58 protein-coding genes (1 of these 58 only partly in view) are annotated in these 56999 nt (G+C 56.6%); 35 read left to right on the top strand and 23 right to left on the bottom strand.

Annotated elements, in window-relative coordinates:
- Positions 1-19: 19 nt before the first annotated feature.
- Both K9U38_RS11765 and K9U38_RS11760 read left to right on the top strand, forming a co-directional pair.
- Positions 20-1165, top strand: coding sequence for a PQQ-dependent sugar dehydrogenase (locus tag K9U38_RS11765; RefSeq protein ID WP_224494514.1), 1146 nt, complete (start codon positions 20-22; stop codon positions 1163-1165).
- A gap of 83 nt (positions 1166-1248) precedes the next feature.
- Positions 1249-2139, top strand: coding sequence for a DMT family transporter (locus K9U38_RS11760; protein ID WP_224494513.1), 891 nt, complete (start codon positions 1249-1251; stop codon positions 2137-2139).
- Here the strand turns inward: K9U38_RS11760 and K9U38_RS11755 are convergent.
- The gene (locus K9U38_RS11755; RefSeq protein ID WP_224494512.1) at positions 2129-2479 is read right to left on the bottom strand and encodes a DMT family protein; all 351 of its coding nucleotides are present in this window, start codon (positions 2477-2479) and stop codon (positions 2129-2131) included. The two genes, K9U38_RS11760 and K9U38_RS11755, sit on opposite strands and share 11 nt — an antisense overlap.
- A gap of 195 nt (positions 2480-2674) precedes the next feature.
- Here K9U38_RS11755 and K9U38_RS11750 point away from each other — a divergent pair, with 195 nt between their 5' ends.
- Complete coding sequence (locus K9U38_RS11750) at positions 2675-3646, top strand: extensin-like domain-containing protein (RefSeq protein WP_370631905.1); 972 nt, start codon at positions 2675-2677, stop codon at positions 3644-3646.
- A 14-nt stretch (positions 3647-3660) separates the two neighbouring features.
- Here K9U38_RS11750 and K9U38_RS11745 read toward each other — a convergent pair whose 3' ends face one another.
- On the bottom strand, positions 3661-4851 hold the full coding sequence (locus K9U38_RS11745) for a low temperature requirement protein A (protein ID WP_224494510.1): 1191 nt from the start codon (positions 4849-4851) through the stop codon (positions 3661-3663).
- A 332-nt stretch (positions 4852-5183) separates the two neighbouring features.
- Here K9U38_RS11745 and K9U38_RS11740 point away from each other — a divergent pair, with 332 nt between their 5' ends.
- Positions 5184-5600, top strand: coding sequence for a VOC family protein (locus K9U38_RS11740; protein WP_224494509.1), 417 nt, complete (start codon positions 5184-5186; stop codon positions 5598-5600).
- 10 nt (positions 5601-5610) lie between these two features.
- Here K9U38_RS11740 and K9U38_RS11735 read toward each other — a convergent pair whose 3' ends face one another.
- Complete coding sequence (locus K9U38_RS11735; protein ID WP_224494538.1) at positions 5611-5946, bottom strand: acyl-CoA thioesterase; 336 nt, start codon at positions 5944-5946, stop codon at positions 5611-5613.
- A gap of 223 nt (positions 5947-6169) precedes the next feature.
- On the opposite strand from K9U38_RS11735, the gene K9U38_RS11730 reads away from it, so the two are divergent.
- The 4 genes from K9U38_RS11730 to uvrB all read left to right on the top strand — a co-directional run bounded on the left by K9U38_RS11730 (position 6170) and on the right by uvrB (position 11695).
- Complete coding sequence (locus tag K9U38_RS11730) at positions 6170-7366, top strand: mandelate racemase/muconate lactonizing enzyme family protein (RefSeq protein WP_224494508.1); 1197 nt, start codon at positions 6170-6172, stop codon at positions 7364-7366.
- A 125-nt stretch (positions 7367-7491) separates the two neighbouring features.
- Positions 7492-7749, top strand: a complete 258-nt coding sequence (locus K9U38_RS11725; RefSeq protein ID WP_224494507.1) for a SemiSWEET family sugar transporter — start codon at positions 7492-7494, stop codon at positions 7747-7749.
- A gap of 128 nt (positions 7750-7877) precedes the next feature.
- Complete coding sequence (locus K9U38_RS22125; protein ID WP_224494506.1) at positions 7878-8762, top strand: HNH endonuclease; 885 nt, start codon at positions 7878-7880, stop codon at positions 8760-8762.
- 119 nt (positions 8763-8881) lie between these two features.
- Positions 8882-11695, top strand: coding sequence for an excinuclease ABC subunit UvrB (gene uvrB / locus K9U38_RS11715; RefSeq protein WP_224494505.1), 2814 nt, complete (start codon positions 8882-8884; stop codon positions 11693-11695).
- Between the two features lie 18 nt (positions 11696-11713).
- Here the strand turns inward: uvrB and K9U38_RS11710 are convergent, their stop codons facing one another.
- On the bottom strand, positions 11714-12283 hold the full coding sequence (locus K9U38_RS11710) for a TetR/AcrR family transcriptional regulator (protein WP_224494504.1): 570 nt from the start codon (positions 12281-12283) through the stop codon (positions 11714-11716).
- A 115-nt stretch (positions 12284-12398) separates the two neighbouring features.
- On the opposite strand from K9U38_RS11710, the gene K9U38_RS11705 reads away from it, so the two are divergent.
- From K9U38_RS11705 to K9U38_RS11695, 3 genes are all read left to right on the top strand, one after another.
- Positions 12399-13442: an aldo/keto reductase gene (locus K9U38_RS11705; protein WP_224494503.1), complete on the top strand. Its 1044-nt coding sequence runs from the start codon at positions 12399-12401 to the stop codon at positions 13440-13442.
- 33 nt (positions 13443-13475) lie between these two features.
- On the top strand, positions 13476-14780 hold the full coding sequence (locus K9U38_RS11700; RefSeq protein WP_224494502.1) for an MFS transporter: 1305 nt from the start codon (positions 13476-13478) through the stop codon (positions 14778-14780).
- Positions 14781-14902: 122 nt separating this feature from the next.
- Positions 14903-16420: a helicase HerA domain-containing protein gene (locus K9U38_RS11695; protein WP_224494501.1), complete on the top strand. Its 1518-nt coding sequence runs from the start codon at positions 14903-14905 to the stop codon at positions 16418-16420.
- Here K9U38_RS11695 and K9U38_RS11690 read toward each other — a convergent pair whose 3' ends face one another.
- Positions 16421-17122, bottom strand: coding sequence for an HAD family hydrolase (locus K9U38_RS11690; protein WP_224494500.1), 702 nt, complete (start codon positions 17120-17122; stop codon positions 16421-16423).
- 601 nt (positions 17123-17723) lie between these two features.
- On the opposite strand from K9U38_RS11690, the gene K9U38_RS11685 reads away from it, so the two are divergent.
- The 3 genes from K9U38_RS11685 to K9U38_RS11675 all read left to right on the top strand — a co-directional run bounded on the left by K9U38_RS11685 (position 17724) and on the right by K9U38_RS11675 (position 19902).
- Positions 17724-18554: a transglycosylase SLT domain-containing protein gene (locus tag K9U38_RS11685; protein WP_370631907.1), complete on the top strand. Its 831-nt coding sequence runs from the start codon at positions 17724-17726 to the stop codon at positions 18552-18554.
- A gap of 373 nt (positions 18555-18927) precedes the next feature.
- Positions 18928-19143 carry a cold-shock protein gene (locus K9U38_RS11680; protein ID WP_099998216.1) on the top strand — a complete coding sequence of 72 codons (216 nt, stop codon included), beginning with the start codon at positions 18928-18930 and terminating at the stop codon, positions 19141-19143.
- Between the two features lie 342 nt (positions 19144-19485).
- Positions 19486-19902: a BA14K family protein gene (locus tag K9U38_RS11675; RefSeq protein ID WP_224494498.1), complete on the top strand. Its 417-nt coding sequence runs from the start codon at positions 19486-19488 to the stop codon at positions 19900-19902.
- 45 nt (positions 19903-19947) lie between these two features.
- On the opposite strand, the gene K9U38_RS11670 is transcribed toward K9U38_RS11675, so the two are convergent.
- The 3 genes from K9U38_RS11670 to K9U38_RS11660 form a co-directional block, all read right to left on the bottom strand.
- Positions 19948-20589 (bottom strand): MBL fold metallo-hydrolase, encoded by a 642-nt coding sequence (locus K9U38_RS11670; RefSeq protein WP_224494497.1) that lies wholly within the window; start codon positions 20587-20589, stop codon positions 19948-19950.
- Positions 20590-20698: 109 nt separating this feature from the next.
- Positions 20699-21010, bottom strand: a complete 312-nt coding sequence (locus tag K9U38_RS11665) for a hypothetical protein (RefSeq protein ID WP_224494496.1) — start codon at positions 21008-21010, stop codon at positions 20699-20701.
- A gap of 136 nt (positions 21011-21146) precedes the next feature.
- Positions 21147-22037, bottom strand: a complete 891-nt coding sequence (locus K9U38_RS11660) for a branched-chain amino acid aminotransferase (protein ID WP_224494495.1) — start codon at positions 22035-22037, stop codon at positions 21147-21149.
- 248 nt (positions 22038-22285) lie between these two features.
- Here K9U38_RS11660 and K9U38_RS11655 point away from each other — a divergent pair, with 248 nt between their 5' ends.
- The 3 genes from K9U38_RS11655 to K9U38_RS11645 all read left to right on the top strand — a co-directional run bounded on the left by K9U38_RS11655 (position 22286) and on the right by K9U38_RS11645 (position 25010).
- Positions 22286-22789 carry a MarR family winged helix-turn-helix transcriptional regulator gene (locus tag K9U38_RS11655; RefSeq protein ID WP_224494494.1) on the top strand — a complete coding sequence of 168 codons (504 nt, stop codon included), beginning with the start codon at positions 22286-22288 and terminating at the stop codon, positions 22787-22789.
- A gap of 57 nt (positions 22790-22846) precedes the next feature.
- Entirely contained in the window at positions 22847-23551 is a 705-nt protein-coding gene (locus K9U38_RS11650; protein ID WP_224494493.1) for a response regulator, read from the top strand.
- Between the two features lie 163 nt (positions 23552-23714).
- Positions 23715-25010: a sensor histidine kinase gene (locus K9U38_RS11645; protein WP_224494537.1), complete on the top strand. Its 1296-nt coding sequence runs from the start codon at positions 23715-23717 to the stop codon at positions 25008-25010.
- Positions 25011-25031: 21 nt separating this feature from the next.
- On the opposite strand, the gene K9U38_RS11640 is transcribed toward K9U38_RS11645, so the two are convergent.
- The 3 genes from K9U38_RS11640 to K9U38_RS11630 all read right to left on the bottom strand — a co-directional run bounded on the left by K9U38_RS11640 (position 25032) and on the right by K9U38_RS11630 (position 26715).
- Positions 25032-25367 (bottom strand): tRNA-binding protein, encoded by a 336-nt coding sequence (locus K9U38_RS11640; RefSeq protein WP_224494492.1) that lies wholly within the window; start codon positions 25365-25367, stop codon positions 25032-25034.
- A 40-nt stretch (positions 25368-25407) separates the two neighbouring features.
- Positions 25408-25908 (bottom strand): type III secretion system chaperone family protein, encoded by a 501-nt coding sequence (locus tag K9U38_RS11635; RefSeq protein ID WP_224494491.1) that lies wholly within the window; start codon positions 25906-25908, stop codon positions 25408-25410.
- Positions 25909-26397: 489 nt separating this feature from the next.
- Positions 26398-26715, bottom strand: coding sequence for an accessory factor UbiK family protein (locus tag K9U38_RS11630; protein ID WP_224494490.1), 318 nt, complete (start codon positions 26713-26715; stop codon positions 26398-26400).
- Positions 26716-26982: 267 nt separating this feature from the next.
- On the opposite strand from K9U38_RS11630, the gene lgt reads away from it, so the two are divergent.
- From lgt to K9U38_RS11575, 11 genes are all read left to right on the top strand, one after another.
- Complete coding sequence (gene lgt / locus K9U38_RS11625; protein ID WP_224494489.1) at positions 26983-27834, top strand: prolipoprotein diacylglyceryl transferase; 852 nt, start codon at positions 26983-26985, stop codon at positions 27832-27834.
- The gene (locus K9U38_RS11620) at positions 27831-28913 is read left to right on the top strand and encodes a class I SAM-dependent methyltransferase (protein ID WP_224494488.1); all 1083 of its coding nucleotides are present in this window, start codon (positions 27831-27833) and stop codon (positions 28911-28913) included. Before lgt ends, K9U38_RS11620 begins: the two co-directional genes overlap by 4 nt.
- Positions 28914-28978: 65 nt before the next feature.
- Positions 28979-29770 carry a peptidoglycan editing factor PgeF gene (pgeF, locus tag K9U38_RS11615; RefSeq protein WP_224494487.1) on the top strand — a complete coding sequence of 264 codons (792 nt, stop codon included), beginning with the start codon at positions 28979-28981 and terminating at the stop codon, positions 29768-29770.
- Positions 29771-29773: 3 nt separating this feature from the next.
- Positions 29774-30925: a M24 family metallopeptidase gene (locus K9U38_RS11610; protein WP_224494486.1), complete on the top strand. Its 1152-nt coding sequence runs from the start codon at positions 29774-29776 to the stop codon at positions 30923-30925.
- 33 nt (positions 30926-30958) lie between these two features.
- On the top strand, positions 30959-31648 hold the full coding sequence (locus K9U38_RS11605) for a hypothetical protein (RefSeq protein ID WP_224494485.1): 690 nt from the start codon (positions 30959-30961) through the stop codon (positions 31646-31648).
- A gap of 145 nt (positions 31649-31793) precedes the next feature.
- Entirely contained in the window at positions 31794-32726 is a 933-nt protein-coding gene (locus tag K9U38_RS11600) for a ribose-phosphate pyrophosphokinase (RefSeq protein WP_106710464.1), read from the top strand.
- 198 nt (positions 32727-32924) lie between these two features.
- Positions 32925-33557: a 50S ribosomal protein L25/general stress protein Ctc gene (locus K9U38_RS11595; RefSeq protein ID WP_224494484.1), complete on the top strand. Its 633-nt coding sequence runs from the start codon at positions 32925-32927 to the stop codon at positions 33555-33557.
- A 30-nt stretch (positions 33558-33587) separates the two neighbouring features.
- Entirely contained in the window at positions 33588-34304 is a 717-nt protein-coding gene (gene pth, locus K9U38_RS11590; RefSeq protein ID WP_224494483.1) for an aminoacyl-tRNA hydrolase, read from the top strand.
- Between the two features lie 12 nt (positions 34305-34316).
- Positions 34317-35420: a redox-regulated ATPase YchF gene (gene ychF, locus K9U38_RS11585; protein ID WP_224494482.1), complete on the top strand. Its 1104-nt coding sequence runs from the start codon at positions 34317-34319 to the stop codon at positions 35418-35420.
- 11 nt (positions 35421-35431) lie between these two features.
- A complete protein-coding gene (locus K9U38_RS11580) occupies positions 35432-35902 on the top strand; it encodes a MaoC family dehydratase (RefSeq protein WP_224494481.1) in 471 nt (156 codons plus the stop codon).
- Complete coding sequence (locus K9U38_RS11575; protein ID WP_224494480.1) at positions 35899-36372, top strand: MaoC family dehydratase; 474 nt, start codon at positions 35899-35901, stop codon at positions 36370-36372. The genes K9U38_RS11580 and K9U38_RS11575 overlap by 4 nt, the downstream gene beginning before the upstream one ends.
- A gap of 10 nt (positions 36373-36382) precedes the next feature.
- Here the strand turns inward: K9U38_RS11575 and K9U38_RS11570 are convergent, their stop codons facing one another.
- The 7 genes from K9U38_RS11570 to K9U38_RS11540 all read right to left on the bottom strand — a co-directional run bounded on the left by K9U38_RS11570 (position 36383) and on the right by K9U38_RS11540 (position 44292).
- Positions 36383-36928: an adenine phosphoribosyltransferase gene (locus tag K9U38_RS11570; protein WP_224494479.1), complete on the bottom strand. Its 546-nt coding sequence runs from the start codon at positions 36926-36928 to the stop codon at positions 36383-36385.
- Between the two features lie 111 nt (positions 36929-37039).
- A complete protein-coding gene (locus tag K9U38_RS11565; protein WP_224494478.1) occupies positions 37040-37906 on the bottom strand; it encodes a cytochrome c1 in 867 nt (288 codons plus the stop codon).
- A 29-nt stretch (positions 37907-37935) separates the two neighbouring features.
- Positions 37936-39234: a cytochrome b gene (locus tag K9U38_RS11560; RefSeq protein ID WP_224494477.1), complete on the bottom strand. Its 1299-nt coding sequence runs from the start codon at positions 39232-39234 to the stop codon at positions 37936-37938.
- Between the two features lie 21 nt (positions 39235-39255).
- The gene (gene petA, locus K9U38_RS11555; protein ID WP_224494476.1) at positions 39256-39819 is read right to left on the bottom strand and encodes a ubiquinol-cytochrome c reductase iron-sulfur subunit; all 564 of its coding nucleotides are present in this window, start codon (positions 39817-39819) and stop codon (positions 39256-39258) included.
- Between the two features lie 187 nt (positions 39820-40006).
- Entirely contained in the window at positions 40007-41857 is a 1851-nt protein-coding gene (locus K9U38_RS11550) for an ABC transporter ATP-binding protein (RefSeq protein ID WP_224494475.1), read from the bottom strand.
- Between the two features lie 28 nt (positions 41858-41885).
- Entirely contained in the window at positions 41886-42299 is a 414-nt protein-coding gene (locus K9U38_RS11545; RefSeq protein WP_224494474.1) for an ACT domain-containing protein, read from the bottom strand.
- 145 nt (positions 42300-42444) lie between these two features.
- Positions 42445-44292, bottom strand: a complete 1848-nt coding sequence (locus K9U38_RS11540) for an ABC transporter ATP-binding protein (protein WP_224494473.1) — start codon at positions 44290-44292, stop codon at positions 42445-42447.
- 341 nt (positions 44293-44633) lie between these two features.
- Between K9U38_RS11540 and K9U38_RS11535 the strand changes: the two genes are divergently transcribed.
- Entirely contained in the window at positions 44634-45110 is a 477-nt protein-coding gene (locus tag K9U38_RS11535) for a tRNA (cytidine(34)-2'-O)-methyltransferase (protein ID WP_224494472.1), read from the top strand.
- Positions 45111-45151: 41 nt separating this feature from the next.
- On the opposite strand, the gene K9U38_RS11530 is transcribed toward K9U38_RS11535, so the two are convergent.
- Both K9U38_RS11530 and K9U38_RS11525 read right to left on the bottom strand, forming a co-directional pair.
- On the bottom strand, positions 45152-46255 hold the full coding sequence (locus tag K9U38_RS11530) for an ABC transporter substrate-binding protein (protein ID WP_224494471.1): 1104 nt from the start codon (positions 46253-46255) through the stop codon (positions 45152-45154).
- A 222-nt stretch (positions 46256-46477) separates the two neighbouring features.
- Positions 46478-46750: a hypothetical protein gene (locus K9U38_RS11525; protein WP_224494536.1), complete on the bottom strand. Its 273-nt coding sequence runs from the start codon at positions 46748-46750 to the stop codon at positions 46478-46480.
- A 155-nt stretch (positions 46751-46905) separates the two neighbouring features.
- On the opposite strand from K9U38_RS11525, the gene hemF reads away from it, so the two are divergent.
- On the top strand, positions 46906-47820 hold the full coding sequence (hemF, locus tag K9U38_RS11520) for an oxygen-dependent coproporphyrinogen oxidase (RefSeq protein WP_224494470.1): 915 nt from the start codon (positions 46906-46908) through the stop codon (positions 47818-47820).
- Between the two features lie 128 nt (positions 47821-47948).
- Positions 47949-48131 (top strand): DUF1059 domain-containing protein, encoded by a 183-nt coding sequence (locus tag K9U38_RS11515; protein WP_224494469.1) that lies wholly within the window; start codon positions 47949-47951, stop codon positions 48129-48131.
- Here the strand turns inward: K9U38_RS11515 and K9U38_RS11510 are convergent, their stop codons facing one another.
- Genes K9U38_RS11510 through K9U38_RS11500 form a run of 3 tightly spaced genes read right to left on the bottom strand, consistent with a single transcriptional unit; the run spans position 48132 to position 50652 of the window.
- Positions 48132-49397 (bottom strand): CCA tRNA nucleotidyltransferase, encoded by a 1266-nt coding sequence (locus tag K9U38_RS11510; RefSeq protein ID WP_224494535.1) that lies wholly within the window; start codon positions 49395-49397, stop codon positions 48132-48134. It lies immediately after the preceding gene.
- A 2-nt stretch (positions 49398-49399) separates the two neighbouring features.
- Positions 49400-50047 carry a CoA pyrophosphatase gene (locus K9U38_RS11505; protein ID WP_224494468.1) on the bottom strand — a complete coding sequence of 216 codons (648 nt, stop codon included), beginning with the start codon at positions 50045-50047 and terminating at the stop codon, positions 49400-49402.
- Positions 50044-50652: a DUF1285 domain-containing protein gene (locus K9U38_RS11500; protein ID WP_224494467.1), complete on the bottom strand. Its 609-nt coding sequence runs from the start codon at positions 50650-50652 to the stop codon at positions 50044-50046. Before K9U38_RS11500 ends, K9U38_RS11505 begins: the two co-directional genes overlap by 4 nt.
- A 123-nt stretch (positions 50653-50775) precedes the next feature.
- On the opposite strand from K9U38_RS11500, the gene K9U38_RS11495 reads away from it, so the two are divergent.
- The 4 genes in view from K9U38_RS11495 to K9U38_RS11480 are tightly spaced (at most 3 nt apart) and all read left to right on the top strand, a layout consistent with a single transcriptional unit that may run on beyond the window.
- Positions 50776-51783, top strand: a complete 1008-nt coding sequence (locus tag K9U38_RS11495) for an AAA family ATPase (protein WP_224494466.1) — start codon at positions 50776-50778, stop codon at positions 51781-51783.
- The gene (locus K9U38_RS11490) at positions 51783-52697 is read left to right on the top strand and encodes a DUF58 domain-containing protein (RefSeq protein WP_224494465.1); all 915 of its coding nucleotides are present in this window, start codon (positions 51783-51785) and stop codon (positions 52695-52697) included. The genes K9U38_RS11495 and K9U38_RS11490 overlap by 1 nt, the downstream gene beginning before the upstream one ends.
- Positions 52694-55528 (top strand): DUF4159 domain-containing protein, encoded by a 2835-nt coding sequence (locus tag K9U38_RS11485; RefSeq protein WP_224494464.1) that lies wholly within the window; start codon positions 52694-52696, stop codon positions 55526-55528. Before K9U38_RS11490 ends, K9U38_RS11485 begins: the two co-directional genes overlap by 4 nt.
- A gap of 3 nt (positions 55529-55531) precedes the next feature.
- Positions 55532-56999, top strand: partial view of a hypothetical protein gene (locus K9U38_RS11480; protein ID WP_224494463.1) — the 5' portion only. Its footprint extends 614 nt past the window's final position; 1468 of the gene's 2082 nt are visible here — the first part of the coding sequence; its start codon is at positions 55532-55534; its stop codon lies beyond the right edge, outside the window.

The raw sequence follows: 56999 nt of genomic DNA, 5'->3' as shown, positions 1-56999 counted from the left end.
GCAAAGAGGACAGCAGTCAATGAAGCGGAGAGTTGGTGCCCTATCCTTCGGACTATTGGCAATGCTTGCAGGTTCCTGCCTCACTGCGTCCGCGAAGGATTTCAAGACCGAAAAGTTCACCATCTCTACGGAAACGATCGCAGGCAATCTCGACCATCCCTGGAGCCTTGCGTTCCTGCCGGATGGTACGCTCCTTGTGACTGAACGCGTCGGCAACATGCGCCTCGTCACCAATGGCAAGGTGTCGGAGCCAATCGCAAACGTGCCCAAGGTCGCTGTCATGGGTCAAGGCGGCTTGCTCGATGTCGCGCTGGCCCCCGATTTCCCCACGAGCGGCAAAATCTATTTCACCTACTCGCAGCCCGGCAAAGGTGGGGCCGGAACGGCATTGGCCAGTGCCAAACTTGTCCGCGACGAGGATGGCGCGTCCCTTGAGGATGTCTCCGTACTGGTTTCCATGAACCGAAAAAGCCGGCGGGAACAGCATTTCGGGTCACGCATCGTCGTAGCACCCGACGGCAAACTGTTCGTAACCATGGGCGAGCGAGGCCAACAGCGGCGCGCGCAGGACTTCCGGGATCACGCGGGCTCTGTCCTGCGCATCAATGCGGATGGCTCCATTCCCGCCGATAATCCGTTTGCCGATGGAAAACGTGGCCTGCCGGAGCTTTGGTCAAAAGGCCATCGCAACCCACAAGGAGCAGTCTGGGATCCGGTGACACAGTCGCTCTGGACCGTAGAACACGGCGCCATGGGTGGCGACGAGGTCAACCAGCCGCAGCCTGGCAAGAATTATGGTTGGCCGGTAATCACTTACGGCAAGGATTACTCGGGCGCAAAAATCGGCAAGGGTTCAGCAGCAGAAGGCTATGAACAGCCCCTTTATTATTGGGATCCGTCGATCGCCCCATCCGGCGCCGCAGTCTATGAAGGGGAAATGTTTCCCGAATGGCAGGGCGATCTACTCGTTGGTTCTCTCAAGTTTGAATTACTCTCTCGCCTTGACCGCGACGAAAAAGGCGCCATCAAGGGCGAAGAGCGAATCTTCGACGGCGAATTCGGACGCATCCGCGATGTGCGCGTTGCACCTGACGGCTCGGTCTATCTCCTGACGGATCAAAGCAATGGGGAAATCATCCGGCTGACCCGCTCACGCCAGACCTGATCCGATCCCCCTTGCCGCGCGAGATCCCAGCGATTAGAGATCCCCATGGGCGGGATCAGGTATCCGCGAGGGGGAAATTCGACATGACGCATGGCCGCGCCAATATCCTGCTGCTTGCTGCCGGTGCCATCTGGGGCCTCGGTTTTGTGGCGCAATCGAGCGCCATGAGCAGCATTGGGCCCTTCATGTTTGTCGCAGTTCGTTTCCTGATCGCGGCCCTGACCGTCCTCCCCCTCGCCCATCGAGAGGCCCGAAATGCACCCGGAAAACTGGAACGCTCGGACTATTTCGGATACGTCTTTATTGGTTTGCTTCTTTTTGCTGGTGCGGCGTTCCAACAAATCGGCATCATGACCACGTCGGTGACCAACTCCGGCTTCCTGACCGGGTTATATGTCGTGATGGTCCCATTCCTGGCCGTCGTGCTGTTCTGGCAGTGGCCCCACCCGGTCGTATGGCCCTGTGCAATGACCGCGCTTGCCGGCATCTATTTGTTGTCCGGCGGCAAACTCGAAGGATTGGCGATCGGCGATTGGCTCACAGTCGCATGCGCCGCGTTCTGGGCACTGCAGATCATATTCATCAACCGCATTGCAATCCGAAGTGGCCGCCCGATCATGCTTGCGCTCGTACAATTCATCGTATGCGGTGTTCTCGGGCTTATCATCGCGCTCGCGACGGAACGCATCGAACTCTTTGCAATGTTGGCAGCGGCGCCGGAAATTCTCTTTGCCGGTATATTCTCATCAGGCATAGCCTTTACGCTGCAGGCCGTGGGTCAACGTTTCACGACCGCGCCGCAAGCCGCCATCATGTTGTCTTCCGAAGCACTGTTCGCGGCGGTTTTTGGCGCCTTGATTCTTGGAGAGCGCATTTCGTTCCAGGGCGCCATCGGCTGCGCCCTGATCTTTGTAGCAATGATTGCAGTCGAGCTTGTTCCGGCTCTGCGCAGTCGAGCCGATGTCAGGCCTTGAAGATCAATGTCGCTCCCCCGGCTATGAGGGCGAAACCTGCTAGGTGCTGCCAGGTAAAGGATTCCTTCAGGTAGAAAACCGAGAACACGCTGAAGACGACCAGTGTGATCACTTCCTGCATGGTCTTCAGCTCGGCCGCAGAATAGACCGTATGGCCAATGCGGTTTGCGGGGATCGCAAACCAGTATTCCACCAGGGCGATGCTCCAACTGCCAAAGACCACCGGGGTCAGAGGCGCAGCCGGATACTTCAGGTGACCATACCAGGCGAAGGTCATGAATACATTCGACACGATGAGCAACAGGATTGGCATGACGGAGGGCGAAAGCAGGGTTGGCATGACTGGCTCTTTTGGGAGGAGGGAGAAGCTTCATTCAGCGTTTCGGCAGGTTTCGTCTATGTATTGCCAATAGCGCCGAAAGCAAGCGGCAATCGCTCGCGCCGCATTTCTTACGCAGGCATTAAAGCCGGCGCTGACCTTTCCTTTACAATTTAGCACTATTTTTACCTGCATCAGGCAGGGGAATGTGGTGACATGAGTTTTGCGTTGTCGTCCGCTAAGCGCTTGAGGCGCATCTCAACGATAGTCGTATTAGGTTCGTGCACGGCGCTCAGCGCTTGCGGCATGGGCGACGTGCGGCGCCCAATGGCTGACGTCGGGACCGGCACGGGTACGATGGTTGCAGAGCAGTCCCTGGCCACTGAAGAGAACCAGCAGGTAGCGGCCGAGGACACCCAAAGGCTCATAGTCCCCGAGGCGGAACAGATGGCCGCTGAAGAAGTTCAGCCATTGTCCACACCGCCAGAAGAGCAATTTGACAACCAGGACAATCAGCTTGACGTCCCTCTGGAGCCAGCTCCAGTCGCCAACGAGGACATTGAAGACGATAGCTATGGATATGCCGGCGGCATAAGCGATCCAATAGCGCGGGGCGAAAGTATTTATGCCATGTCCGGCAGCGAGGTCGCCTGTCGAACCCAACTGAAGCGGCTTGGTGTCGTCTTTCAGGAACACGAACCGATCAACAATGGAGGCGCTTGCCGTATCGATCATCCGCTTACGGTGAGCGGATTCGCGAGCGGGCGCATCAAGCTCAAGCCGAACGCCACCCTGAACTGCCAGATGACCCTGGCGTTCGCCCGCTGGGTCAAGGGCGATCTCTCGCCTTCAACCCGCCTTCGCTATCTGTCCGGGATAAACACTATTCACCAGGCATCCAGCTATTCCTGCCGCACGATGAGCAGTCAGCCCGGACGGAGCATGTCCGAGCATTCCAAGGGCAATGCGCTCGACATAGCAAAGATCACGCTTAACAACGGCCGCCAGATCAAGGTTCAGAAACCCGGTCTCTTCGCGTTCCGCCAGCGCGGCCTTTTGAATTCAGTGCGGTCGGACGCCTGCGATTACTTCACGACTGTCCTTGGCCCAGGCTATGACAGGTTCCACCGAGATCATTTCCATTTCGACCTGATGCATCGGCGCAGCGGGCACCGCGCCTGCCGGTAACATCTGTTCCGTCGTTACGACTGAGCCGGATGATCAGCTTCTGCTCGCCCCCAATATTCCGTAACCGTCACGATGATCAGAATCGCGCTCGTCGTTGCACCCAGCAACAGGGGTGAAAGCTCGGCGGCAAGGAAGGCCAGAACAGCACAGAGACCAAGGCCGATCAGATGCGAGAGTGGCACCTTGCCAGTGATATAGAGTTTGAACAGCAGGTTCCCGACCAGATAGAGCGCCGTTCCGCCGATGGAAGTCCAGATCGTAGCCGCATCCGAATGACCTGTCGGGTGCGCCAGAATGAGTTCATCCGACACAGCCACAACGATTATGCCGGCGACGAGCAAAATGTGAATATAGGTATAGGCCACGCGGGCAATCCGTCCAGGATCATTGGTGGCCGCAATCTTGTGATGGGCGACTGCTTGGCCAACGTTGAAATAGATCAGCCACATTGCAACGGACGCGACAAAGGTCGTGAGAAACGCCGAAAAAGAGAGCAAATTCCATTGCTGATCAGTAAAAGTGGCGCCCGAAACCAGGATCGATTCACCGAGAGCTATAATGATGAAGAGCGCGGCCCGTTCCGCCATATGGTTGCCATCCACATCCCATTCGGTCGTTGATGACGAGCCCAGACCCGGTGTCCAGTAACCAAATGCCGGTCCAACCACCTCGATTGCCAAAGCGACGGTCCAAATGAAGAGTCGGGCCTCTGGCTCAGCAAGACCTCCGCCAATCCAGAAGCAGGCAGATACGGCGAGCCATGTCGTGATCCGCTGGAAATTCCTGTAGTTGGAGTGATTGTGACGCCGCAAGGCCCACACCGTGAACGTCGAGCGTCCGACTTGCATGAATACAAAGGCACAGGCAAACACCAGTCCACGTTCGCCGAAAGCAGTTGGGATTGAAGTTGATAACAAAAGCCCCGCCAGCATAAGCACGAACAGCATAATCCGCACCGGTGACCTTGTCGGGTCGAGCCAGTTGGTACACCACATTGTATAGACCCATACCCACCATACGGCGGCGAGCATCAGGGCACTTTCAGCAAGGCCCTTGATACTCAGGTCGTGCAACAGCAGATGCGATATTTGCGTGATCGCGAAGACAAAAACCAGATCGAAGAACAGTTCGACAAAGTCGACCTTCGCGCTGTCTGCCTCATCGCGCTTGCGTGAGTAGTCTCGAACCGCTCCGAAAAATGCCACGTCCGCACCCCAATTTTGCGAATGACTGTTGCCGGTACGACAGTTGTATCGAAGTTCAAAAACATTCACTGTCGAATACATTACGAATCGGATGCGACACTACTCGAACAACATGCATTTGCCACGTTTGTGAATGGGTGATCCCCACGCAGTTCACACATTCAACGATTTCATCAATGGATGCATCAGAGATCGTACGTGGGATACAGCATATCACGCGGTTCGCCGCCTCATCCGAAGACATAGTCTTTTACGCTACTGACAAATGGGGCTTGCCTGACCGTTTTGAAGGCTCCTTTAATATGGGGATTCGCCATTCGGAGGAGGACCATATGCGTTTTACCGATCGCTATCCCATTATCGTCACCACACGCAAAGAAGCGTGTCGCGATTTCTGGATCAGACACTTGGGTTTCGTTAGCGGCTTCGACAGCACGTGGATCTCATGGCTCACGACCGAGGATCAGTCAGCCTCGATCGCCTTCATGACCCCCGACCATCCATCCGCCCCACCCGGACCTGAAAGTTTCAGCGGCAAAGGCATGTGCTTCGAACTTCAGGTCGACGATGCCAAGGCCGCATTTGAAAAGATCAGCGCAACAGGGCTCGATATCAAGTATCCGCTGACCGACGAGCCGTTCGGCCAGCGCCGGTTCGGTTTTCATGACCCTTCCGGTCTGTGGGTCGACATTGTCGAGCAAATTGAATCAAAGGCCGGGTACTGGGACAAGTACATGATCGGCGACTAGAGGGTAACCATCAGATCGCAGGCACGGGTGTCGGCTTGCCATCCTTGTCTAGGGCAACCATGACGAAGTCGGCATGGGTAACCAGCTCCATCAGGTCAGACAGATAGCGCTGGGCCCACGCTTCGACCTTCAGCGTGATCGACGTGCGCCCAACATGGGCGACATGGGTATAAACGCAGAGCGTATCGCCGATCTTCACCGGCTTGGCGAAGGCCATTTCCTTGACCGCAGCCGTCACCACACGCCCGCGTGCCCTTTCGGCCGCTCGGATACCACAGGACAAATCCATCTGCGCCATGACCCAGCCACCGAAGATATCGCCCGCCGCATTGGCATCCGCCGGCATGGCAAGGGTGCGTAGGGTCAGTTCGCCAATTGGCTTTGTCGCTTCGGTCAATTCCTGTCTCCGTGGGTGGTTGCTGGTTCGCGCGATGATGCGGTGCGCCGGCAGGATTGAAAAGGGGGGACGTGCAACAACTGTCGGAAACCCGACATACGGGGTCGTTGCGCAGTTTCAGGATCGTTACGGGCCTGGCTTACTCTGTATCTTCACGAGTGCGGAGGGAGCCATGAAAGTCACCGATGTCAGAACCTTCGTGGTTGGCAATCCACCGCCATCGTTTGGCGGGACCTGGTTCCTGTTCGTCAAACTTACAACGGACTCCGGCGTTGTTGGTTATGGCGAGGCCTACAACTCGACCGTCAGCCCGCAGGTGATGCGCAAAGTCATTGAGGACATTGCGGAGCGCTGGCTCGTCGGAGAAGACCCGCACCACATCGAGCGCTTTTTTCGCCGCGCCTATTCCGGCGGCTTCACACAGCGGCCCGATGTGACGGTCATGGGCGCGGTATCGGCTCTTGAAATGGCCTGCTGGGACATCATCGGCAAAGAGGCAGACAAGCCCGTCTACGAGTTGCTTGGGGGCAAGGTGCACGAGAGACTCCGGAGCTATACCTACCTCTACCCGAAGCCGGAACTTGGCGAGACATCCGAGATCTATTGGAATGCGGAGACGTCGGCCGAGCGTGCCGCTGAATATGTCGCCCAAGGCTATACTGCTGTGAAGTTCGACCCTGTAGCGCCCTATACCTCGTTTGATCCCCGCCAACTCTCGCTCGAACAGCTCGATCTCGGCGAGAAGTTCGTCCGCCTTGTGCGGGAGGCGGTCGGCTCCAAGGCTGATTTGCTGTTTGGCACACACGGTCAGATGACGCCGACGAGTGCGGTCAGACTGGCAAAGCGGCTCGAACCCTACGATCCGCTTTGGCTTGAAGAGCCTGTACCGCCGGATATGCCGGAGAACATGGGCTACGTGCAACAACACACGTCTATTCCGATTGCCGCCGGTGAGCGCCTGACGACGAAGTACGAGTTTCAGCGTTTGCTGGTGAACCGCGCCGCCAACATCCTGCAGATGAACCTTGGTCGTGTAGGGGGGATCCTGGAAGCCAAGAAGATTGCCGGCATGGCCGAAACGTTTCATGCGCAGATAGCACCGCATCTCTATTGCGGGCCAATCGTCGGTGCCGCCAACATCCAGATTTCAGCGTGCAGTCCGAATTTCCTTATTCTCGAATGCATTCAGGCCTTTAGTGGATTTCATGCCGATATTCTCAAGACGCCAATCCGTTGGGAGAACGGGTATGTCATTCCATCCTCAGAACCCGGCCTTGGTGTCGAGTTGAACGAATTGATAGCAGAAGCCAACGCGTATGACGGTCATGCCCTGCACCTCAATATGGGTCGTGATCCTTTGACCATCTGAAGTGGGCTATCGACGCGCCAAATAAAAATTTGTCGCGCACAAACTTTACGCCATGAATCCGCTTTATTTTCTTTGGAGAATCCTCTTATATATCAATCGCATTCCCCGTATCGAAAGTTCGTTCCGTGCCTCTCCATATTGAGCTCGTCGGCAGTCTTGCTGCCGTGATTACTACACTGTGCTGGATCCCGCAGATCATCAAGATTGCGCGGCATCGCGATACAGCAAGCATATCCTTGTCCATGAACATTTCGCTGGTGTTTGGTGTCTTCCTCTGGCTGATTTACGGAATGATGATCGGTTCGTGGCCTGTGATGGCGGCAAACGGAGTGACACTGCTGCTTATCCTGACGATACTCGGGCTCAAGCTCCGCTATGGCTGATCAATGGCCCGGCGCCATTCCAGATTGAACGGATCCTGAAAATACAATTTCAAATGCGTTTCGCTCTGTTGCGGTCTCCAGCATGCTGAATCGAGGTTTCTATTCGGCAGGCAGATTGCAGATTAATGGTGGCGATATTCCATATTAAATCAACGGCGTATACGAACGACAGTTATGAAAGCCGGTTTGTCTTTCCAGAGAAATATTATGCAATAGTTCGGGATGCCGTTGGCGACTGGATCATCTACCATCTGCCAATGCGGCGAGCGGGCAAACGAAGGAACCGTCCGGAGGGTTACTTTGCTGCAGCATATGTCGCATCCGCCCACATCTCCACGAACAATCCAGGCTATTGCGAGGCCAGACTTGAGCAGTTCCTCGAATTCCCGAAGCCAGTCCCTTCCAAGGTGCGCGACGGACCCATCCTTTACTTCGAGGACGGCATGCTCGAAAGCGACGGATCGGTAAATGCATCGCTTAACCAACAGGGGGTAAGGGCAATCGCCGATGGAAACTTTTACCGGATCATCGAGGCCGCTTTCGGCAGAGCCGCTCTCGACCATGAATCGGAACCTACCCTAGGATTAGCCGAAGACGGGCCGGCGGCAGAAGAACGCACACGAATTCTGACGTCCCGCTCGCTGCGGGATCGGGCCTTCAGGCAACTGGTAGGACATGCCTATGGCATGACTTGCGCGATGACTGGGATATCGATGCGGGCCCCAGACCAGACTTACGAGGTTGAAAGCGCACATATCATGCCGGTTGAGGCCGGAGGCCCCGATTCGGCGAGCAACGGCATTGCACTTTCACGCTGCGTGCACTGGATGTTCGACAAGGGTCTGCTGTCGATTGACGCCGATTACCGGATACTCAAATCCCGTCGTTACTTCGAAACACGGATCGACGGGTTGTTGAATGGATCGGGTCAGATTGCGCTGCCGAAAACCGACAGCCATCGTCCCCATCCGGACTATCTGCGCTATCATCGCGAAAACGTCTTCCGGCGCTGAACACGGCACGCTCTAAGGTAAAATGCTCCTGACAGCACTATGTCAGGAGCAGCGGATCACAGGCGACTTTTCCAGTCACGGCTCTTCCCATTTTATCGGACTCCCACCATATTCAACTTATGGCTAAATCTCCTGACAAGTATGAAGTGCAAGGTTTCGGCGAAAAGCCCCAACCCGAGCTGGAAGGCGTACCGTTAACCGGTGCGATCAGCGATTGGGCAAAGCAAATAACCGAAAGCTCGGCACAAACTTCGGCGAAAGCGACAAAACCAAGGAAAGCGCCAAGCACGCAATCCAGTGCTTCGCGAACATCGCGCGGTACGTCCATTGGCGGGTCCACCGACCCGAAAACGCGGGCCGCAGCGGGACTCAATCCTGTAGCCGGCCTCGACATCGGTCTGGAGGATGCCAGCAACATCATGCCCGGTGGCGCCACTGCCACGGTCGCCGCGCTTGCCGCATTGATCGAGAGCGGCAATCCACTGTTCAAGAATGGCACTGCGTGGCAGCCGCACCGGCCGGCGCGCCCCGAAAAATCGGAAGGCGGCATTCAGATAAGGATGGAAACCGACTTCCAGCCTTCCGGTGATCAACCGACCGCGATACGGGATCTGGTTTCTGGGATCAAGGAAGACGACAGGACGCAGGTTTTGCTTGGTGTGACGGGCTCCGGCAAGACCTTCACCATGGCCAAGGTAATCGAAGAAACGCAACGTCCAGCCCTGATCCTTGCGCCAAACAAGACACTTGCGGCGCAGCTATATGGCGAATTCAAATCGTTCTTTCCGAATAACGCGGTCGAATATTTCGTTTCCTATTACGATTATTACCAGCCTGAAGCGTACGTGCCGAGGTCGGACACCTATATCGAGAAGGAATCCTCGATCAACGAGCAGATCGACCGGATGCGCCACTCGGCCACCCGCTCACTGCTGGAACGCGACGATGTAATTATCGTCGCCTCAGTCTCATGTATTTACGGTATCGGCTCCGTCGAGACCTACACCGCCATGACCTTCGAAATGAAGATTGGCGACCGTCTTGACCAGAGAGCATTGCTCGCAGACCTGGTGGCACAGCAATACAAGCGACGCGAGATGGATTTCACGCGTGGTTCGTTCCGCGTGCGCGGTGACACGATCGAGCTCTTTCCTGCCCACCTTGAGGATCGCGCCTGGCGCATCTCCCTGTTCGGCGATGAGATCGAGTCAATCACCGAGTTCGATCCGCTTACCGGCCAGAAAACAGGCGACCTGCGCTCGGTAAAGATCTATGCCAATTCGCACTATGTAACGCCGCGCCCGACACTCAATCAGGCCATTAAATCCATCAAGGAAGAGTTGAAGCACCGGCTGGTCGAGTTGAATGCGGCGGGACGCCTGCTCGAGGCGCAACGGCTTGAACAGCGCTGCACATTCGACGTGGAGATGCTGGAGGCGACCGGCTCGTGCGCTGGCATTGAGAACTACTCGCGCTATCTGACAGGCCGGAAACCTGGCGAGCCGCCACCCACATTGTTCGAGTACATCCCCGACAACGCCCTTGTTTTCATCGATGAGAGCCATGTGACGGTTCCGCAAATTGGCGCCATGTACAAGGGCGACTTTCGTCGCAAGGCGACCCTTGCGGAATATGGATTCCGCCTGCCCTCATGCATGGACAATCGTCCGTTGCGATTCGAGGAATGGGACGCCATGCGTCCGCAAACGGTTGCGGTTTCCGCAACGCCCAGCACATGGGAAATGGAAGAATCCGGTGGTGTCTTCGCCGAGCAGGTCATTCGGCCGACAGGCCTCATCGATCCGCCCGTCGAAGTGCGTCCTGCCAAATCCCAGGTGGATGACGTTCTTGGCGAAATTCGCGAAACTTCGGCAAAGGGCTATCGCACGCTCGTCACCGTACTGACCAAGCGCATGGCGGAAGACCTGACGGAGTATTTGCACGAGCAGGGTATACGCGTGCGCTACATGCACTCTGATATCGACACGCTGGAGCGTATCGAAATCCTGCGTGATTTGCGACTTGGCGCCTTTGATGTGCTCGTCGGCATCAATCTGCTGCGCGAAGGGCTCGATATTCCGGAGTGCGGTTTTGTTGCAATCCTGGATGCCGACAAGGAAGGTTTCCTGCGGTCTGAGACATCATTGATCCAGACCATCGGCCGTGCCGCGCGCAACATCGATGGCAAGGTTATCCTTTACGCCGATCACGTCACCGGTTCGATGGAGCGGGCAATGGCGGAGACTAACCGCCGTCGTGAAAAGCAGGAGGCCTACAATACTGCACACGGTATTACGCCTGCGAGTATCAAGAAGAACATTGGTGACATCCTCGACAGCGTCTACGAGCGCGACCATGTCCGCGCAGATATCTCGGGCTTTGCCGAATCCGGCGCAATGATCGGCAATAATCTCAAGTCACACCTCGAACATCTCCAGAAGCAGATGCGCGATGCTGCGGATGATCTCGATTTCGAAGTGGCTGCGCGCTTGCGCGACGAGATTAAACGGCTGCGCGAGACGGAACTGGCTATTTCGGACGATCCGATGGCGCGCGAGGTAGAGCTTGAGAGTCCTGTTACAGGTCGGACCAAGGGCAGGCATAATGCCGGCCGGGCCATGCACCGTGTGGTCACCGATGACGACAATCCGGACGCATCACTGTTCCGCAAACCTGATCTCGACGAAATGGGCGGTGACACCACCCGTCCGCTTGGCGGGGTGTTCCGCAAGAATTCGCTCGACGAGATGACTGTCGGCCGTACGGAAAAGCCGGTGATCGGCAACGTCCCTGCAAAGCCGGCCTTCACCGGAACCAACCGCAACGATCAAACGATCATACGGCGAGAACGGACAGGTGCAGGTTCGTACGAAGACGCTGGAGATGGGCGCAAGAAGCGCAGGCCGGGCAAGACGGGGCGTCCGGGTAGGTAAGATACGTTCGGGCCGCACCTATTTGCGGCTGAACACCTCTTGCCCGGCATGCAATATCTCATCGGCGAACTTCGGATCATCGACGGCACGTGACAGTACAATCGTGCCGACCAATCCTGCCAACGTGGCAATCGCCTTTTCGCGCCTGGCTGCCTCGGATTGTCCGGGAATCGCCTTGGCGAGTACGCGAAGGAGGGATTGCGTTCCTTGAGTGAACCGAGCGCGCACGGTCTCCTTCTGACGCGCAATGTCAGGTGCAAGTGCAGCTATCAAGCAGCCTGTCCCGGCGTTGTCCCTATGGGACTTATCCAAATAGGAACTGACAATCGCTGCTAGGGCCTTATCTGGCGAAGTTTCTGCGAGTTTCTCCCATTTCACGGTCGAGCGGTCCATGACCGCTGCACTGGCTTCAGCGATCAAATCGTCCTTGGATGCAAAATGACCATAGAAACCGCCATGCGTCAGACCGGCGCCTTTCATCAGGTCCGCAACGCCAATCCCGTCAAAGCCTTTTTCTCGAAACGCCCGCCCGGCAACCTCGATAATCCGTTCCCGATTTTTCGCCACTTGTTCCCTACTGACCCGCATCAAAAAATTCCTCTCAGTCACCGATTGACTTTTTATATGATGATCGTCATTGATAGTCAATCATTACGATCATCATATAAAAGACCTGCAGAGATGTGGGCGACCCGGAGAACTCATGCGTTACAAACTTTTTGGCAACCATACTGGCTTGCGCGTTTCAGAATTTGCCCTCGGCACCGGGAACTTCGGCACCGGGTGGGGATATGGCTCAACACCTGATGTCGTACGCCCGATATTCGATGCCTATGCCGAGGCTGGCGGGAATTTCATCGATACGGCCGACAGTTACCAGTTCGGTCAATCGGAAACGATTATCGGCGATTTTATAGCCCCTGAGCGCGACAACTTCGTCCTTGCGACGAAATACTCCCATGGGGCTTCGGCAAATGCCGGTCCTCTGGTTGTCGGCAATAGCCGCAAATCCATGATACAGGCGGTTGAGGCAAGCCTGAAGAGATTGAAGACCGATCGTATCGATCTTCTCTGGGTTCACATGTCCGATGAAATGACGCCAATCGAAGAGATCGTCCGCGGCCTGGACGATCTCGTGCGCGCCGGGAAGATCATCTACTCCGGTTTCTCCAATTTTCCGGCCTGGCGTATCGCGAGTGGCGCGACGATCGCCTCCCTGCGCGGATGGACGCCAGTGGCTGGCCTGCAGACCGAATACAGCCTCGTCGAGCGAAGCGCCGAACGTGAACTGCTGCCGATGGCAAAAGGTTTTGGACTTGGCGTCGTTGGCTGGTCGCCCCTGGGCGGCGGACTGCTCACGGGCAAGTATCGCCGGGGTGAGGAAGGTAGGGCTACCGGCCTTGGCGCGGTGATTCAACATGAAGACAGTTCTCAACGGTCGGCAATCATTGACGAAGTGCTTGCCATCGCGACCGAAATCGGCGCCACACCCAGCCAGGTCGGGATCGCCTGGGTTGCAGCAAGAGGTGTGACGCCCATCATCGGGCCGAAAACGCTGGAACAATTGCGAGACAACATGGGTGCAGTTGCGCTTGTGCTTTCAGAAGCACACATCGACCGACTGAACCGTGTGAGCGTAGTAAGTCTCGGGGCGCCCCATGAACTGCTTGCGGATATCCGCACAAGACAACGTCTCGCTGGCGGAAAACTCGAACTACTCAATCTTTCATCTACGCCATTGATCTGATTCAGCACTAGCCTCATCCATGAAGGGCCCGACATGATCGCCTCTCCCCTCGCCACTTTGCTTGCCCGCCGCAATATTCATTACGGTTGGGTTGTTATTGCCGTCACGTTTCTCACCATGCTCGTAACGGCAGCGGCCGTGGGTGCGCCTGGCGTCCTGATTGTGCCATTGGAAAAGGAATTTGGTTGGGAGACCGAGCAGATCGCAACAGCATTTTCGATTCGGCTATTGCTGTTCGGTCTCATGGGCCCATTTGCCGCGGCATTCATGAACTATTTCGGCGTACGTCGCGTGGTATGCGTCGCACTGGCACTGATCACAGCCGGATTGCTGGCTTCGCTGGCCATGACCGAGATATGGCAGTTGATCCTGCTGTGGGGTGTTGTCGTAGGCTTCGGAACGGGTCTCACCGCAGTCGTGCTTGGTGCCACGGTCGCCGCGCGCTGGTTTACCGAACGGCGCGGACTGGTACTCGGCATGCTGACCGCCAGTTCAGCGACCGGACAGTTGGCATTCATGCCTCTTATGGCATCGCTCAGTGACTATTACGGCTGGCGGACAGCGGTCATGCTGATCTGCGGATTGCTGATCATAGCAGTTGTCGCCGTTTACTTCCTGATGCGCGATCGGCCATCGGATGTCGGCCTTCCCGCCTATGGTGACAAGGAAATCGCCGTGACGCCACCGGCTACTGGTGGCCTGGTATCGCTGGTCACCATGCCTCTGGTTGTACTGAACGAAGCATCCCGCAGCAGTACTTTCTGGATACTTTTCGCGACCTTCTTTGTGTGCGGCGCAAGCACGAACGGCCTGATCGGCACGCACTTTGTTGCACTGTGTGGCGACTTTGGCATGATCCCCGTGGCCGCTGCCAGCGTATTGGCGATGATGGGCCTTTTCGATTTTTTCGGTACGATTGGCTCCGGTTGGCTATCCGATCGGGTCGATAATCGATGGCTCCTGTTCTGGTATTACGGACTGCGCGGCTTATCGCTTCTCTACCTGCCCTATTCCGACTTCTCCTTTTACGGGCTGTCTCTCTTCGCCATTTTTTACGGTCTCGATTGGATCGCTACAGTCCCCCCAACAGTGAAACTGGCAACTGACCGCTTCGGCCGCGAAAAAGCAGGGCTTGTCTTTGGGTGGATCTTTGCGGGGCACCAGCTCGGAGCGGCTTCAGCTGCCTATGGCGGCGGTTTCGCCCGCACTGAATACGCAACCTATTTGCCAGCGTTTCTGGTCGCTGGAATTCTCTGCCTCATCGCGGCACCGCTGGTGTTGACGTTAAGCAAGCGCGGCAAGGGCAGTCCGATATCCCAACCCGTCCCGGCAGAGTGAATAGTCAAACCAGCTGTGGGTTTCCGTCATGAAGCAACACATCGACTTCTCCTGAGCAACAAAGGGGTGCTAAGGACTCAGCGCGCCGAATGCGCGCAGAATCACGTGGACCTGGAGAACGGATGAAAGTCGATATCGACATGGGGGCGGCGCCAGGCGCGGCGAAGGCCATGCTCGATCTGGAAGAGCTTCTGGCAACACGCCTCCTGGTCCAGGGTAATTCCGGCTCGGGCAAATCGCATCTTTTGCGGCGGCTGCTCGAACAAAGCGCACAATGGGTGCAGCAGTGCGTCATTGATCCCGAGGGAGACTTCGTCACGCTGGCCGACAAGTACGGTCATGTGGTCGTCGATGGCGCTCGTACTGAAAACGAACTCACCCGCATAGCCGCGCGCATCCGCCAGCATCGCGTATCTGTCGTGCTTGATCTTGAAGGGTTAGATGTCGAACAGCAGATGCGCTGTGCCGCGGCCTTTCTCGGAGGTTTGTTCGACGCAGAACGCGATTACTGGTATCCGATGCTGGTCGTGGTCGACGAAGCGCAGCTTTTTGCACCTGCCGTTGCCGGAGAGGTCTCCGACGAGGCGCGAAAACTGTCGCTCGGTGCCATGACCAATCTGATGTGCCGAGGCCGCAAGCGCGGTCTTGCCGGCGTCATTGCCACGCAAAGATTGGCAAAGCTTGCAAAGAACGTTGCGGCCGAGGCGTCCAATTTCCTGATGGGCCGCACCTTCCTCGACATTGACATGGCGCGCGCTTCTGACCTTCTCGGAATGGAGCGGCGCCAGGCGGAGCAATTCCGCGATCTGGCGCGCGGTCATTTCGTGGCCCTCGGCCCAGCACTGTCCCGGCGCCCGTTGCCGGTGACGATCGGTCCGGTGGAGACATCGGCCCGATCATCGAGCCCCAAGCTCACGCCGCTTCCGCAGCCCGGCGAGGATGCGCACGATCTGATTTTCACGCCCACGCCGGAGGAACGCCGTGCCATCGTCCGCCGCACACCCCCGCCACCCACACCGACGCCTACGGCGGACATTCTCAACCAGCTTTCGCAGGCAGGAACGATATCCCAGGTTGAAATGCCCGCGCCGACACTTTTTCCAGAAATCGACCAGGCGGAACGCAACAGTCTGATCGAGAGCGTCTTGTATGAGATGCTCAGCGATCCAGACGCGTCCTTCCGCACAGACGCTGTCCTCTACCAGGATTTTCTGGTTCGTTGTCGTATCCGACGTGTACCGGGCGAAGCGCTGGCGTTACCCGATTTTCGCCGCAAACTGGCCGTGGCTCGAGCCGGAATTGATGGCGAAACAGCTCAAAGCGAACCCTGGCAACAGGCGCTGGAATTGTCCAAGACCCTGCCGGACGATGTCCAGGGTGTGTTTTTCATTGTGGCGCAGGCTGCGGTTACACATAATCCCTGCCCTACGGACGCAACCTTGGCTCGCGCTTACGGCACTCATTCGGCCCGCCGCGCCCGACGGCTACTTACCTACTTTGAAGAACAGGGGTTGATTGTCGTGCGCACCGATTTTACCGGCAATCGTATTGTCGCATTTCCGGATCTTGGCTGCGAAACTGCCGCTGGCGATCCAAATGGCCCCGACGAAAGCGGGCAGGAACAGCACGCGGCCGAGTAGTCAGCCAATTTCCGCGAGCAATGGCAGCAATTCTCCCAGATGGTCGATCTGCCTGAACCGCTGCTCGGTCACCGGCGCTTCGACGTGCTCGAGCACCCAGGTCAATTCGTGTGGCACAAAGATTCCCCAGCCGCCTGCCTCAATCGCAGGAACCACATCGGATTTCAATGAGTTCCCGACCATGACCGCACGTTCCGGCCCGTCGCCGTGTCGGTTGAAAACGCGCTTATATGTCTCTTGGTCCTTGGTACTGACAATCTCGACGGCATCAAAGAAATCACCGAGACCCGACTGGGCCAGTTTACGTTCCTGATCGAACAGATCTCCCTTCGTGATGAGTACAAGCCGGTACTGATCGGCCACCTGCTCCAGCGTTTCCCTTACGTGGGGTAGCGTTTCAACCGGATGACGCAGCATTTCGCGACCTGCGGCGAGGATCTCTGCAATGACCGACGTCGGGAGCTGCCCCTCGGTAACTTCGACCGCCGTTTCGATCAGTGAAAGCGTAAATCCCTTGGTGCCAAAACCGTAGAGATCAAGGTTGCGTTTTTCGATGGCAAGCAATCGGTCTGACAGATTGTCGACATTGGCATGCGCCGACAACAAATCGGCAAAATGCTTTTCGGAGGCTCGGAAGAATTGTTCGTTCTGCCAGAGCGTGTCGTCCGCATCGAAGCCCAGCGTCGTAATTCTTGAAGGCATGTCAGCAGCGCCCCTCGCCGATAATTCTGTAGCCGGCATTGCGAGCCTCGCATGCATTGCCGAAAGATCGAACGGACTCGCCGCGGCGTGCGCACACCGGTTCGTATTGCTGTGTGCACATGCTGGGAGCAACCGGGTCCATGGGTCGGTCTGGTCCTTTGTTCCAGCCAGCTCCGGGCCTAGTACCGCGATTACTGCACTCTCCAGTGCCGATAATGCGATAGCCTCGTGAGCGTGCTTCGCAAGCATTGCCGAAGGTCTGACGTACCGATCCATGAACACCACATACAGGCGCATATTCTCGCGTACAGAGTTGGGGATTGGGCGGTTGCTGACGGCTGGGAGCGGACTCGTCCGAGACCGTACAACCAGCGATAAGTGCTGCCGCTGCGATCAGCATGCCGCATGTCCGGAAGTTTGCTGTCTTCACTTGCATGACCACCCCCCTTCATTCAAGCGTTACGCAATCCAATCAAAAATTGGAATCAGTGCACCTGAACCTCTTACCAGAATTAAGGCTGTGGTTTATGCCTGTATACGGGTTAAGGGGGATGATAACAGAGTGACTCGGCTCAGACAGCTCAGTTTGATCGTAACGTTTTTGATTCTGCCCTCCTTTGACGGCTGGTCAGCAGACAATCCGTCCGTTTCTACGCCAGTCACGCCGCCAACGCCAACCGTCGGTCAAATATGTGCAGCCATAGCCACCCACGCCGATGGTCATGGCGTTCCGCGCGATTTCTTTGCCAGACTGATCTGGAAAGAAAGCCGCTTTGATGTTGAGGCAACCAGCCCGGTCGGCGCGCAGGGTATAGCCCAGTTCATGCCCGGAACCGCCAAAGAGCGAAAACTCGATGACCCGTTCGATTTCACCAAGGCACTGCCCGCTTCTGCAGCGCTTCTGAAAGACCTGCGCAAATCCTTTGGCAATTGGGGCCTGGCGGCCGCAGCCTATAATGCCGGCCCAACAAGGGTGGCAAATTGGCTATCGAGTGGAGGCTTCCTTCCTTTGGAAACGGAAGAGTATGTCCTCGACATAACCGGGCAAGCGGCCGACGATTTTGCCACGGGCACGGAAATCAACGCACGGCCTCTCAACGCAAAGCTGAGCTTTGATGCGGCATGCCGTCAGCTGCCGATCGTCCGTTTTGAAACGATTGCCATGTCTCAGATCAAGCCCAAGCCGTGGGGTATCCAGATTGCAGGCAATTTCCGCCGTGCGGCGGCCGTCGGTCAGCTTCAGCGGCTGCGCCGAAGTTTTCCAGCAATTCTCAACACGCATGAACCCGTCATCAGTCGCAAGCGCTCGGCCATGGGGCGCCGCGGTATCTATGCCGTGCGCATCGGTGCAGACAGCCGCAGCGAAGCCAATCAGATCTGTGCCAAGCTGCATGACGCCGGAGGCGCATGTATCGTGCTGCGCAATCGATAGCAGCCACTTCCTACCCGGACATCCCAAGGCACCCCGAACACCGGAGCGACAGGAACCTTCTACCTACAAGTATCTAAGTTGCGCAGCTGTTCGATATAATCGTCTAAACTGCAGAAAAACTTTTGCTTGCCAAAAAACACTTATTCTAGCAGTCTCAAAGCGTTCGGGCATTTGCGAACACTGGAAGACTGGAAGAACGGCGCGCCGGAACCGCAAGAATACCGGGTCGGGAGCAATCCCGGCAATGATCGGCTCCTTTCCTGAATTCGAGAACTGCCTGCATGACTTCCGCCGAACGTAGACTACAGAAGGCGGCACTACCAATCCCGCAAACCCGGAGGGGGACGCGGTAAGTAAGGAAAAGGAACGAAGCATGGCACAGACCGGTACGGTCAAATTCTTCAACAGTGAAAAAGGCTTTGGCTTTATCAAGCCGGACGACGGCGCAGCGGACATTTTCGTGCATATCTCCGCAGTTCAAGCGTCTGGTCTAACAGGTCTCGCAGACAATCAGAAGGTTTCCTTCGATACCGAGCCTGACCGTCGTGGCAAGGGCCCCAAGGCCGTCAACATTTCGGTCACTGAATAATTCTGGCAGTTGAAACTGCCCAAGATCCCCGGCAATGCCGGGGGTTTTGAACTCTGAACCACCTCGCGGCAAGGCTCAGCCTTTTCTGCCGCGAAGCGGGAGCGTTTGCAGTTCTGCAAGCGACTGGTTCGCGCCACGCTCCCGCCTTGGATTTGCTGATATTCAATGTATCTATTGCGCGTTGACCGGCCGTGAAGCGATTCCTGTGGCTTCCGTTCAGCTTGCATTCATGCGGCAATGGATAAAACAGGCATCACGGCTGGCGCTCCCAACTGTTCGTCCAGCCAACACGACACGGCGAGGCAAAAAGGCTTCACCAAGGATGCTTCAAGGAGGCACAAAATGAACAAAGGCACCAAGATTGCCATTCTAGCAACCGCCGCGCTGGCAACGGTCATGGTACCTCTTGCCTCGGCATCCGCCGACTCCTGGCGTGGCAATCGGTACTATCGCCACCATCACAACAACAACAACGGCGATGCTTGGGCAGCGGGAGCAGTCGGACTTGCGGCCGGCGCGTTGCTTGGCACCGCGCTCGCCCAGCCCAGGGAGCCCGAAGTGATCTATCGTGACTATGACGACGGTTACTATCGTCGCCCGGTTCAGGTTTATCAGGAAGCACCCCGCTATTATGGCGGCGCCCAGCCCTGGTCGCGCGAATGGTACCGTTATTGTTCCGATCGTTATCGCTCGTTCAATCCCGAAACCGGCACATACCGCGGTTATGATGGACGCGATCATTTCTGCAATGCCAACTGATCGAACAAGAAACCGCCGGTAACCCGGCGGTTTTTTCTTCTTCTGTCATGTCAAGAACGGGTTGGAGCGGCGCTCTTCGCCAAAACGGCCTCCAGGACCGTGCCCGCATATGAAGCCAATATCGTCCCCGAGTGGCAAGAGCTTCGTCTTGATGGAATTGATCAAGGCAGCATGATCCCCACCCGGCAGATCCGTCCGCCCGACCGAACCGTTGAACAGCACGTCCCCTACATGGGCGAATTTCGCTGCACGATTGAAATAGACGACGTGCCCCGGCGCATGCCCCGGACAATGCAGCACTTCGAACACATGTGATCCGAACGACACTTGGTCACCATCGTTCAACCACCGGTCCGGTGTACAATTGCGCACCTTGTCAGTAACGCCGTATTGCGCGGCCTTTGCCTCTATACTGTCCAATAGAAAGCGATCTGCCTCATGCGGTCCGATGATGTCGACCGCCAGTGCGTCCTTCATGTCCATCGCCCCGGCTGCATGGTCGATATGCCCATGCGTGATCCAGATGGCTTCTATGACAATGCCATTTGACTTGATCGCGTTCAGCACTTGATCGTTGTCCCCACCAGGATCAATGAGAACTCCATGCTTGTCGTCGCTGTCGAAAAGTATTGTGCAGTTCTGCTGAAAGGCCGTGACAGGAATAATACCGGCCTGCAATTGTCCCATGTTACGCTCGTCCTGATTCCTCGGTTTGCTCAACCCACGTTAGTGCAATGAGTACCCAAATGAAAAGGGCGGCCACAAGGACCGCCCTGTAAAATTCCATGCCTTGAAATCAGGTCCTGGCCATCGAATTCTTGATGGCGCCTATGATAGCCGTCAAAATCAGGCCACCAACGCCGCTTCCGGCGACCTGGCCAATGATCGAGCCGAGGTCCAGCCCGGATGATGCTGCAGCGTTCGCTACCATCTCGGCACCACCAGCGCCGAGGAATTGCGTCAGATATCCGCCTATAAGTCCACCAATACCGCCGGCAACTGTATTGCCCGTCGTGCCAAGGCTCAGGTTCTTGAGTAGTCCGCCGACAATATTGCCGCCGACACCACCTGAAATAAGCTGGATAATGATAGGAAGAAGCGCTTCCATGATTGACACCCCGTCAACGTTTCAAGCCAGACTCATGCCTGACAATTGTCATGATGACTAAGTTTTAAGCAATGTCAAACAACTTGATACCTCTACTACGAGGTATCAAACACTATTTTGATTCCTACTTTAGGGTTTATTCGGCGGATACTTTCTTTGGCATTACTTCTGCAGCATAATCATTCATCAAGTTGATGGCAATTTCGCCAACCGTGAAGCGATGCGGGCCAATCTCGGAAACAGGCGTAACTTCCGCCGCTGTACCGGTCAGGAAACATTGTTCGAAACTGTCCAGTTCCTCCGGCATGATGGCGCGCTCGACGACTTCATATCCACGACGCCTCGCAAGATCGATCACCGTCCGCCTTGTAATACCGTCGAGGAAGCAATCGGGTATTGGGGTGTGAATGACCCCGTCCTTGACGAAGAACACATTTGCCCCTGTCGCTTCTGCAACTTGTCCGCGCCAGTCAAGCATAAGTGCGTCCGCATAGCCCTTTGCCTCCGCCGCATGCTTGGAGATCGTGCAGATCATGTAGAGACCCGCTGCTTTCGATTTCGACGGGGCTGTTCTAGGATCCGGACGGCGATATTCAGCAAGATCCAGTCGAATGCCCTTGCGCTTTTGCGCAGGATCAAAATAGCTCGGCCACTGCCAGATGGCGATCGCAACATTGATCTTGTTGGCTTGCGCTGCCACACCCATCGACTCGCTGCCCCGCCATGCGACCGGGCGAACGTAAGCGTCCTGAAAGCCTTGCTTGGCTAACAGCTTGCGGCAGGCGTCGTTTAGTTCTTCCACAGAGTACGGGATCGTGAACCCCAGGATCTTCGCCGATTCATGCAACCTTTCCGTGTGTTCGTTCAGCTTGAAAATCTCACCGCCATAGGCTCGCTCACCTTCAAATACCGCACTTGCATAGTGCAGGCCGTGGGTCAGCACATGAACCTTCGCATCGGCCCAGCGAACGAATTCGCCGTTTACCCAGATGTAACCTTCAAGCTGATCAAATGGAACGGATGCCATGTTTTCCTCCAGGCGTTTGATTCCTGATAATTTGCGGGTTTTTAGGATCGCGCCAACTGGTCCCGTTTGCCAATTGGTGTACCATCGCCCACGAAGCAATAGGCGTTTCGATGAGGAAAATGTCCCAGAAACACGTATTGGCTTTTCGTTTAATACAAAATGTGGCCAACAGCTTGCCAAAAATTATCAGCAGTCTAAAATTAAGTCAACAAGACTGACATAATTTTCACCAAGAGCGGGAATCCTGCATGAAATCTTATACACCAAATCGGCATATCGAGACAGCCCTGACGAAAAATGATGCCAGTGAACTGGATATCATCGAGCTGTTCTTCTTCGCCTATCGCGACTTCACTGCCGATCCTGATCTCATTCTGGAGAAGCTGACTTTCGGCCGAGCCCACCATCGCGTTCTCTATTTTATCAACCGCAAGCCGGGCATGACGGTCGCCGAATTGCTCGAGGTCTTGCAGATTACGAAGCAAAGTCTGGCAAGGGTGCTTAAGCAGTTGATCGACACAGGCCACGTCGTCCAGATCCCCGGCCCCCGTGACCGGCGGCAACGGGAACTTTACCCGACATTGAAGGGACGGGAACTGGCGCTCGAACTTGCGGCACCGCAATCACGCCGTATTACGAGTGCATTGGAGCAGATCGGTCTCTCCGATCGAACGGTCGTAGAGCATTTCCTCAAGGCGATGGTGAATCCGGGGCAATGGCAACAGATCGACAGCTTGCCAAAGGCAGGGTAGAAACGCACCAGAAACCCGCGCAGCGGGCACCAAGGCCACAAAAGAAAAGGAACGAAATTGGTGAGCGACGAAACCACGCTTTCAGACGATGCACCGCACCTGCTGATAGTCGACGATGACACCCGAATTCGAAATCTGCTGTCCCAATATCTTACGGGCAGCGGCTTTCGCATTACGGTTGCCGCCAATGCGGATGAGGCACGAAGGAAGCTCGCCGGGATCGATTACGATCTTCTTATCCTGGACGTGATGATGCCTGGCGAGAGCGGTGTCGCTCTGACGCAGTCCCTGCGCCAGGAAAAAAACGTACCCATCCTGATGTTGACTGCCCTGTCGGAGACTGACAGCCGCATTGCAGGTCTCGAAGCGGGCGCGGATGATTATTTACCCAAACCCTTCGACCCGCGTGAGTTGATCCTTCGCATCAACAATATCCTGCGTCGGGGTGCTCCCGCCTCCCAGGCGAAGATCGAGCAGATTGTGTTTGGCCCCTACACCTTCGTCATTGCCAAACGTGAACTCAAGCGCTCGGGCGAAATGATCCGGCTGACGGACCGGGAGCAGGACATCATGGCGATCTTTGCTGCTCGTGCAGGTGAAACCGTGCCTCGCCATGAATTGACGGGCCAGGAGGGAGACGTTGGGGAACGTACCATTGACGTTCAGATCAACCGTCTCCGGCGCAAAATCGAAAATGACCCCGCCAACCCGGTTTGGTTGCAGACGGTGCGCGGCGTGGGCTATAAATTGAGCGTGGAGTAGCCACCCTCTCTCAACGTATTCAAATGCGTGAGCGGATACTTATCAGATGGCACCGACCGACACCGCAAAACGCGCATTGGCAGTCAGGAAGCGCCATTGGCGGCGTAAGCGAAGCACCCTACTTGGTCCATGGCGCAAGTTCACGCGATGGCTTGCGCACTGGATGCCGAAGCGGCTCTACGCCCGATCGTTGATCATCATCATCGCGCCAATGGTGCTCCTACAATCCGTCATCGCATTTGTCTTCATGGAACGGCATTGGCAAACGGTAACACAGCGCCTGTCGACGGCAGTCGTGCGTGATATCGCCGGTATCATTGATCTGATGGACACATATCCCCAGGATCAAGGGTATGAAAACCTGATCCGGATTTCTCGAGAACGATTGGCGCTCAACATTTCAATCCTACCGGCCGATCCCCTGCCCGCGCCGGGTCCCAAGCCATTCTTTTCCATACTCGACAGTATATTGAGCGAGGAGATCACCAAACAGATCAACCGCCCCTTCTGGATTGACACGATTGGCGATTCCGACCTGGTTGAAATTCGCATTCAGCTTGAGGACAAGGTGCTGCGCGTCTTTGCACGCCGCAGCCAGGCCTATGCATCCAACACGCTGATTTTTCTCGTTTGGATGGCGGGATCGGCATTGGTCCTACTGGCCATCGCAATCCTTTTCCTGCGAAACCAGATAAAGCCGATCCAACAGTTGGCCAGCGCCGCCGACAGTTTCGGCAAAGGCCGCGCACCCCCGCCCGATTTCAAGCCGCGTGGCGCCGAAGAGGTTCGAAGGGCAGGAGCCGCTTTCATCGTCATGCGGGAACGAATCGAACGCCAGATTGAGCAACGCACCACCATGTTGAGCGGGGTCAGCCACGATCTGCGCACCATCCTCACACGCTTCAAGCTCCAACTCGCCCTGGTTGGTAACAAGGTCGACACTGAAGCGATGGAGCAGGATATTGAGGATATGCAGTCAATGCTGGAAGGCTATCTGGCCTTCGCTCGCAGTGAGGCAGAGGAAGAAACGGGCACGTTCAATCTGGAGCGGTTCTTTGCGAAACTCAAAGAGGAAGGCACGCTGCTCGAACGTGGTTTCGTATCGAGCATCCGCGGCGAACCAGAGATCCATGTCCGGCCCAATGCTTTTTCCCGCCTGATATCCAACCTGGTGTCGAATTCGTTTCGTTACGCGAAAAACGTCTCCGTGACTGCAGAGCACCGGGAGGGCTGGCTGACAATCACGATCGATGATGACGGACCCGGCATACCCAAGGAAATGCGCGACGAGGTGTTCAAACCGTTCTTCCGACTCGACGAAGCCCGCAACCAGGATGCAGGCGGCACCGGTCTCGGCCTTGCAATTGCACTCGATATAGCTCGTAGCCATGGGGGTGATATTACGCTCGACGCCAGCCCGCCCGGCGGACTGAGGGCAGTCGTTCGAATTCCGGCTTGAGCCCGAACAATATTGCTGGGACTAGAACAGCTTGCCGCCATTGGGCACGGGCTTGCTGACAGCCGCCAGGACGACAGCGCCCTCCTCGTCGGGAAACCCGAGTGTCAGGACCTCTGACATGAATGGGCCGATCTGGCGCGGCGGGAAGTTTACGACAGCCATGACCTGGCGCCCCTTAAGCTCTTCCAGACTATAGTGCTTGGTGATTTGTGCGGATGATTTTTTGATGCCGATTTCAGGCCCGAAGTCGATTTTCAACTTGAAGGCCGGTTTGCGCGCTTCGGGAAAAGCTTCCGCGTCGACGACGGTGCCGACACGGATATCCACTTTCTCAAAATCATCGAAACTGATGGCCATTGTCTCAATCCGCTGATCGGAGCCTGTCAACTGCGCCGGGTCAGGCTGACCCTACCGTTTCGAACAGAATGCTGTCCAGCGATTCGCGGGCGGTCGATCCCGACCAGACGACAAACTGAAACGCCTGGAAATATGTCTCGCAGGCATCGAGTGCACTCGAGAGCAGCACCTCAACCTGCTTGCTCGTCGGCTCTGCCCCGCCCGACAGCAACAGCGACTGGCGATACATGACAGCGCCCTCCTGCCGCCAGAGATCGAAATGCCCCATCAGCAATTGTTCATTGATCAGCGAGAGCAGGCGCATGACTTCGTTGACGCGCGGCTCGCTGACGGCAATATCGAAAGCACAGGCCAAATGCAGCGCCTCGAAATCTTCCATCCACGAGAACGAAATCTGGTAGTCAGTCCAGTTGCCTTCAACGGTGATGGCAATTTCATCTTCTCCGGTGCGCTCAAAAGCCCATTCATTGGTGTGGGCCACATGCTCAATCACATCCACCGGATGCAAATCACGCGCAATTTCTATTTCCAGAAGGCTCATCGCCATTACCTGCTAAATCGAATTTCATATGAACGCTGCGGGAGCACAGCGCACCCACCCGAAAGACACCAAACACTTGAAAACCCGCCGACAGGAAGAACGCGCCGGCCGGATCGCGGTTACGAAACCTTGTAAACCGCGGCACGACCGTTGAAACGAATCATGCTGTAATTTCAGTGTATTGATGCTGAGTCTGAGCGCCAGCCCCCTTTTGGTGTAATGGCAAGAATGGATGTGGACAGATGCTGTCAAAAAGATTCACGACCTGCCTTTAACTGACTCTAAGACAACGATTTTCGGCGGTTTCCACCTGTTGATAAATTCTTAAGATTTATTTTGGGGAAAATGGAAATCGGGCTCCAAGAAGCGAGAAGCACTCGAAAGAAATTGCAGCAACAGGGAACGTCGCTGTTGGAGTATCGCCAAAATACAAAAACCCATCGACTCGTTACCGGTCGATGGGCTCGCTTCATTCGATGATTGTCGAAATCAATCCTTCTTGGCCCGCCCTGCGGCCGACCCCGATTTGGCAGGCTTGCCCGCCGCGTCCTTTTGGCCGACAAGAGCCTCCAAAGCCTCTATCCGAGCCAGAAGTGCAGTATTTTCTGCCCGGGCCCGGATGGCCATTTCGCGCACGGCTTCGAAATCCTCGCGTTGCACGACGTCCATGGTGTTCAGCAACCGTTCTGCCTGACCACGGAACGCCGTTTCAACTTCTCGGCGCATGCCCTGGGCTGCTCCAGCTGCGTCGGTTACAAGCTTTGCCAGTTCATCAAGTACGCGGTTCGATGATGATCCGTTAGTCATGGCGAATACCTCCTCTGCTGCACTGTGCGCTCCCTGGCGCCCTAAGCACGCAGCAGCACCTTGATTGTCGCATCAACCGTTAAAACCAACCCTCGATTTTGAGATCATGCGCTGGTTTCACAATCAAATAATCGTCGCACGAGGCGATTGCAAGCAAGTTGGACCATTGGGCAGCCTGCGCGCAAATGTTACCGGGAACATAACTTGACGGTCCGCATGCCCTCGCGCATGGTCCGCCAACATTCGATCCTAATCTGGAGTGTTTTTGTGGGCGAATTCCTTGTTCCGACTTTTGCTGCGATCGCATTTCCTGACATTGATCCCGTGATATTTTCTATCGGGCCGTTCTCGGTCCATTGGTACGGCCTGGGTTATGTTGCCGGCATTCTGTTTGCATGGTGGTACGCCAAGAAACTCATCAGCAAGCCCCGGCTTTGGGCAAACAACACGCCCCCGATGAAACCCGCTGATCTTGATGATTTCGTACTCTGGGCGGCGCTGGGTGTCGTCCTGGGCGGACGCCTGGGCTACATTCTGTTTTATGACTTCGACCGATATCTGGCCAATCCGCTTGATATTTTCAAAGTTTGGGAAGGCGGCATGTCCTTCCACGGCGGTTTCCTTGGAACGGCAGCGGCGATGATGCTTTTTGCAAGGTCGCGCAGGATCAACGTCTACAGCATGTTTGACACCATTGCGGCTGGCGTGCCGATCGGACTCGGACTGGTCCGGATCGCCAATTTCATCAATAGCGAACTTTGGGGACGGCCGACCGATGTTGCCTGGGGCATCGTCTTTCCAACAGGAGGTCCCTTCGTACGCCATCCTAGCCAGCTTTATGAGGCGGCTCTTGAGGGCATCGTCCTGTTCACGATATTGGCGATTTTGATCTTTTACGGCCGCAAGCTGAAAAGCCCGCGCTACATCAGTGGAGCGTTTGTCGCGCTTTATGGCCTTTCACGAATGTTCGTCGAATTTTTCCGCGAACCGGACGCACAGCTCGGCTATCTTTACGACGGCTGGTTGACGATGGGAATGATCCTTTCAATTCCCATGGTGCTTGTGGGCCTCGGCTTCGTATTGTCCGCTCGCAACCCGGAAGTAGCAACAGGACGATGAACCTGAAGCAACGCATAATGCGCCAGATTGAGGCGGCAGGTCCAATCAGCGTTGCCGAATACATGGCGATGTGCCTCTTCGACTGCGATGCAGGCTATTACACAACGCAAGAGCCTTTCGGCAAGGATGGCGATTTCATTACAGCTCCAGAGGTCAGCCAGATGTTTGGGGAACTCATTGGCGTATGGTGCGTCGGAGCGTGGCGGGACCTTGGCTCTCCAGACAAGTTCATACTTTGCGAAATGGGCCCTGGACGCGGCACGCTCATGCAAGATCTCATCCGGGCCGCGAGCAAGCTCGCCCCGGATTTCATTGCTGCCGCAAGAATCCACATGGTTGAGATCAGCGAGCGTTTGACCGACATCCAGCAGGCAACGCTTGATGCGCACAGGCATGCGATCGCATGGAGCAAACAGTTTTCTGACATCGAGCACGGCCCGCTCATTCTCGTCGCAAACGAGCTTTTCGACGCCATTCCCACGCGCCAATATGTAAAAACAAGTGACGGCTTCGTCGAACGCATGCTTGCACTCGACAACGATAAAAACCTGGTTTTTGTTGGGGGTTCTGCCCGGATCGACCGAGCCCTGCTGCCGCCAGCCAGCGACGACGCGCCTGAAGGGAGTATCTTCGAAATATCTCCCGCGCGCAGTGCTTTGATGCAGGATATAGCGAGACGTATCCACGATGACAGGGGTGCGGCCCTGCTTTTCGACTATGGCCATTTGCAACAGGGCTTTGGTGACACCCTGCAAGCGTTGAGCAAACATGCTTCGGTCGATGTGCTGCACATTCCTGGTGCCGCCGATCTGACAACCCACGTTGATTTCTACAGCCTCGCCCAGGCCGCCCGCGCGGAAGGTTGCAAGACCAGTGCAAAAACCCAGGGTGAATTTTTGATTGCGATGGGTTTGCTGGATCGCGCCGGAGTGCTCGGACGGGACAAATCACAAGCCATGCAAAATCAGATCCGCGCCGATGTTGAACGACTTGCCGGTCCCGATCAGATGGGTACGCTGTTCAAGACGCTTTGCGTGACCGACCCCGCGACCCACATTTTTCCCTTCGAAGCGAAATGAAAATTCAGGCAATTGACTTCATCCGATTGCTCAACCACCATCCGCAGCCTTGAAAGGCATCCGGCATGATCACGTCCGACAAACCAGTACCACTGCATTCCTCCCTGTTGGGTTCCCCAGAAACGAATCGGATCGCACACGGCTTTTTCACTCGCCACGGCGGCGTTTCGGACGGAATCTATCGTGGTCTGAACGTTGGCAGCGGTTCGAACGACAATCAGGACCACGTCAAGGAGAACCGACGGCGCGTCGCGGAATCACTCGGTGCACCGTTATCGCACCTTGTAACCGTCCATCAGGTCCATTCTCCCGATGTGGTCACCGTCACAGCTCCATTCGCTGGCGCAAGGCCTGACGCCGATGCCATCGTAACGGCAACGCCAGGTATCGTGGTTGGCGCTCTTTCTGCCGATTGCGGTCCAATTTTGTTCGCCGACAACGAGGCCAAAGTGGTCGGCGCTGCCCATGCTGGCTGGAAGGGCGCTATTGGCGGCGTGCTTGAAAATACAGTTGACGCAATGATCGCCCTCGGCGCCCGGCGTGATCGCATCCAGGCCGTCCTTGGCCCCACGATCGGCCCCGACAACTACGAGGTGGGCGGTGAGTTTTACAATCAGTTTGTTGGCACTGATCCTGCCTACAAGGATTACTTCCGCGACTCGGTCAAGGATGGCCACAAGATGTTCGATCTGTGGGCCTTCATCATCACGCGGCTTGAGCGGGCAGGCGTGAACGCCTCATCGCTTGAACGATGCACCTATGCCGATGAGGATCAGTTTTTCTCCTATCGGCGAACGACGCATCGCAAGGAACCGGACTACGGCCGCCAGATTTCGGCGATCACCATCATGGAGTAACGTATGGCCCTTCATTTCGAACCGGAAGAATTTGCCGCCCGCCGTGACCGGCTGTTGATGGTGATGGCCGAGCAGAAGTTGGATGCAATTCTGCTGTTTGCTCAGGAGAGCATGTATTGGCTGACCGGCTACGATACTTTCGGCTTTTGTTTCTTCCAGTGCCTTGTCGTCAAGGCCGATGGCAGCAACGTCCTGATGACCCGCTCTGCCGACTTACGGCAGGCGCGCCAGACCTCGAACATCGAAAACATCATCGTCTGGGCTGATCGTGACAACGCAAATCCTGCAGCAGACTTACGAGAGCTCCTGAACGATCTCGATCTGCTAGGTTGCCGTATCGGTATCGAGTACCAAACCCACGGCTTGACCGCCGCCAACGGCCGAAAACTTGACGAGCAGCTCACGGCCTTTGGTCAACTCGTTGATATCTCTGGTATAGTTGACAAGCTTCGTGTTCTGAAGAGCCCGGCAGAGATCGTGTACTGTCGACGGGCCGCAGAGCTGAGTGACGAAGCTCTCAGTGCAGGGTTGAAGCTGATCAAGGCTGGAGCAGACGAAGGCGCGATACTCGCGGCCATGCAATCCGCGATTTTTTCCGGCGGGGGCGACTATCCGGCCAATGAGTTCATCATCGGTTCGGGTGAAGATGCCCTTCTATGCCGCTACAAGTCCGGCCGCCGCAAGCTGACCAAGAACGATCAGCTGACGCTCGAATGGTCCGGGGTTTACCGGCACTATCACGCCCCCATGATGCGAACCGTGTTGACTGGAAAGGCGTCAAAACGCCATCAGGAGCTTTACGAGGCAGCCCATGAGGCGCTGCATGAGGTTGAGGCTGCGATGACGCCGGCCTCTACTTTCGGGGATGTGTTCGAAGCACATTCCAAGGTGATGGAAGCGCATGAGTTGACCCGCCATCGCCTCAATGCGTGCGGATATTCCGTCGGTGCCCGCTTTACGCCATCGTGGATGGACATGCCGATGTTTTATTCCGGCAACCCCGAACGGATACAGCCCGATATGACCCTGTTTGCTCATATGATCATCATGGATTCCGATACTGGCACGGCCATGACTTTGGGGCGCACATATCTCACGACCAACGGCGAGGCAGAGACGCTTTCCCGCCAACCTCTTGACTTGATCGTAAAATAAAACTTTTGTCTGCTTTCTTAAGCGGACTAACAGATGGCTCATGACGGGGTTTGGCTGAAGATGAAGTCGCGTAACTCACTGACATGTGCAGTCGCATTGCTGATGGCGTTGGCGCTCGGGGCATGCAACAGCTCGGAAGCCCCGATGGGCGTCGCCAAAACTGATCTGCAGAACAGCCAGAACGCATCAGGAGCGCCGACAAATCCCGGCACAGCAACAACGCCCGGAACACCTTCCACGGCGACCGGAGCCCCTGCAACCGCCGCGCCAAGCAGCGCGCCTGCGGTCCAGACAGCGGGCGGCGCCACATCCGGACCCAACCAGGCAGGTGCACCCGCCGCACCGGGCTCCCCCCGCACAGCGAAATTGCGTTTTGCACCCATTGTCGGAGCCCCCATCGCAGCGGCAACGCCGCTTTCACAACGGTTGTCTGCACTTGCAAAGGCAAAGGGCATTACACTGGGCACCTCCGCCGACACGGACAACACCCACATCATGAAGGGATATTTCTCCGCCCTTCCCGACGGCAACCAGACAACGATCATATATGTCTGGGACGTCCTCGATCCTGCTGGAACACGCCTTCATCGCATACAGGGCCAGGAAAAGGTGCCAGGCGGCGGAACGGACCCGTGGAACTCGGTGCCTCCCAAGGTCATGGAAGGCATTGCCGACAAGGCGATCGATGGCTATCTGGCGTGGGTGTCAGGCGCCAAGACGTGACATATTTACGCGTTTTGTGCGATATTGCGGTTGAAATACGCTTGAATCTAGCTAGCCCGCTTGCAATGTGCGTCAAGCGCAGTAAAAGGCCCGCCATATCCTTAACTTAACTGACGCTCTGAAAAAGACGTGAGGAAAATACGGCATGAAACTCTTCGCGGGCAATTCCAATCGTGTTCTCGCCGAATCTGTTGCCAAGTATCTCAATATTCCCCTCGGAAAGGCCAGCGTTCGACGTTTCGCTGACCAGGAGATCTTTGTCGAAATTCAGGAGAATGTCCGCGGCGAAGACGTCTTTGTCATGCAGTCGACGTCATTTCCGGCAAATGATCACCTGATGGAATTGCTCATCATGATCGATGCGTTCCGCAGGTCCTCGGCAAAACGCATCACGGCCGTTCTCCCCTATTTCGGCTATGCCCGCCAGGACCGAAAGCCAGGTCCCCGCACTCCGATTTCCGCAAAGCTCGTGGCCAATCTGATTACTGAGGCGGGTGCAAACCGCGTGCTGACGCTCGACCTGCACGCGGGGCAGATCCAGGGCTTCTTCGATATTCCAACTGACAATCTTTATGCAGTTCCCGTTATCGCGCGTGACGTTCGCGCGCATTATGGGACGTCGAACGTCATGGTCGTTTCGCCGGACGTCGGCGGTGTTGTCCGCGCCCGGTCACTGGCAAAGCGCATTGATGCGCAGCTCGCCATCGTCGACAAACGTCGTGATCGTCCGGGCGAATCGGAAGTCATGAATGTCATCGGTGATGTTCGTGGCAAGGACTGTCTGCTTTTCGATGACATCGTCGACTCGGGCGGCACGCTCTGCAACGCTGCCGAGGCACTGCTTGCAAAGGGCGCCACGAGCGTAACCGCTTATATCACGCATGGCGTTCTTTCCGGGGGCGCTGTTACCCGTATCACCAGTTCCAAGCTGAAGGAGCTTGTGATCACGGACTCAATCCAGCCTACGCCGGCAATCGAAGCAGCACACAATATCCGGGTACTATCGATATCCGATCTGATTGGTGAGGCGGTTTCGCGCACTGCGTCAGAAGAATCCGTTTCAAGCCTGTTCGACTGACAGTCCAAGCCGGTTGAACCGGCACCGGTCAAGCAACTTGCACAATAACTGTCTTTCCGTTATAGAGCCGCCATCCGCGTAGACACCCTTGGAGGCAACGCGGAATGGGGCGGTCAGGTTGGGCCGCTTCATGTTTTTTGGACAGCCAACGTTTGGCATCAAGAAACACTCCAGATTTGAACCTCGAAAGGAAATGCCATGAGCGAAGCATACGAGCTCAAGGCCGAGGCGCGCGAACGGGTTGGTAAGGGGTCCGCCCGGGAAATTCGCCGCAACGGTAAAGTGCCAGCAGTCATCTATGGTGACAAGCAGGCACCAGTGTCGATTACCCTCGACTACAAGACGCTGTACTACAAGATTCACGGCGGCGGCTTCAAGACGACGATCGCCAACATCCTCTTGGATGGCAAGTCGATTCAGGTCCTGCCCAAGGACTTCCAGCTTGATCCGGTTACCGACAGGCCGGTACACGTCGACTTCCTGCGCATTTCGGCCAAGTCGGTCGTGAACGTGCATGTGCCGATCCACTTCCACAATGAAGACGCATCGCCAGGCATCAAGCGCGGCGGCGTTCTCAATATCGTTCGTCACGACGTTGAGCTTCATGCGCCAGCAAATGCTATCCCGGACGCGATCGACATTGATCTGACGGGATTGCAGATCGGTGACTCGGTACACATTTCCGCCGTTACCCTGCCAAAGGGTGTGACTCCGGTCATCCAGGATCGCGATTTCACGATCGCCACGATTGTGGGCCATGCTGTAGACGTTGCGGAAACCACTGAAGCTGCTGCGGAAACCACCGAAACCGAAGCAAAAGACGGCGAGTAATCGTCTCTGCGACTATTGGGAGCGAGGCACGTGCTGCTTATTGCTGGTCTTGGCAATCCAGGCTCCCAATATGCTGCAAACCGGCACAATATCGGTTTTATGGCGGCGGATGAAATACACCGCCGCCATAATCTTTCACCGTGGACCAGGAAGTTTCAGGCACTCATTGCCGATGGCATGATTGACGGTGAAAAGACGATCCTGATCAAGCCCCAGACTTTCATGAACCTGTCGGGCCAATCGGTTGGCGAAGCGATGCGCTTCTACAAACTTTCCGTTGCTGACCTTGTCGTGATCTATGACGAACTTGACCTGCCTGCAGGCAAGATGCGGATGAAAACAGGCGGCGGTTCGGGCGGTCACAACGGCATCAAATCCATTGATGCTCATTGCGGCAAGGAGTATCGCCGCATTCGCCTCGGCATCGGCCATCCCGGTGTCAAGGAGATGGTGTCCAATCATGTGCTGGGCAATTTTGCGAAAGCGGATAGTGCCTGGCTGGAACCCCTGCTGGACGCGGTCGCGGCCAATGCCGGTCTGCTGGTGAAAAAAGACGATGCCGGCTTTATGAATCGTGTTGCGCTGGCAATGGGCAAGGAGCCGCGCGACACAGCGCAAAAGCCAGTTGCAAAACCGGCCGCTCAAAGCCATATCCGCCAGGCAAGGCCCCAAAAGCCGACCGTCAACATACCGAAATCTGGCCCCATGGCCGACATGCTGAACAAACTTTTCGGCAAGAAAGAATAAGGATCGCTCATTATGGGTTTCAAATGCGGCATTGTTGGCCTGCCCAATGTTGGTAAATCAACACTCTTCAACGCACTGACCAAGACGGCCGCAGCCCAGGCCGCCAACTATCCCTTCTGCACGATCGAGCCGAATACAGGCGAGGTTGCCGTGCCCGACCCACGTCTTTACGCCATTGCCAAGATTGGCAAGTCGGCCAATATCGTGCCAACGCGCATCAGCTTCGTCGATATTGCCGGCCTGGTGCGCGGTGCGTCCAAGGGCGAAGGTCTCGGCAATCAATTTCTTGCCAATATCCGCGAAGTTGACGCCGTGGTGCACGTGCTTCGCTGCTTCGAAGATGACGACATCACCCATGTCGAAGGTCGGATCGATCCGGTTTCGGACGCCGAGACCGTCGAGACCGAGTTGATGCTGTCCGATCTTGAAAGCCTTGAACGGCGCATCGTTCAGTTCCGCAAGCGCGCCAGCAGCAAGGACAAGGAAGCGCTCACTGTGCTGCCTGTCATGGAACAGGCCCTGGCACTGTTGCAGGATGGCAAGCCGGTCCGGTTCATGCTGAACGGGATTGCTCCCGAGGAACTTCTGATCCTGCAGGGCCTCAATCTCTTGACGTCAAAGCCCGTGCTATATGTCTGCAATGTGGCTGAAGCCGATGCAGCGACCGGCAACGAATACACCGAGGAAGTCGAGGAAATGGCGACCAACCAGGGCGCCGAAACTGTGACCATCTCGGCTGCTATTGAAGCGGAAGTGGCTCAACTGCCCGACGAGGAAGCGAAGGAATACCTGGACGCCATGAACTTGGACGAACCGGGTCTCGATCGGCTCATCCGAGCCGGCTACAAGCTGCTCCACCTCATTACCTATTTTACCGTCGGCCCGAAGGAAGCACGCGCATGGACCGTCGAGCGCGGTTCCCGGGCACCGCAGGCCGCTGGCGTCATCCACACGGATTTCGAACGGGGCTTCATCCGCGCCCAGACGATTGCTTATAATGACTACGTCAAGCTTGGCGGCGAAGTAGCTGCCAAGGAAGCCGGTAAGGCGCGCGACGAAGGCAAGGAGTATGTCGTGCAGGATGGTGACATTATGCTGTTCAGATTTAATACATAACTGGTTTGATCATGAGCGACCATTTTCCCCGGTATGCATATGAGGATTTTACCATAGGTAGCGAGTGGTCGCTCGGATCCAAATTGGTAACTGCCGAGGAGATTATTGCTTTCGCGAGCGTGTTCGATCCACAGCCATTTCATCTCGATGAGGCTGTGGGCAAATCGAGCATACTCGGCGGCCTTGCGGCGTCTGGTTGGCACACCGCATCCATGTTCATGCGTATGTTCTGCGATGCCTATCTGCTCGATTCAACGTCCCAAGGGGCACCTGGCGTAGATTACGTCAAATGGAAGCGCCCAGTCCTTGCAGGCGACACGTTGACGGGCAAGACGACAATCCTGGACCAGCGGACATCCCGGTCGAAACCCTCTCTGGGTTTTGTAAAGATGCATCATGACCTCTTCAATCAGCATGCCCAATTGGTCTGCGAATTGGAGCACACCGCCATGTTTTCCCTGCGCGAGCCCATCGAGCCATGAACAGCATCAAGCAGCAGATTGGCGTAGAGCAGGACCTGGGCACGCACACCTTCTCAGCCGAAGAGATCGTTGGCTTCGCTACCAGGTATGATCCCCAGCGCTTTCATGTGGATCCCGAGGCGGCAGCAAAGAGCAACTTTGGCGCGCTTTGCGCCTCTGGCTGGCATACCACTGCCGTGTGGATGCGCTTGAACGTCGAGGACATAAAATCTCAGGTCCAGCAGGCTATCGTTCGTGGTGAAACTCCTCCGCAATTTGGCCCCTCCCCTGGATTCGAAAATCTGAAGTGGCTCAAGCCGGTCTATGCTGGCGATACGGTCCGCTTCACGCGCACACTCAAAGCTGTTCGTGCACTACAGTCGCGGCCCGGTTGGTCGATGATGCAGATGTCGTCTGCAGCATACAATCAGACTGGCGATAAAGTCCTGGAGTTCGACAGCGCAGCCCTTGTGGCTTTGCCTGATAGCTAGAGCCAAGGCTCTAGTGGCCCTCGAAGGCGACCAAAGTACGGACGTCCACACCAAGTGATTCCAGCTTCTTCCTGCCGCCGAGGTCAGGCAAGTCGATCATGAAACAGGCACTGACAATGTCGGCGCCCATCTGCTGCAACAGCTTGACGGCGGCTTCTGCCGTCCCACCCGTTGCGATAAGGTCGTCCACCAGAATGACCTTGTCGCCAGGCGCAATCGCATCGCGGTGCATCTCCATCTCGTCCACACCGTATTCAAGACTGTAGGCGATGCGCACTGTATCGTGCGGCAACTTGCCCTTCTTGCGTATCGGTACAAATCCCGACGAAAGCTGGTGCGCCATGGCCCCGCCGATTATGAAACCACGGGCCTCGATCCCAGCGACCTGATCCACCTTGCCGCCTGCGAAAGGGTGCACCAGTTCATCAACAGCACGGCGAAACGCACGCGCATTACCAAGGAGCGTCGTGATATCGCGGAACATCACACCCGGCTTGGGGTAATCGGGAATGTTGCGAATGGCATCGACGAGGGTCTGCCTCAGGGTGGATTCCATTTCGTCGCTCCTTCGTGCCGCTGCAGGTCCCGCAATCTAGCGTCCCTGCAGCTCAAAAGAAAAGGGCGCCGTGCGCCCTCTCCGGTTCAGTATTCTGGAAACGATCCGAGCTCAGTGCTCGACGTCAGACCAGATCCGGCGCTTGGCAACGTAAACCAGGCCGGCGAAAAGAACGAGGAACACCATGACGCGGAAACCCGTCTTCTTGCGGTCTTCCAGGTGGGGCTCGGCAGCCCACATCAGAAATGCGGAAATGTCCTTCGAATATTGGTCCAGCGTCTGGGGAGAACCGTCATCATAGGTCACCTGGCCGTCCTGCAGCGGCTGCGCCATCGCAAGCGACTTGGCGGCAATGAAGTACGGGTTGTAGTGCGTTCCCTCTGGAATCTGCATCCCTTCCGGCGGCGTTTCACCGAAACCAGTCAGAAGCGCATGGATGTAATCGGGGCCACCCTCCTGATACTGCGTGAAGATGTCAGCCAGGAAAAGCGGGAAGCCGCGCTCGACCGCACGCGCCTTGGCGATCAGGGAAAAGTCTGGCGGTACGGCCCCGCCATTGGCCGCAGCAGCCGCCTGGGCGTTGGCATAGGGCGACGGGAAATGATCGGCTGGGATGGCTTTGCGATTGACAATTTCACCATCGGCGTTGGGCGCATCCGGCACTTCATATTCTGCAGCAAATGCCTTCACCTGCGCTTCCGTATAGCCAAGCTCCTCCAGGGAGCGAAAGGCAACCAGGTTCATGGAATGGCAGGCCGAACATACCTCTTTATATATTTTGAGGCCGCGCTGCAGCTGCTGTTTGTCGTAGTGGCCGAATGGACCTGCAAATGTCCAGTCGAGTTCAGCCGGCTTCTTGATCGGAAAATGCGTCGGCTCGGCAGCATTGTGACCTTCTTCCTCAGCGGCATAAGCGCCGCCAAATGCCAACAATGTTCCAAGACCAGCGGCTGCGAGACCGAGGAGGATTTTTTTCATGGGGAAGTCCTTTGAGCCCTTCACGTTTCTCAGCCTTTGGTTTCCGGAGCCGCGGCAATGCCAACGGGTTGGCCGCCGCTCTTGTTCTTGGCAAGCACGGCCTCGGTGATCGAGTTTGGCAAGCGCCGCGGCGTTTCAATCAGGCCGAGCAACGGCATCAGGACAACGAAGAAGCCGAAATAATATGCCGTTCCAAGCTGTGAGAAGATGACATAGAGACCTTCTGCCGGGCGAGATCCGAGCCAGCCAAGCATGATGGCATTGGCGACGAACAGCCAGAAGAACAGCTTGTACCAGGGACGATAGACCGCTGAGCGTACCTTCGAAGTATCGAGCCACGGCACGATGAAAAGCACTGCGATAGAACCGAACATGGTCAGAACGCCGCCGAGCTTGGAGTTGATCGGTCCGATGTTGAAGGTGATTGCGCGCAGCATCGCGTAGAACGGCAGGAAGTACCATTCAGGGACGATGTGGGCTGGTGTCTTCAGCGAGTCGGCCGGGATGTAATTGTCCGGATGACCCATGAAGTTCGGCAGATAAAACACGAAATAGGCGAAGAGGATGAAGAACAGGCAAAGACCGAAGGCATCTTTGACGGTAGCGTATGGCGTGAAAGCGACCGTGTCCGTCTTTGACTTGACCTCGATACCGGTGGGATTGGTCTGGCCGGTCACGTGCAATGCCCATACGTGCAGGACGACAACGCCGGCGATCATGAACGGCAGCAGGTAATGCAGAGAGAAGAAGCGATTGAGCGTCGGATTGTCGACGGCAAAGCCACCCAGAAGCAACTGCTGGATCGGATCACCGATGATCGGGAATGCCGTAAAGAAGCCGGTGATAACCGTTGCCCCCCAGAAGGACATCTGACCCCAGGGCAGGACGTAGCCCATGAAGGCTGTTGCCATCATCAGGAGCAGAATGATGACACCGAGAATCCACAGCAGTTCGCGTGGCGCCTTGTATGACCCGTAGTAGAGACCACGGAAGATATGCACATAGACCGCAAGGAAGAACATCGATGCGCCGTTGGCGTGCAGATAGCGCAGCAGCCATCCGGAATTCACGTCACGCATGATCTTTTCTACGGAGTTGAAAGCGAGGCCGGTATCGGCAGCGTAGTGCATTGCAAGCACCACACCCGTCAATATCTGCGAGACCAGCATTATCGCCAGGATACCGCCAAAGGCATATGCGTAATTGAGATTGCGCGGAACCGGATAGGCAACGAATGAATCATACACCAACCGCGGCAATGGCAGTCGCGCGTCAATCCATTTTTCGATTCCAGTGTTCGGCGTATAGGATGAATGTCCACCGCTCATGTCGTGTCTCCCCGTGGAACCTTAGCCGATCTTGATGACGGTGTCGGAAATGAATGAAAGTGGCGGGATCGCCAGGTTTTCTGGCGCAGGCCCCTTACGGATACGTCCAGCCGTATCGTAGTGCGACCCGTGGCATGGGCAGAACCACCCGCCAAAATCACCTTGCTGACCAAGGGGGATACAGCCGAGATGGGTGCATACGCCAACCATCACCAGCCAGTTTTCCTTTTCTTTGGATGCAGTGCGGTCGGCATCAGTTGCCTGGGCATCGGTTGGCAGATTGGCATTGCGCGCAACCGGATCCTTGAGCTGGCTCAGTTCGACTGCCTTGGCTTCCTCGACTTCCTTGGGTGTCCGATTACGAATGAAAATCGGCTTGCCACGCCATTTGACCGTCAGAGACATGCCTGGCTGAACTGCCGCAACATCAACTTCGATAGACGAGACTGCCAGCGTGGATGCGTCCGGTCTCATCTGATCGATGAAGGGCCAAGCAAAGGCTCCTGCACCGACCACACCGGCCATACCTGTCGCAATATAGAGGAAGTCACGCCGTGTCGGCTCGGTCGTATCGTGTGCGCTCACGGGGCCTGTTCCTTTCCGAATAACAACGCAGCGGGAGAGTCCACTATGTCTGCATAACAGAAGACAGGCCCAAGAAATGGACCTCGCGGAATCCCCAGCATATTGCGTGGTTTCTAAGCATCTCGCTTAAGCTTGTCCAGCCTGACGGCACCATAAGGGCAGGATGTCGCAGGGCTAAGCAGTCGCATCACTCATGCCCGATAAATCCACCGGACTGCCGTGCCCAGAGACCGGCATAGATACCGTTGGAAGTAATGAGCTCGTCATGCGTCCCGCTTTCCACTATCTGACCTTTGTCCATCACCACTAGCCGGTCCAACGCGGCAATGGTGGACAGCCGATGGGCGATGGCAATGACCGTTTTGCCACGCATCAAACGATAGAGACTGTCCTGAATCGCCGCCTCCACCTCGGAATCGAGTGCTGACGTGGCTTCATCCAGTATCAGGATCGGCGCGTCCTTCAGCATGACCCTTGCTATGGCGATCCGCTGGCGCTGCCCACCGGAGAGTTTGACGCCGCGCTCGCCTACATGCGCATCCAGGCCGTGCCGGCCTTTCGGATCGGTCAGGGAGTCGACGAAAAGATCCGCCTGCGCATTCCTGATCGCCTGCCGCATCAATTCGTCCGAGGCGTCCGGCCGCCCATACAAGATGTTGTCACGCACCGAACGATGCAGCAGCGACGTATCCTGGGTTACCATGCCGATATGCGCACGCAGCGAGTCCTGGGTAACCTTCGAAATGTCTTGGCCGTCGATCAGAATGCGTCCGCTTTCAAGATCGTAGAACCGGAGGAGCAAATTGACGAGCGTCGACTTGCCTGCACCGGAGCGGCCGACAATGCCGATCTTTTCACCCGGCTGAATATCGAGCGAAAAATTTTCGATGACGTTTCGGGCAGTATCGTAGTGAAAACTCACCTGTTCGAACGCAATGGCACCTTGCGTGACGCTCAGACTCGACGCACCGGGCCGGTCAACCACCGAGACAGGTTTTGCCAAGAGCTCCATCGAATTCTGGATCGTGCCGAAATTGCGCAGCAGCCCGTTGAGATTGGCCATCATGCGAGTGAGGAGCATGCTCAAACGGAGAACAAGGCCAAGGGTGAAAGCCACTTCACCCGATGATATTTCGCCAGTCAGCCAAAGATCGATGGAAAGAGCTGCGACCGCGCAGATCATGATACCGCTTGTCGCCGCCAGCGAGATGCGGATGCCGCTCAGGCCGCGTGTAAGAGACATGATTGCGGCAAGCCAGCGATCCATGCCACGGCGCATGTAGGCATCGTCGCGCTGCGTCGTCCCGAACAGCTTGAGTGTCTGAATATTGCTGTATCCGTCGACAAGACGTCCCATGACAAGCGAACTTGTTTCTGCCGTTTCCCTTGCCGCGCGCCGAACCCGGGGCAGGAAGTAACGCGCAGTGAACCCGAAGACAACGAGCCAGAGTCCGACCACCGAAGCAAGACGCCAGTCGAGCCTGCCGATCAGGAACAGGGTAGTCGCACAATAGACGAGGCTGAACCATACGGCCTGGAGCAGCGTCACCATGAAATCCCCGAGCGCCTGACCGGCGGCCCAGACCTTTGTTACAATGCGCCCGGAAAAATCGTTCTGGAAAAACGACAGGCTCTGGCGATAGACGAGGCTATGGGCCTGCCAGCGCACAAGATTGTTGAAGCCTGGAACGATGGCCTGTTCTTCCACCAGTGCCGCGAGCGACAGCACGATCGTGCGCCCGATGAACACAGCAAGCAGCATCAGGAGAAGCGCGGTGCCGTGCCGGTCAAGGAGACCCTGCCAACCCTGCGCCCGATCGGCCGATGACAGTATGTCGATTACCTTGCCGACGAACCAGAACAGTCCGGCTTCAAACAGCGCAATGAGCCCGCCGCATACCAGCATGGCGAGAAAGACATACTTTTCCTGCCGGACGTAGAACCACATGAAAGCCAGGGACCGGTTCGGAACGCGATCCGCAGGAGAACTTGCATAGGGGTCTATCCAGCTTTCGAACAGGCGAAAAAGGCGTGTCATTCAACCCACTTCAATGTTGGAGTCCCTGTCATGGTGGCGGTCCGGCCTCTTCGGCCAATCTCTCGAGGATTTGCATTGCCTCATCGGCGCGATCGGCCGGCACAAAGAGGTGATCATGGTAATAAGCCGATACAGGGTTCACACCCATTCCAGCCGCGGCGAGACGCGCCGAGATCGCAGCAAGGAATCCCACCGCCTCGAGCGACGAGTGAACTTCAAGCGTAATCATGCGGCACCGAAATGTTCCCGCAAGCCCGGCGCGGCTGGCTTCCGACTCTTCCAGAATCAGTGTGAAGCCATCCGCCTCACGAAACGTCATGACGGGATGTACGCCAGGCGGAACGGAAAGCCCTCCTGGCAATGTGGCAAACAGATAGGTTCCATCGGTAAGCATCGGTCGCATGCTTGCCAGAAGCTTCTTCAGGTCGGTTTCACCGGGCATCCAGTCTTCCTCCGCCGAAAAGTCTTTGAATTGCCGAATGGTAGAATTAGCTGACGTGACACCGGTATACGAAACGCGTCAACGGCCGGCGAAACACCTTCGAGCGAGTCCTGCCAGCCGTCAAATTAAACTTCGGTTAGTTACGTCACTCAGCTGCTTCCTGATCGTCAAGGCCAAGGAACCCGCCCGATTGTCTGGCCCAGAGTCCGGCGTAGATGCCATTGGCGGCAATGAGTTCATCATGGCTGCCGCTTTCGACAATGCGCCCCTTGTCCATGACGACCAACCGATCAAGCGCTGCGATTGTCGAAAGTCGATGTGCAATTGCAATAACCGTTTTTCCCTGCATCAGACGATACAGATTGTCCTGGATTGCCGCTTCTACTTCAGAATCGAGTGCCGAGGTTGCTTCGTCCATGATCAGGATCGGTGCGTCCTTCAACATGACGCGCGCAATCGCTATCCGTTGACGCTGCCCACCGGAAAGCTTGACGCCCCTCTCCCCGACATGCGCGTCAAATCCGCTCCTCCCCTTAGGATCGGTAGCGGACGCTATGAACCCATCGGCTTGTGCATTCTTGACGGCCTGTAGCATCAGGTCATCGGTCGCATCAGGCCTGCCGTAAAGGACATTGTCCCGGATCGAGCGATGAAGGAGCGATGTATCCTGCGTGACCATGCCGATATGGGCATGCAGCGAATCCTGCGTAACCTTGGAGATATCCTGCCCATCGATCAGAATCCGTCCACTTTCCAGGTCGTAGAACCGCAAAAGCAGATTGACCAATGTCGACTTGCCTGCACCCGATCGCCCAACGAGGCCGATTTTTTCACCTGGGCGAATATCCAGCGACAGACGATCAATGATGCCGGCTCCTTTGCCGTAATGGAAACCGATCGCTTCAAAGGAAATCGCACCGGCGCTCACCTTCAAATCGGGCGCATTCGGAGCATCCTGTACAAGTCGTGGCAACGAAATTGACGTAATGCCATCCTCCACCGTTCCGATGTTCTCGAACAGGGCCGACATTTCCCACATGATCCATTGCGACATGCCATTGAGGCGAAGGACGAGACCGATGCCAACTGCGACCGCACCGACCGATATGGCCGAGCCGATCCAAAGCCAGATGGCAATCCCGCCGACAGCCAGGAGCAACAAGCAATTGAGAGCATAAAGGCCAACGTGAAATCCCGTCACCATGCGCATTTGGGTATAGGCAGTGCCAAGGAAATCCTGCATCCCCTCGCGCGCATAGCTCTCTTCCCGCTTCGAATGCGAGAACAGCTTGACCGTCGCGATGTTGGTGTAGCTGTCGACGATGCGGCCGGTCATGGCGGAACGCGCATCCGCCTGCTTTTCAGAAATTCTCCGTAAGCGCGGGATGAAATAACGCATCAGGCCGACATAGGTGACAAGCCAAACGACGAAGGGCATCATCAGTCGCCAATCAGCCGCGGCGGCAATGATCAACGTGCCACTGAAATAGACGATGACATAGTTGAGCACATCGAGCAGCTTCATGACGGTTTCCCGCACGGCCAGCGACGTCTGCATCAGTTTGGTAGAAATGCGGCCTGCAAACTCATCCTGAAAAAACGTCATCGACTGGCGCAGAAGATAGCGATGAACCATCCACCGGATGCGCATCGGATAATTGCCCAGCAGTGTTTGATGGATGACCAGTGAATCGACAAGCACGATACCCGGCATCACGATGAGTACGACAGCTGCGATCAGCGCGAGCTTCCAACCTTCATCGGCCAGGAACGTTTCGCGCGTATGGTTCGAGAGCCAATCCACGATATTGCCCAGGAACGCATACATCGACACTTCGAGGATGGCGATAAGTGACGTGCAAACTGCCATCACCGCGATCCACGGCCAGACGCCCTTCGTGTAGTGCAGGCAGAACGCCACCAATGTCTTGGGTGGCTCTCCCGGTTCGTCGGGTGGAAACGGCTCGAGCCTTTCTTCAAACCAGCGAAACATCATCAAACCTCATGTGGGAATATCTTTACTCAGACGGCGGACCGAATATCCGGATTGCAGGAGAGCCTCACGACACAATCATGGACCAGACCTGCAGTGGTAATAACGGACGATTGCGGCTGTGCCAGTACGTCGAAAGCTATGCGGGAAGAAGGGCCACAGAACCGCTTGAGGCACCGGACATTGGCCGGTTTGGAAGCAGTCGGGTAATTTCAGGCATCGACACCTCCAAAGTTAGCGTTGCGGTAGGCCCCCTATACCGATTATGAACCCAAAAGGCGAGAGGGCCTATCTAAAGCGCGATGGTCCTTGCGGATGTGTTGCGGACGGAGCACTTTTCATTGATCGACTCAGCACCAGATTTGCGCATCGCACTTTATCAGCCAGACATTCCCGGCAACACCGGCACGATTTTGCGCATGGCCGCATGTTTCGGCATCGCTGTTGATGTCATCGAGCCTGCAGGCTTTGACCTTTCCGACCGATCTTTGAAACGGGCCGGAATGGACTATCTCGAAAAAGCAGCGCTGACGCGCCATGCCGACTGGCAGCAATTTCAGGAATGGCGACTGAGCGAGAACCGGCGACTACTCCTGTTTTCAACCAAGGCATCCGAGCCCTATACCGCGTTTACGTTTCGCAAAGGAGACATATTGCTGCTCGGACGCGAATCGGCGGGTGTACCCGATGATGTTCATCGCGCTGCAGATGCCAGGCTGATCATCCCCATGGCTCCGGGCGCTCGGTCGTTGAATCTCGCGCTTTCAGCGGCAATCGCCGTAGGAGAAGCCTTCAGGCAACTGTCGCTATCGTCATGAAGCCGCCGGTCCGTTGTGGACCGGCGGCAACTTAAGCCGGATCAGTCGATCTGGGCTGCCTTGCCACCTTCCCACTTGTAGAACACGAAAGCGGGCGTGGTCAGGTCACCGGTGCTTGAATAGGTCAGGTCACCGACGACGGTTGGAATCGCCTCACCGGACTTTATCTTTGCCGCAACTTCCGTGGGCTCGGACGAGCCGGCTTTTGCAATGCCGTCGGCAATGACCTGCAGTGCTGCATAGGCATTGAGTGTAAAGGCTTCTGCCGGGATGTTCTTGGCCTGGAGTGCTTCCACAACCTTGGCAGCAGCCGGATTCTTGGTCGGGTCCGCACTGTTGGTGAACAATGTCCCAGCAGCCGCATCGCCGCCAATTGCCCAGTATTCGGTGTTGGACAGGCCGTCTGGACCAATGATCTGCGCCTTGATGCCCTGGTCGCTCAACTGGCGGGCGATAAGACCGCCCTCAGCATGATATCCGCCGAAATAGATGACATCGGCCTTTTCGGACTTGAGGCGCGTGACCAGCGCACTGTAGTCTTTCTCGCCTGCATTGATGCCTTCGAAAACAACTTCCGTAACGCCGCCCTTGTTCAGGACAGCCTTCAGTCCATTGCCGATACCTGTGCCATAGGGCGTCTTGTCGTAGACAATGGCGATGCGCTTGTCCTTGAAATTGTCAAGGATGTATTTGCCGGCAACATCAGCCTGCTGGTCATCGCGCCCGCAGGTGCGGAACACCGTCTCGAGACCCCGCGTCGTGAGGTCGGGGGTCGTTGCCGTCGGCGTGACCATGACGATGCCGTTCTCGGCCAGAACATCCGAAACCGGCATGGCAACGCCCGACGTTACCGGACCGACAACGAACTTGATACCTTCGCCAACCACCTGGTTCGCTACCGAAACGCCCTGCTTCGGTTCACCGGCGTCGTCGAAAATCTTCGTGACGATTTTTTCGCCCTTGATGCCGCCCGCGGCGTTGATTGCCTCGGCGGCACTTTCAACGCCGTTCTTCACCTGCAAGCCATAGGCCGCAACCGGGCCCGTAACCGGTGCGATGATGCCAACCAGGATGTCAGCCTTGGCAAACGACGTCATCGCCATGACAGCGGCCAACGCGACGCCCGATATCAGTGATAAGCGCATGGTTTCCTCCTTGAAATTTTCTTGTGCGTCCGGTCGATTCTCCGGTGCTGGCAGAGTTCTACTGGCTTTGTATTGGGCTGTCAGCAATGATTGATAGAAATTCTGCGTGAACGCCGGAAAATCTGATAAATCTCCGAGAATCGGAGCATTTTTGCCTCCAACTGATCAATTTTTTAAAGAAAGCCATCAATTTTATTGTTGAATCTTCGTTTTTTGCTGTTTTTAGTCCGCATTTGGTAGGCGGCGCATCGTGAACTCGATGATATCGCCGGGCCGCTCGTACCAGCTTTCGATTTCGGTCCAATAGGCAGCTTTCGGGTATTGCTCAAACCACTCGCGGGCCTTTTCGCGTGCAGCCAGTCGGGGCAATCGGAAGCTCTCCCTGACAAATGCGCCACGCTGCTGGTTGGCGCCCTCGCGGCTTTCCTTCAATCTCTTGCGCAAGCCGTCAAGCGGCGGCTTTGGAAACTGCGACCGGGGCGCTTTGGAGGCCATCTCGTATCCCTCACTGAACCCTACAATGACAGAGACTAGGGAGAGTTCCGGCAGAAAACGAGTCATTTTTTGTGCATTTGATATTTGAGTAAACATACCTGCCTTTTGGCAAACAGCCGATGTGATACTGTCCGCCTCAAAAAGGATTCTTTGCCATGGACCGCCCCGATATTCCCGCCGTTCTTCCAGAAGCGCTTGATGACAAGAAAGCTGCCGCCACCGCATGGTTCGCAGAGCTGCGCGACAAGATATGCGGAGCGTTTGAACAGTTGGAAGACGAGCTGGATGGACCGCTGTCGGATCGCGCTGCTGGTCGGTTCAAGCAAACGCCGTGGCAACGTGATCAAGGCAAGGGCGGAGGCGGCATCATGTCCATCATGCACGGACGTGTATTCGAGAAAGTCGGCGTTCATATCTCGACGGTGCACGGCGAGTTCAGCCAGGAATTTCGCAAGCAGATACCGGGCGCCGATGAAGATCCGCGTTTCTGGGCATCCGGCATTTCCTTGATTGCCCATCCGCAAAGCCCCTTTGTGCCTGCGGTACACATGAACACGCGCATGGTGGTTACCACACGGCAGTGGTTTGGTGGCGGCGCCGACCTGACGCCAGTGCTTGACCGCAAGCGCACTCAGGACGATTCCGATACGGTTGCCTTCCACAAGGCGATGAAATTCGTCTGCGACAAGCATGCGGCAGTCGCCAATCATGAAAAGTTCAAGGCCTGGTGCGACGAGTATTTCTACCTTCCCCACCGCAAAGAACCACGTGGGACTGGCGGTATCTTTTATGATTGGCTCCATTCCTCGGAGGAGAACGGCGGGTGGGACGCCGATTTCAATTTTACACGCGATGTTGGTAGGGCCTTCTCAGTTGTCTACCCCTATCTCGTACGCCAGAATTTCAATCGCGATTGGACCGACGCGGACCGTCAGGAACAGCTTGTTCGACGCGGCCGCTATGTGGAGTTCAACCTGCTCTACGATCGCGGCACGATCTTCGGACTGAAAACCGGAGGCAACGTCGATTCAATACTTTCCTCTATGCCGCCGACAGTCAAATGGCCCTGATCCGGTATTTTTAGGGATCAAACTTCGCATCGATGCGTTATGATGCTTGCTGGTGCGGTGAAGGCCGCGCCTTGTCGAGCGAGCGCGTCAGGCAAATGTTTGCGGGCTCACAACAGGGAGAAAAGGCCATGAAAGAGCTTCATTGCATTGTTCCCGGTTGCCAGTGGCACACACGTCACGACACCGAAGCTGAAATCATCCGCCGCGCCACAGAACATCTTCGCGAGACCCACGGCGAAGGCGTTATTCGTGAGCAGATGCTTGAAACGATCAAGGCGAATATTCAGCCCGAGAAAGGCCGAGCCGCCTGATCAGGCTTTCCCCACATAACCGGGAATTTTGGCAAGCAGATCATCGCGCGTAAGGGTGAAGCCTGATTGGATCCATTCATCTTCAAGCGCGCGATGCACTTCGCCAATTGCAGGTCCTTTGTCCAGTCCGCTGTCAAGGATGTCGCCGCCAGACAGCGGAAATTTGGGCCGTTCGTAACTCTCCAGGAAAGTCAGCAGCTTCGAAAGATGTCCGGCACGCATCATCGCGGCGTTATCGTTGATTGCGTCAGCGCGAGCCGAGGCAAGTGAAAGCCGGAGGCGGTCACCCATGCCCTGGTCGTTGCCCCGGTAAAGCTTCTTGGCAAATCCTGCCTCGGAGATTTCAGGTTGCGGCGGCGGCGTGGTTGCCCAGTTGTTGAGCCGATCACGCTCATTGTTTGAAAGTTTCAGACGTGACGCGAGTTCGTCAATGCGTTCGGTGCTCGGCGGTATCATGCTTGCAAGGCGCAAGAGCGGGTCGACATCCCAGTGAAGATCCTGCTCGGTTTTCACAAGGCCGTGGATCGCATCGATTCCCCATTTCTCGCTCTCCGGCAGGATCGCGGTCAGAACGCCCGCCTGTCGCATCCAGAGAAGGGCACGTGAAGGATCGGGCGCAGCCAGAAGCTTCTTCAATTCCGACCAAACCCGCTCGGCCGAAAGGCGGGCGAGACCATCCTTCAATCGGGCGCAAGCCTTCAGCCCTTCGCTTTCTGGACGTCCTTTTCCATACCAGGCAAAAAAGCGGAAGAACCTCAGGATGCGCAGATAATCCTCCCGGATGCGTTGCTCAGGATCGCCGATAAACCGTAGCATACGGCTTTCGATGTCGGCCAGGCCCCCGACGGGATCGATGATCGTCCCGTCGGCCTCGACATAAAGCGCGTTGATGGTGAAATCGCGCCGCCGCGCATCCACTTGCCAATCGCGCCCGAAGGCGACTTCTGCGTGGCGGCCATCGGTATCGACATCAACCCGCAGGGTCGTAACCTCATAGGGGTGCTTTTCCGCAATCACCGTCACGGTACCGTGCTCGATACCGGTCGGTACAACCTTAAAACCAGCCTCTAGTGCGCGCCGCGCGGTTTCCTCCGGTAAACACGTGGTCGCAATATCGAGATCGCCGACAGGCTGGCCGAGGAGCGTGTTCCTTACAGCACCGCCAACGACACGTGCTCCCTCCCCCTGTGTGGACAGCACTGCCAGCAGCTTTTGCAGGGACGCATCTTTGAGCCACGGGGCTCTGTCGGCTATGGAAACAGGTATGCTCAAGCATAGAGCCTTTCATAAAGCGTGCGAATGATTCCTGCGGTAACGCCCCAGATGAATCGATCGCCAAACGGCATGGTGTAATAGAACCGTTCCTTGTCCTGCCATATGCGGCTCTCCCGGCGATGATTGGCAGGATCCATCAAGAACGACAACGGCACTTCGAAAACGTCGGCGACCTCGGCCGGATTTACCGCCAGTTCAAAAGGCGGATGCACCAATCCCAGGACAGGCGTTATGGAGTACCCGGTCGTTGTCAAATAGCGCGGCAAACGCCCGATGAGTTCGACGTGGCGCCCTTCGAGTCCAATTTCCTCGTGGGTCTCGCGTAACGCCGCTTTCTCGGGCTGATAGTCATCTTCAGGGTCAATCGCCCCACCGGGAAAGGCCACTTGACCAGAATGCTTGCGCATATTGGCCGTGCGCAGCGTGAGAATGACGCTTGCTTCATCGCCGCGATCAACGATCGGGACCAGCACAGCAGCATCCCGCAGCGGATTTGCAGCGATCAAGGCATCCAGATCCGGATTGAGCAGATGATCGCCGTGATCCTTGTCCAGCGTTTCGTTGCCCTTGACCGCGACACGGCGAGCAAATGCCCGGGCGGAGAATCCAGATTCGAGAGTTCCGGGTTGCGATAGAATCATAGGCTTTGCTTTTCCAGTTCAGCCGCAGGCATGATTGGGAAGATCTCGCCGCCCGACTGCACCGCGAACATGGTTTCGCCATCGACAGCGATGTCTTCCCCGTGACTGACCAGTTCGTACATGACCGGCCGTGCAAGCAGCGCCTCCAGCCGCCCCCTGACAAGGACGTATGGCTTCAGCCCGCCATTGGCCTCATCGATGACAAAGCGCAAGGGATTGTCAACGCTGGCTTCAACAACATCGCCCACATTCGTGCGAAACGTCATGATCTGTTCCCGGCCCTGGCCCGATACGTTGAGTTCCACTGCCAGAAAAGGCGCATCCTCAACGCTTATGCCCACTTTCTCGACGGGGGTCACCAGATATGTCCTTCCATCACTGTCCTTGCGCAGGACCGTGGAGAAGAGGCGCACCAACGCTTGCCGGCCGATAGGCGTGCCCATGTAGAACCACGTACCGTCAGCTTTGATTTCCATATCGAGATCGCCACAAAAGTCAGGATTCCATTTGTCGACGGGTGGCAGGCCTTTGCCTTGAGTCGCCGCGCGTGAAATCAGCGCCTCAAGTCCGCCTGGGCTCTGCAAACTGCTTTCTGTTTCAGCCATAGCTTGCCCTTTTTTCTGTAGACGTCACGAAATAGTCAACGTTGGACCGCTTGTCTGCATGTCATAGTGATTTAGATTCATTTAAGAAAGACTCTGAGCAGATACCAGCGGCGAGGTAAGCCCATGACCCTGATTAAACCCGAGGCAACATCCGATCCCAAGGCCATGATCGCCGAGGCGGAACGCGCACTGGCCGACATTGCCAAGATAAGGGGGGGTATCGGCACCGTCATCTTCGGTCAGGAAAGTGTCATAGAACGAACGCTCGTGGCTTTGCTGGCCGGCGGGCATGCGCTTCTGGTTGGTGTCCCGGGGCTGGCCAAGACGAAGCTGGTGGAGACCTTGGGGACTGTACTCGGGCTCGACGAGCGCCGCATCCAGTTCACGCCCGACCTCATGCCATCCGATATTCTCGGATCGGAGGTCATGGAACAGGATGATAATGGCAAACGCTATTTCCGCTATGTCAAAGGGCCGGTCTTTGCCCAGCTGCTAATGGCTGACGAAATCAACCGCGCATCGCCGCGTACGCAATCGGCGCTGTTGCAGGCGATGCAGGAGTATCACGTAACGATTGCGGGCGAACGCCATGATCTACCCCAGCCTTTCCACGTCCTGGCGACGCAGAACCCGCTGGAGCAGGAGGGAACCTACCCGCTGCCGGAGGCACAGCTCGACCGGTTCCTCATGCAGATCGATATTCTCTATCCGGAACTTGAAGCAGAAAGACGTGTTCTGCTTGAAACCACGGGTGTGTCCGAAGCAACGGCGGAGACGATCATCGATGCGGATCGACTTCGCGAGATGCAGCAGTTGATCCGGCGCATGCCGGTGCCGGAAGGCGTCGTCGATGCCATTCTCAAACTGGTGCGCTCCGCACGTCCTGGCGCTGACAACGAGATTGCAAGAAAATTCATATCATGGGGTCCGGGGCCGCGCGCCAGCCAGGCCCTGATGCTCTGCTCGCGCGCCCGCGCGCTTTACGACGGCCGCCTTGCTCCTTCGGTGGATGATGTGAAGGCGCTCGCCGAGCCGGTACTTCAGCATCGTATGGCGCTGACCTTTGCTGCTCGCGCCGATGGAATGAACGTTCGCGATGTCATAGCCAACCTGACCAAGGTTGCTCTGTAATGGCAGCCATTGGCGAGCAGGTTCGGCGGACCGACACGGGTGACGCGTTGGCGCGAGCCCGCCAGCGTGCGGCCCTTCTCCCGGATCTTCTCGTCGAGGCGCGTCGTATCCTCAATACCGTTAATACAGGTTGGCATGGCCGGCGCAAAAGTGGTGTCGGCGAAAGTTTCTGGCAGTTTCGCCCCTACACAGAGGGTGAAGCCGTGGCACGAATTGACTGGCGCAGGTCAGCCCGTGACGATCGCACCTATATCCGCGATCAGGAATGGGAGGCTGCACACACCGTATGGCTGTGGTCCGATCCATCGCCATCGATGCTGTACAAGTCAGAACAGGCGCAGGTATCGAAGGAGTCACGTGCGCTCGTTCTTGTCCTTGCATTGGCCGAGCTTTTGTCACGCAGCGGTGAGCGTATCGGGTTTCCCGGGGTAACCGACCCTTCGTCGGCCAGAAATGGCGCCGAGCGCCTGGCAACCCTGCTTTCGCACACTGCCATCCTCGCCCCCAAGCCCGATCTCAGCAAGGTTCGCCGGTTTTCCGACGTTGTCATCGTCAGCGATTTTCTCGACCCTGTCGAGGAGACGCTCACAGTCCTGCAGAAGCTCGCCCATGACGGCGCGCGCGCCCATCTGATTGAGGTGTACGATCCGGCTGAAGAAGAATTTCCCTATCGGCGACGGACGGAGTTCATCGATCCAGAAAACGGGACATCGCTGACCTTTGGTCGGGCCCAGGATTACGCCGAAGATTACAGGCGTCTGTTTTTTGCCCGCCGCGATACGCTCAGTTCCTTTTGCAAAAGAATTGGCTGGAGCTACACTACCAACCGCACGGACCGGCTGGCTTCTGATGCCCTTGTATCGGTTCACATGAACATGACCGCCAGTATCGGTTATCAGGGAGGACCCACATGAGTGCTCTCCCGCTTGCATTTGGCGCCCCTGCTATCCTTCTCGGCCTGGTCATCCTTCCGCTTATCTGGTGGCTGCTGCGGGTGACCCCGCCTCGGCCAATGAAGGAAATCTTCCCACCGCTCAAAATCCTGGCGCAGTTGCTCAAGAAGGAAGAAACACCGAACAAGAGCCCGTGGTGGCTGACTTTGCTGCGACTCCTGCTTGCCGCCTTTGTCATTCTGGCGCTGTCCGAACCCATCTGGAACCCGCGCCCCGAAACGCTGACGGGGAAGGAACCTGTCGCCATCCTGCTCGATAATGGCTGGTCTTCAAACGAGGAATGGATCGCGCGCAAGGAAACAGCAGAACGGCTGATTGCTGATGCGGCTCATGCGGGCGCGCTCATCTACATCCTCGGCACGGCCGAAAAAGCCAATGCAGACATTGGCCCCTTCGATGCCAATGCCGCACTGGAGCGGCTAAGGGCGTTGACGGTGCGCCCGATTCCCGTTGATCGTCCGGCTGCTTTTGCGCGCCTGAAAACAGCCCTAGCAAACGTTTCCGGAACGCGAATTGCCTATCTGAACGACGGCGTCGACACGCCCCGATCGGCAGAAGCGCTCCAATCGCTCCAGGATGCAGGCGTTGCGTCCATGATATGGTATGAGCCGTCGATCTCGTCGCTGGTTGCCATACGCCAAGCCGTGAACAATGCAAACGGTCTGACGGTCCGCGCAGTACGGCCAGGCAATGATCGCGGCCAGAGCGGCGTCACCATCGGCGCCTTCGATGAAAAGGGCCGCCGTATCGCGGAGACGGGTCTTGTTTTTGGCGCTGGCGAGGCAACTGCCGAGGCCGTCATCAATGCACCGTTTGAATTACGCAACGATTTCCATACGTTGCGGGTTGATGGAACCGCCCAGGCCGGCGGAACCTACCTGATTGACGACAACAATAAACGGCGGCGGGTTGCCCTCATTTCCGGATCGGAAGCGGATATTTCCCAGCCGCTGCTTTCGCCGCTCTACTACATTTCACGGGCTCTTGAGCCCTTTGCTGATCTCCTGCGCCCACGTAATGCAGAACTGGTGCGGGCGGTACCGGAACTGCTGGAGCAGAAACCGTCGGTTGTCATCATGGCCGATATCGGCAAGCTTCCCGCGGAAACAGAACAGATATTGTCGGATTGGATCAACAAGGGCGGCACGCTGGTGCGCTTTGCCGGACCACGCCTGGCGGGCAATAGCGAACTCGATCCCCTCTTGCCCGTAACGCTGCGCAAGGGCGAACGATCCTTGGGCGGAACCCTGTCCTGGAAGGAATCGCAGCCCGTCGCCGCATTCCCGGAAAACGGCCCGTTTGGGGGGTTGCCAACCCCGCAGGATGTAACGGTGACGCGGCAAGTGCTCGCCGAGCCTTCGGCCGACCTTTACGACAAGAGCTGGGCCAATCTAGCGGACGGCACCCCCCTTGTAACCGGAGAGGCGCGCCAGCGCGGCCAGCTTGTACTGTTTCACGTCACCCCGGAAGCAACCTGGTCGAATCTGCCGATAAGCGGCAGTTTTGTCGACATGCTGCACCGTATCATCTCATTGTCCAACAGTTCCGGACCCGCAGCAGGCGATACGCGCGAAAGTGGCTCTGCCGCCTTGCCGCCATACCTTACGCTGAGTGCCGAAGGCACACTGGTGCCGCCAAATGGAGATACCAAGCCCTTGCTGATCAGAAGCGGCACAATCCCGCCTGTGAGCTTTGATAATCCGCCCGGCTTCTACGGTGTCGAGGATGCCATGATGGCGTTCAACCTGTTCAAGCCGGATGGCGAAATCAAACCGCTGATAAGACCGGAACTGACGATGCCCGTGATGACCGCCCGATACGCGGTCGATGAATCGGTACCGCTTCGCGGGCCGCTTTTTGCGCTCGCGTCACTGCTGCTTGCCCTGGATGCAATCGCAATCCTGTGGCTCGGTGGCCATTTGCGCCGACGCATACGCCCTGCGAGCGTCGCCGCATCCTTGGCCATACTGGCGCTGGTGGCCGTTCCGGGCTTTGGGCCGCCACCCGCTCTTGCCCAGCAAAATGATAGTAAATCCGGCGATCAATTCGTCCTTGAGGCGGTTAATGTCACCCATCTCGCCTACGTTATAACCGGAGATAGAGCTGTAGACGACGTCAGCAAGGCGGGACTCTCCGGCCTGTCCAGGGCCCTCACCGACAGCACCGCACTGGAGCCCGGTGAACCTATCGGCGTTGATCTGGCAACCGACGAACTTGCGTTCTTTCCCCTGATCTACTGGCCGATCGATGCCGCAGCCCGAATGCCGTCTCCGGAAGCCATCGCCAAGATCGACGCCTATATGCAGCAGGGTGGAACCGTACTTTTCGATACCCGCGACCAGGATGCGGCGGCAATCAACTTCGATAATTCGACGACACCGTCCAATCAAAGGTTGAGGGATATCCTCGGAGGTCTCAACATACCGCCGCTCGAACCGGTCCCAAGCGATCACGTTCTAACAAAATCCTTTTACATACTGCAGGATTTCCCCGGGCGGTACCGCGGTAGCCCGCTTTGGGTTCAGGCATCACTTTCGACTGAGACCCGCGCCGACCGGCCAGTGCGCGCCGGTGATGGCGTTACGCCGATCATGATAACCGGGAATGATTTTGCCGGTGCATGGGCCATAAATGCTGATGGGTCGCCTCTGCTGCCAACGATACCCAATGACCCCATGCAGCGCACCTACGCCTATCGCACCGGCATCAACATCGTCATGTACATGCTGACTGGCAACTACAAGTCGGATCAGGTGCATGTGCCTGACCTCCTCGAACGGTTGGGGAACTAGGCGATGTATCTCTCCCTGGATTTTCAGCCACTTGTTTCAAGCACGCTGCTGGCGTTGCTGCTGGTGCCGTTGTTCCTCCTGACGATGGCCGGGATTTTCTTTCGCCAGCGCGGCAGTCTGATTCGACTTTTGGCGGTCATGGCCTTCGCGATGGCGCTGTTCAATCCGATCGTCGTCAACGAGGAGCGCGAGCCGCTGAAAAGCGTTGTGGCCGTCATTGCCGACCGCAGTCAGAGCCAGGATATCGGCAATCGCACGGCCGACACCGATGCGGCACTCAAACAGGTGCAGACGGCCCTTGCCCGTTTGCCGCAATTCGAAGTTCGAACTGTCGAAACCGGCCGCGCCAGTGAAAGCGACGATGCAACGTCAACCCGTCTGTTCCAGGCGCTGAACGGGGCGTTTCGCGACGTCCCGCCTGCCCGTGTCGGCGGTGCCATCATGATTACGGATGGCCAGGTTCATGATATCCCCGCCAACCCAGCGGGCCTTGGCTTCAATGCGCCCGTCCATGGCCTGATAACCGGGGTTCCAGACGAAATCGACCGGCGGATTCAGTTTGTCCGCGCCCCTCGCTTCGGGTTGACCGGCAAGCCCCAGGAGATGACCTACAAGGTCACGGGTGCCGGCGAACAGCAGGGCAGCCGCGCCCGCGTGCGCGTTCGGGTCAACGGCACTGAGGTCAACAGCGAGGATGCCATCGTCGGCGAGGAAATGCCGCTGGAGGTGACATTGCCGCGCGCAGGCGTCAATATTGTCGAAATCATCGTGGATTCGCTCCCCAACGAGTTGACGGAAGTGAATAACCGGGCCGTCGCCATGGTGGATGGCATTCGTGAAAATCTGCGCGTCCTGCTCGTGTCGGGCGAACCCCACAATGGTGAGCGCACGTGGCGTAACCTGCTCAAATCCGACGCATCTGTAGACCTTGTCCATTTCACCATCCTGCGGCCGCCCGAGAAGCAGGACTCCACCCCGATCAACGAGCTTTCGCTTATCGCCTTTCCGACGCGAGAGCTTTTTGTCGACAAGATCGAGCAGTTTGATCTGATCATTTTCGATCGCTATCAACACCGCGATGTGCTGCCGCTGCTCTATTACGACTACATCAATGACTATGTTCAGAAGGGTGGCGCCCTGCTCATTGCAGCCGGCCCCGAATTTGCTGGCAACATGTCGATCGCCAATACGCCACTTCTATCAGTCCTTCCTGCGACGCCGACAGGCAATATTGACGAGAAAGCCTTCTACCCGCGTCTGAGCGAGCAAGGCAAACGTCACCCAGTGACACGTGGACTTGAAGGCAGCGCACAGGAGCCGCCAAACTGGAGCCGCTGGTTCCGGGTCATCGACGTAAATCCACCTGACGGCAATGTCGTCATGAATGCTGGCGACAGGCCGTTGCTGGTCCTGAACCGTATGGGCGAAGGCCGTGTCGGCATGTTCCTTTCCGATCAAGGCTGGCTCTGGG

This window comes from Phyllobacterium lublinensis (assembly GCF_020164435.1).
Classification (GTDB): domain Bacteria; phylum Pseudomonadota; class Alphaproteobacteria; order Rhizobiales; family Rhizobiaceae; genus Phyllobacterium; species Phyllobacterium lublinensis.
The sequence above is the reverse complement of the archived record's forward strand: the minus strand, read 5'-3'. Positions and strand labels throughout refer to the sequence as shown.

Coding starts and splice junctions, on each gene's coding strand:
- K9U38_RS11545 (WP_224494474.1), bottom strand. CDS start 42,299: ATGCCCGGTGAAACCGACCTGAAGAAGCTTCTGGCAAGCATGCGACCG.
- ychF (WP_224494482.1), top strand. CDS start 34,317: ATGGGTTTCAAATGCGGCATTGTTGGCCTGCCCAATGTTGGTAAATCA.
- K9U38_RS11755 (WP_224494512.1), bottom strand. CDS start 2,479: ATGCCAACCCTGCTTTCGCCCTCCGTCATGCCAATCCTGTTGCTCATC.
- K9U38_RS11735 (WP_224494538.1), bottom strand. CDS start 5,946: ATGCCGGCGGATGCCAATGCGGCGGGCGATATCTTCGGTGGCTGGGTC.
- K9U38_RS11560 (WP_224494477.1), bottom strand. CDS start 39,234: ATGAGCGGTGGACATTCATCCTATACGCCGAACACTGGAATCGAAAAA.
- K9U38_RS11530 (WP_224494471.1), bottom strand. CDS start 46,255: ATGCGCTTATCACTGATATCGGGCGTCGCGTTGGCCGCTGTCATGGCG.
- K9U38_RS11695 (WP_224494501.1), top strand. CDS start 14,903: ATGAAAGTCGATATCGACATGGGGGCGGCGCCAGGCGCGGCGAAGGCC.
- K9U38_RS11515 (WP_224494469.1), top strand. CDS start 47,949: ATGAAAGAGCTTCATTGCATTGTTCCCGGTTGCCAGTGGCACACACGT.
- K9U38_RS11675 (WP_224494498.1), top strand. CDS start 19,486: ATGAACAAAGGCACCAAGATTGCCATTCTAGCAACCGCCGCGCTGGCA.
- pgeF (WP_224494487.1), top strand. CDS start 28,979: ATGATCACGTCCGACAAACCAGTACCACTGCATTCCTCCCTGTTGGGT.
- K9U38_RS11505 (WP_224494468.1), bottom strand. CDS start 50,047: ATGATTCTATCGCAACCCGGAACTCTCGAATCTGGATTCTCCGCCCGG.
- K9U38_RS11670 (WP_224494497.1), bottom strand. CDS start 20,589: ATGGGACAATTGCAGGCCGGTATTATTCCTGTCACGGCCTTTCAGCAG.
- K9U38_RS11600 (WP_106710464.1), top strand. CDS start 31,794: ATGAAACTCTTCGCGGGCAATTCCAATCGTGTTCTCGCCGAATCTGTT.
- K9U38_RS11595 (WP_224494484.1), top strand. CDS start 32,925: ATGAGCGAAGCATACGAGCTCAAGGCCGAGGCGCGCGAACGGGTTGGT.
- K9U38_RS11495 (WP_224494466.1), top strand. CDS start 50,776: ATGACCCTGATTAAACCCGAGGCAACATCCGATCCCAAGGCCATGATC.
- K9U38_RS11765 (WP_224494514.1), top strand. CDS start 20: ATGAAGCGGAGAGTTGGTGCCCTATCCTTCGGACTATTGGCAATGCTT.
- K9U38_RS11565 (WP_224494478.1), bottom strand. CDS start 37,906: ATGAAAAAAATCCTCCTCGGTCTCGCAGCCGCTGGTCTTGGAACATTG.
- K9U38_RS11680 (WP_099998216.1), top strand. CDS start 18,928: ATGGCACAGACCGGTACGGTCAAATTCTTCAACAGTGAAAAAGGCTTT.
- K9U38_RS11630 (WP_224494490.1), bottom strand. CDS start 26,715: ATGACTAACGGATCATCATCGAACCGCGTACTTGATGAACTGGCAAAG.
- K9U38_RS11550 (WP_224494475.1), bottom strand. CDS start 41,857: ATGACACGCCTTTTTCGCCTGTTCGAAAGCTGGATAGACCCCTATGCA.
- K9U38_RS11580 (WP_224494481.1), top strand. CDS start 35,432: ATGAGCGACCATTTTCCCCGGTATGCATATGAGGATTTTACCATAGGT.
- K9U38_RS11570 (WP_224494479.1), bottom strand. CDS start 36,928: ATGGAATCCACCCTGAGGCAGACCCTCGTCGATGCCATTCGCAACATT.
- K9U38_RS11525 (WP_224494536.1), bottom strand. CDS start 46,750: ATGGCCTCCAAAGCGCCCCGGTCGCAGTTTCCAAAGCCGCCGCTTGAC.
- K9U38_RS11640 (WP_224494492.1), bottom strand. CDS start 25,367: ATGGCCATCAGTTTCGATGATTTTGAGAAAGTGGATATCCGTGTCGGC.
- K9U38_RS11605 (WP_224494485.1), top strand. CDS start 30,959: ATGGCTCATGACGGGGTTTGGCTGAAGATGAAGTCGCGTAACTCACTG.
- K9U38_RS11500 (WP_224494467.1), bottom strand. CDS start 50,652: ATGGCTGAAACAGAAAGCAGTTTGCAGAGCCCAGGCGGACTTGAGGCG.
- K9U38_RS11710 (WP_224494504.1), bottom strand. CDS start 12,283: ATGCGGGTCAGTAGGGAACAAGTGGCGAAAAATCGGGAACGGATTATC.
- hemF (WP_224494470.1), top strand. CDS start 46,906: ATGGACCGCCCCGATATTCCCGCCGTTCTTCCAGAAGCGCTTGATGAC.
- uvrB (WP_224494505.1), top strand. CDS start 8,882: ATGGCTAAATCTCCTGACAAGTATGAAGTGCAAGGTTTCGGCGAAAAG.
- K9U38_RS11635 (WP_224494491.1), bottom strand. CDS start 25,908: ATGAGCCTTCTGGAAATAGAAATTGCGCGTGATTTGCATCCGGTGGAT.
- K9U38_RS11540 (WP_224494473.1), bottom strand. CDS start 44,292: ATGTTTCGCTGGTTTGAAGAAAGGCTCGAGCCGTTTCCACCCGACGAA.
- K9U38_RS11730 (WP_224494508.1), top strand. CDS start 6,170: ATGAAAGTCACCGATGTCAGAACCTTCGTGGTTGGCAATCCACCGCCA.
- K9U38_RS11620 (WP_224494488.1), top strand. CDS start 27,831: ATGAACCTGAAGCAACGCATAATGCGCCAGATTGAGGCGGCAGGTCCA.
- K9U38_RS11575 (WP_224494480.1), top strand. CDS start 35,899: ATGAACAGCATCAAGCAGCAGATTGGCGTAGAGCAGGACCTGGGCACG.
- K9U38_RS11760 (WP_224494513.1), top strand. CDS start 1,249: ATGACGCATGGCCGCGCCAATATCCTGCTGCTTGCTGCCGGTGCCATC.
- K9U38_RS11705 (WP_224494503.1), top strand. CDS start 12,399: ATGCGTTACAAACTTTTTGGCAACCATACTGGCTTGCGCGTTTCAGAA.
- K9U38_RS11485 (WP_224494464.1), top strand. CDS start 52,694: ATGAGTGCTCTCCCGCTTGCATTTGGCGCCCCTGCTATCCTTCTCGGC.
- K9U38_RS11665 (WP_224494496.1), bottom strand. CDS start 21,010: ATGGAAGCGCTTCTTCCTATCATTATCCAGCTTATTTCAGGTGGTGTC.
- K9U38_RS11645 (WP_224494537.1), top strand. CDS start 23,715: ATGCCGAAGCGGCTCTACGCCCGATCGTTGATCATCATCATCGCGCCA.
- K9U38_RS11740 (WP_224494509.1), top strand. CDS start 5,184: ATGCGTTTTACCGATCGCTATCCCATTATCGTCACCACACGCAAAGAA.
- K9U38_RS11660 (WP_224494495.1), bottom strand. CDS start 22,037: ATGGCATCCGTTCCATTTGATCAGCTTGAAGGTTACATCTGGGTAAAC.
- K9U38_RS11750 (WP_370631905.1), top strand. CDS start 2,675: ATGAGTTTTGCGTTGTCGTCCGCTAAGCGCTTGAGGCGCATCTCAACG.
- K9U38_RS11610 (WP_224494486.1), top strand. CDS start 29,774: ATGGCCCTTCATTTCGAACCGGAAGAATTTGCCGCCCGCCGTGACCGG.
- K9U38_RS11700 (WP_224494502.1), top strand. CDS start 13,476: ATGATCGCCTCTCCCCTCGCCACTTTGCTTGCCCGCCGCAATATTCAT.
- K9U38_RS11690 (WP_224494500.1), bottom strand. CDS start 17,122: ATGCCTTCAAGAATTACGACGCTGGGCTTCGATGCGGACGACACGCTC.
- K9U38_RS11490 (WP_224494465.1), top strand. CDS start 51,783: ATGGCAGCCATTGGCGAGCAGGTTCGGCGGACCGACACGGGTGACGCG.
- K9U38_RS11655 (WP_224494494.1), top strand. CDS start 22,286: ATGAAATCTTATACACCAAATCGGCATATCGAGACAGCCCTGACGAAA.